General features: G+C 73.2%; 43 protein-coding genes, 3 tRNA genes and 1 pseudogene (2 of these 47 cut by a window edge). 12 read left to right on the top strand and 35 right to left on the bottom strand.

Features of this window, described 5'->3' with window-relative positions; translation table 11 throughout:
- Both hemW and AC0B61_RS10290 read right to left on the bottom strand, forming a co-directional pair.
- On the bottom strand, positions 1-1,196 hold the 5' portion of the coding sequence (gene hemW / locus AC0B61_RS10295; protein WP_471740195.1) for a radical SAM family heme chaperone HemW. It extends 34 nt beyond the left edge of the window; only the first 1,196 of its 1,230 coding nucleotides appear in the window; the start codon lies at positions 1,194-1,196; its stop codon lies off the left edge, out of view.
- 87 nt (positions 1,197-1,283) lie between these two features.
- A complete protein-coding gene (locus AC0B61_RS10290) occupies positions 1,284-3,206 on the bottom strand; it encodes an AMP-dependent synthetase/ligase (RefSeq protein ID WP_471740194.1) in 1,923 nt (640 codons plus the stop codon).
- 346 nt (positions 3,207-3,552) lie between these two features.
- On the opposite strand from AC0B61_RS10290, the gene AC0B61_RS10285 reads away from it, so the two are divergent.
- The 4 genes from AC0B61_RS10285 (at position 3,553) to AC0B61_RS10270 (ending at position 9,627) form a co-directional block, all read left to right on the top strand.
- On the top strand, positions 3,553-5,286 hold the full coding sequence (locus AC0B61_RS10285; protein ID WP_471740193.1) for an ABC transporter ATP-binding protein: 1,734 nt from the start codon (positions 3,553-3,555) through the stop codon (positions 5,284-5,286).
- A complete protein-coding gene (locus AC0B61_RS10280) occupies positions 5,283-7,310 on the top strand; it encodes an ABC transporter ATP-binding protein (RefSeq protein WP_471740192.1) in 2,028 nt (675 codons plus the stop codon). Before AC0B61_RS10285 ends, AC0B61_RS10280 begins: the two co-directional genes overlap by 4 nt.
- 125 nt (positions 7,311-7,435) lie before the next feature.
- A complete protein-coding gene (gene sigJ, locus AC0B61_RS10275; protein WP_471740191.1) occupies positions 7,436-8,410 on the top strand; it encodes an RNA polymerase sigma factor SigJ in 975 nt (324 codons plus the stop codon).
- A 134-nt stretch (positions 8,411-8,544) separates the two neighbouring features.
- The gene (locus AC0B61_RS10270) at positions 8,545-9,627 is read left to right on the top strand and encodes an NAD(P)/FAD-dependent oxidoreductase (RefSeq protein WP_471740190.1); all 1,083 of its coding nucleotides are present in this window, start codon (positions 8,545-8,547) and stop codon (positions 9,625-9,627) included.
- 96 nt (positions 9,628-9,723) lie between these two features.
- Here the strand turns inward: AC0B61_RS10270 and lepA are convergent, their stop codons facing one another.
- Positions 9,724-11,595: a translation elongation factor 4 gene (gene lepA / locus AC0B61_RS10265; protein ID WP_471740189.1), complete on the bottom strand. Its 1,872-nt coding sequence runs from the start codon at positions 11,593-11,595 to the stop codon at positions 9,724-9,726.
- A gap of 255 nt (positions 11,596-11,850) precedes the next feature.
- Here lepA and AC0B61_RS10260 point away from each other — a divergent pair, with 255 nt between their 5' ends.
- The 3 genes from AC0B61_RS10260 to AC0B61_RS10250 all read left to right on the top strand — a co-directional run bounded on the left by AC0B61_RS10260 (position 11,851) and on the right by AC0B61_RS10250 (position 13,745).
- The gene (locus tag AC0B61_RS10260) at positions 11,851-12,156 is read left to right on the top strand and encodes an antibiotic biosynthesis monooxygenase family protein (RefSeq protein WP_471740188.1); all 306 of its coding nucleotides are present in this window, start codon (positions 11,851-11,853) and stop codon (positions 12,154-12,156) included.
- Between the two features lie 178 nt (positions 12,157-12,334).
- On the top strand, positions 12,335-12,604 hold the full coding sequence (gene rpsT, locus AC0B61_RS10255; protein ID WP_471740187.1) for a 30S ribosomal protein S20: 270 nt from the start codon (positions 12,335-12,337) through the stop codon (positions 12,602-12,604).
- A gap of 580 nt (positions 12,605-13,184) precedes the next feature.
- Complete coding sequence (locus AC0B61_RS10250) at positions 13,185-13,745, top strand: hypothetical protein (protein ID WP_471740186.1); 561 nt, start codon at positions 13,185-13,187, stop codon at positions 13,743-13,745.
- A 36-nt stretch (positions 13,746-13,781) separates the two neighbouring features.
- Here the strand turns inward: AC0B61_RS10250 and holA are convergent, their stop codons facing one another.
- Positions 13,782-14,780, bottom strand: coding sequence for a DNA polymerase III subunit delta (gene holA / locus AC0B61_RS10245; RefSeq protein WP_471740185.1), 999 nt, complete (start codon positions 14,778-14,780; stop codon positions 13,782-13,784).
- Between the two features lie 179 nt (positions 14,781-14,959).
- On the opposite strand from holA, the gene AC0B61_RS10240 reads away from it, so the two are divergent.
- Entirely contained in the window at positions 14,960-15,253 is a 294-nt protein-coding gene (locus AC0B61_RS10240) for a hypothetical protein (RefSeq protein ID WP_471740184.1), read from the top strand.
- 553 nt (positions 15,254-15,806) lie between these two features.
- Here AC0B61_RS10240 and AC0B61_RS10235 read toward each other — a convergent pair.
- The 8 genes from AC0B61_RS10235 to AC0B61_RS10200 form a co-directional block, all read right to left on the bottom strand.
- On the bottom strand, positions 15,807-18,452 hold the full coding sequence (locus AC0B61_RS10235; RefSeq protein ID WP_471740183.1) for a ComEC/Rec2 family competence protein: 2,646 nt from the start codon (positions 18,450-18,452) through the stop codon (positions 15,807-15,809).
- A gap of 45 nt (positions 18,453-18,497) precedes the next feature.
- Complete coding sequence (locus AC0B61_RS10230) at positions 18,498-19,457, bottom strand: ComEA family DNA-binding protein (RefSeq protein WP_471740182.1); 960 nt, start codon at positions 19,455-19,457, stop codon at positions 18,498-18,500.
- Positions 19,458-19,676: 219 nt separating this feature from the next.
- Complete coding sequence (locus AC0B61_RS10225) at positions 19,677-20,522, bottom strand: DegV family protein (RefSeq protein WP_471740181.1); 846 nt, start codon at positions 20,520-20,522, stop codon at positions 19,677-19,679.
- Positions 20,523-20,650: 128 nt separating this feature from the next.
- Positions 20,651-21,421, bottom strand: coding sequence for a hypothetical protein (locus AC0B61_RS10220; RefSeq protein WP_471740180.1), 771 nt, complete (start codon positions 21,419-21,421; stop codon positions 20,651-20,653).
- Positions 21,422-21,778: 357 nt separating this feature from the next.
- Complete coding sequence (gene leuS / locus AC0B61_RS10215) at positions 21,779-24,667, bottom strand: leucine--tRNA ligase (RefSeq protein WP_471740179.1); 2,889 nt, start codon at positions 24,665-24,667, stop codon at positions 21,779-21,781.
- A 323-nt stretch (positions 24,668-24,990) separates the two neighbouring features.
- Positions 24,991-26,286, bottom strand: a complete 1,296-nt coding sequence (locus AC0B61_RS10210; protein WP_471740178.1) for a hypothetical protein — start codon at positions 26,284-26,286, stop codon at positions 24,991-24,993.
- Positions 26,287-26,384: 98 nt separating this feature from the next.
- Positions 26,385-26,457 (bottom strand) — tRNA-Ala (locus AC0B61_RS10205).
- A 183-nt stretch (positions 26,458-26,640) separates the two neighbouring features.
- Positions 26,641-28,080 carry an MFS transporter gene (locus AC0B61_RS10200; protein WP_471740177.1) on the bottom strand — a complete coding sequence of 480 codons (1,440 nt, stop codon included), beginning with the start codon at positions 28,078-28,080 and terminating at the stop codon, positions 26,641-26,643.
- 94 nt (positions 28,081-28,174) lie between these two features.
- Between AC0B61_RS10200 and AC0B61_RS10195 the strand changes: the two are divergent.
- Positions 28,175-28,462: pseudogene (locus tag AC0B61_RS10195) on the top strand (helix-turn-helix domain-containing protein); the annotation flags it as partial.
- Between the two features lie 202 nt (positions 28,463-28,664).
- On the opposite strand, the gene AC0B61_RS10190 reads toward AC0B61_RS10195, so the two are convergent.
- From AC0B61_RS10190 to AC0B61_RS10155, 8 genes are all read right to left on the bottom strand, one after another.
- A tRNA-Ala gene (locus AC0B61_RS10190) sits at positions 28,665-28,737 on the bottom strand.
- A gap of 43 nt (positions 28,738-28,780) precedes the next feature.
- A tRNA-Ala gene (locus AC0B61_RS10185) sits at positions 28,781-28,853 on the bottom strand.
- A 249-nt stretch (positions 28,854-29,102) separates the two neighbouring features.
- Positions 29,103-29,753 (bottom strand): histidine phosphatase family protein, encoded by a 651-nt coding sequence (locus AC0B61_RS10180; protein WP_471740418.1) that lies wholly within the window; start codon positions 29,751-29,753, stop codon positions 29,103-29,105.
- On the bottom strand, positions 29,750-30,208 hold the full coding sequence (gene rsfS / locus AC0B61_RS10175; RefSeq protein WP_471740176.1) for a ribosome silencing factor: 459 nt from the start codon (positions 30,206-30,208) through the stop codon (positions 29,750-29,752). The genes AC0B61_RS10180 and rsfS overlap by 4 nt, the downstream gene beginning before the upstream one ends.
- Before the next feature lie 195 nt (positions 30,209-30,403).
- The gene (locus tag AC0B61_RS10170) at positions 30,404-32,248 is read right to left on the bottom strand and encodes an LCP family protein (RefSeq protein WP_471740175.1); all 1,845 of its coding nucleotides are present in this window, start codon (positions 32,246-32,248) and stop codon (positions 30,404-30,406) included.
- 41 nt (positions 32,249-32,289) lie between these two features.
- Positions 32,290-32,922 (bottom strand): nicotinate-nucleotide adenylyltransferase, encoded by a 633-nt coding sequence (gene nadD / locus AC0B61_RS10165; RefSeq protein WP_471740174.1) that lies wholly within the window; start codon positions 32,920-32,922, stop codon positions 32,290-32,292.
- Positions 32,923-33,045: 123 nt separating this feature from the next.
- A complete protein-coding gene (locus AC0B61_RS10160) occupies positions 33,046-33,201 on the bottom strand; it encodes a hypothetical protein (protein WP_471740173.1) in 156 nt (51 codons plus the stop codon).
- 152 nt (positions 33,202-33,353) lie between these two features.
- The gene (locus tag AC0B61_RS10155; protein WP_471740172.1) at positions 33,354-33,500 is read right to left on the bottom strand and encodes a hypothetical protein; all 147 of its coding nucleotides are present in this window, start codon (positions 33,498-33,500) and stop codon (positions 33,354-33,356) included.
- A 248-nt stretch (positions 33,501-33,748) separates the two neighbouring features.
- Between AC0B61_RS10155 and AC0B61_RS10150 the strand changes: the two genes are divergently transcribed.
- Positions 33,749-34,864: a M48 family metallopeptidase gene (locus AC0B61_RS10150; protein WP_471740171.1), complete on the top strand. Its 1,116-nt coding sequence runs from the start codon at positions 33,749-33,751 to the stop codon at positions 34,862-34,864.
- Between the two features lie 128 nt (positions 34,865-34,992).
- Here the strand turns inward: AC0B61_RS10150 and AC0B61_RS10145 are convergent, their stop codons facing one another.
- The 5 genes from AC0B61_RS10145 to proB form a co-directional block, all read right to left on the bottom strand.
- On the bottom strand, positions 34,993-36,054 hold the full coding sequence (locus AC0B61_RS10145; RefSeq protein ID WP_471740170.1) for an SCO2583 family membrane protein: 1,062 nt from the start codon (positions 36,052-36,054) through the stop codon (positions 34,993-34,995).
- Between the two features lie 127 nt (positions 36,055-36,181).
- Positions 36,182-36,766, bottom strand: a complete 585-nt coding sequence (locus AC0B61_RS10140; RefSeq protein ID WP_471740169.1) for an SCO2584 family spore wall biosynthesis protein — start codon at positions 36,764-36,766, stop codon at positions 36,182-36,184.
- Positions 36,767-36,855: 89 nt separating this feature from the next.
- Positions 36,856-38,178: a glutamate-5-semialdehyde dehydrogenase gene (locus AC0B61_RS10135; protein ID WP_471740168.1), complete on the bottom strand. Its 1,323-nt coding sequence runs from the start codon at positions 38,176-38,178 to the stop codon at positions 36,856-36,858.
- Between the two features lie 116 nt (positions 38,179-38,294).
- Positions 38,295-38,819, bottom strand: a complete 525-nt coding sequence (locus tag AC0B61_RS10130) for a hypothetical protein (RefSeq protein ID WP_471740167.1) — start codon at positions 38,817-38,819, stop codon at positions 38,295-38,297.
- Between the two features lie 172 nt (positions 38,820-38,991).
- Positions 38,992-40,128, bottom strand: coding sequence for a glutamate 5-kinase (proB, locus tag AC0B61_RS10125; protein WP_471740166.1), 1,137 nt, complete (start codon positions 40,126-40,128; stop codon positions 38,992-38,994).
- Between the two features lie 315 nt (positions 40,129-40,443).
- On the opposite strand from proB, the gene AC0B61_RS10120 reads away from it, so the two are divergent.
- A complete protein-coding gene (locus AC0B61_RS10120; RefSeq protein ID WP_471740165.1) occupies positions 40,444-41,208 on the top strand; it encodes a hypothetical protein in 765 nt (254 codons plus the stop codon).
- A gap of 83 nt (positions 41,209-41,291) precedes the next feature.
- Here AC0B61_RS10120 and obgE read toward each other — a convergent pair whose 3' ends face one another.
- From obgE to AC0B61_RS10090, 6 genes are all read right to left on the bottom strand, one after another.
- Positions 41,292-42,770, bottom strand: coding sequence for a GTPase ObgE (obgE, locus tag AC0B61_RS10115; RefSeq protein WP_471740164.1), 1,479 nt, complete (start codon positions 42,768-42,770; stop codon positions 41,292-41,294).
- A gap of 119 nt (positions 42,771-42,889) precedes the next feature.
- Positions 42,890-43,147, bottom strand: coding sequence for a 50S ribosomal protein L27 (rpmA, locus tag AC0B61_RS10110; protein WP_030058248.1), 258 nt, complete (start codon positions 43,145-43,147; stop codon positions 42,890-42,892).
- A gap of 14 nt (positions 43,148-43,161) precedes the next feature.
- Positions 43,162-43,479 carry a 50S ribosomal protein L21 gene (gene rplU, locus AC0B61_RS10105; protein ID WP_030233759.1) on the bottom strand — a complete coding sequence of 106 codons (318 nt, stop codon included), beginning with the start codon at positions 43,477-43,479 and terminating at the stop codon, positions 43,162-43,164.
- Between the two features lie 229 nt (positions 43,480-43,708).
- Positions 43,709-47,338, bottom strand: coding sequence for an Rne/Rng family ribonuclease (locus AC0B61_RS10100; RefSeq protein ID WP_471740163.1), 3,630 nt, complete (start codon positions 47,336-47,338; stop codon positions 43,709-43,711).
- 400 nt (positions 47,339-47,738) lie between these two features.
- Positions 47,739-48,539 (bottom strand): TIGR03936 family radical SAM-associated protein, encoded by an 801-nt coding sequence (locus tag AC0B61_RS10095; RefSeq protein WP_471740162.1) that lies wholly within the window; start codon positions 48,537-48,539, stop codon positions 47,739-47,741.
- Positions 48,540-48,849: 310 nt separating this feature from the next.
- Positions 48,850-50,802, bottom strand: a complete 1,953-nt coding sequence (locus AC0B61_RS10090) for a TIGR03960 family B12-binding radical SAM protein (protein WP_471740161.1) — start codon at positions 50,800-50,802, stop codon at positions 48,850-48,852.
- Positions 50,803-51,249: 447 nt separating this feature from the next.
- Here AC0B61_RS10090 and AC0B61_RS10085 point away from each other — a divergent pair, with 447 nt between their 5' ends.
- A complete protein-coding gene (locus AC0B61_RS10085; RefSeq protein WP_471740160.1) occupies positions 51,250-52,542 on the top strand; it encodes a M14 family zinc carboxypeptidase in 1,293 nt (430 codons plus the stop codon).
- A 145-nt stretch (positions 52,543-52,687) separates the two neighbouring features.
- Here the strand turns inward: AC0B61_RS10085 and rodA are convergent, their stop codons facing one another.
- The 4 genes in view from rodA to mreC are tightly spaced (at most 52 nt apart) and all read right to left on the bottom strand, a layout consistent with a single transcriptional unit that may run on beyond the window.
- Positions 52,688-53,887, bottom strand: a complete 1,200-nt coding sequence (gene rodA / locus AC0B61_RS10080; RefSeq protein ID WP_471740159.1) for a rod shape-determining protein RodA — start codon at positions 53,885-53,887, stop codon at positions 52,688-52,690.
- Entirely contained in the window at positions 53,884-56,232 is a 2,349-nt protein-coding gene (mrdA, locus tag AC0B61_RS10075; protein ID WP_471740158.1) for a penicillin-binding protein 2, read from the bottom strand. Before mrdA ends, rodA begins: the two co-directional genes overlap by 4 nt.
- Before the next feature lie 52 nt (positions 56,233-56,284).
- Positions 56,285-56,923, bottom strand: coding sequence for a rod shape-determining protein MreD (gene mreD, locus AC0B61_RS10070; protein WP_471740157.1), 639 nt, complete (start codon positions 56,921-56,923; stop codon positions 56,285-56,287).
- Positions 56,924-56,926: 3 nt separating this feature from the next.
- Positions 56,927-57,671, bottom strand: partial view of a rod shape-determining protein MreC gene (mreC, locus tag AC0B61_RS10065; protein ID WP_471740156.1) — the 3' portion only. It continues 218 nt past the right edge of the window; the window shows 745 of its 963 coding nt (coding positions 219-963); its start codon lies off the right edge, out of view — the gene reads right to left on this strand; its stop codon occupies positions 56,927-56,929.

The following is a 57,671-nucleotide window of genomic DNA, read 5'->3' as shown; positions in this document are numbered from 1 at the left end:
AGCAGCCTGCCCTGGAGGGTGAGGGCGGCGCGGCCGGCCTCGTACGGCTCCGGGGCGAGGAGGCCGTCGGCGAGGGCCTGGTCGGCGGCCTTGCGGCCGGTGTCGGTGAGCAGGTCCAGCGGGATGCCCTCGGCCAGGCGCAGTTCCAGCAGGATCCGTTCGACGCGGCGGTCCTCGCCGCTCAGGACCTCGCGGCCCAGGCCCGGGGTGCGGCCCTCGGCGAGGGCCTGGGCGTAGGCGGCGGGGTGCTTGGCGTTCCACCAGCGGACGCCGCCGACGTGGCTGTGGGCGCCGGGGCCGGCGCCCCACCAGTCGGCGCCGGTCCAGTACAGCTCGTTGTGGCGGCAGCGGCCCTCGGGGGTGGTGGCCCAGTTGGAGACCTCGTACCAGGCGTAGCCGGCGGCGCTGAGGGCCTCCTCGGCGATGAGGTAGCGGTCGGCGTGCACGTCGTCGTCGATCATCGGCAGTTCGCCGCGCTTGACCCGGGCGGCGAGCCGGGTGCCGTCCTCGACGATCAGGGAGTACGCGGAGACGTGGTCGGGCCCGGCGCCGATGGCGGCGTCCAGGGAGGCCCGCCAGTCGTCGTCGGACTCGCCGGGGGTGCCGTAGATCAGGTCGAGGTTGACATGCTCGAAGCCGGCCGCGCGGGCCTCGGCGACGCAGGCCTCGGGGCGGCCGGGGGTGTGGTGGCGGTCGAGCAGCTGCAGGACGTGCGGGCGGGCGCTCTGCATGCCGAAGGAGATCCGGTTGTAGCCGCCCTCGCGCAGTTCGGCCAGGTACGCCGGGTCGACGGACTCCGGGTTGGCCTCGGTGGTGACCTCGGCGCCGTCGGCGAGCCCGAACTCCTCGCGGATCGCGGCGAGCATCTTCACCAGGTCGCGGGCGGGCAGCAGGGTGGGGGTGCCGCCGCCGAGGAAGACGGTCCGTACCGGCAGGTCGGCGTCCCCGAGCACCTTCCGGGCCAGCCGGACCTCGGCGACCACGTTGTCCGCGTAGGTCTCCTGGGAGGCGACCGCGCCGGAGGAGCGCAGCTCGGTGGCGGTGTAGGTGTTGAAGTCGCAGTAGCCGCAGCGGCTGGCGCAGTACGGCACGTGCAGGTAGAAGCCGAACGGCCGGCGGCCGAGCCCGTCGAGGGCGGACGCGGGCAGGGAACCGTCGGACGGCACCGGTTCACCGGCGGGGAGTGCGGAGGGCATGACCCCATTGTCCCGTACGGTCCGCGAAGCCTGCGCGGACCGTACGGTCAGGGGCGGTAGGGAGCGGTCAGGGGCGGTCGCGGGCGGTCAGGCCTCGTTGGCGCCCGCGTACATCGCGCTGACGGCGTCCGCGTAGGTCCGCTCGACCACCGGGCGCTTGATCTTCAGGCTCGGGGTGAGCTCGCCGTGCTCGATGTCCAGGTCGCGCGGCAGCAGGTGGAACTTCTTGATCGTCTGCCAGCGCTGCAGCCCCGCGTTGAGCCGCTTCACGAAGCCCTCGACCAGCTCGTGGACGGCCGGCTCGACGGCCAGCTCCGCGTAGGACTTGCCGGCCAGGCCGTGCTCGGCCGCCCACGGCAGGAGGACGGCCTCGTCCAGGCCGATCAGCGCCGTGCAGTAGTTGCGGCCGTTGCCGATCACCAGGATGTTGCTGACGAACGGGCAGACCGCCTTGAACTTGCCCTCGACCTCGCTGGGCGCCACGTACTTGCCGCCGGAGGTCTTGAACAGGTCCTTCTTGCGGTCGGTGATCCGCAGGAAGCCGTCCGCGCTGAGCTCGCCGATGTCCTCGGTGTGGAACCAGCCGTCCGGCTCCAGCACCTCGGCGGTCTTCTCCGGCAGGTTGTGGTAGCCGCGCATGACGCCCGGGCCGCGCAGCAGGATCTCGCCGTCCTCGGCGATCCGGACCTCGGTGCCGGGCAGCGGGCGCCCCACCGTGCCGATCCGCACGTCCTCCTCACGGTTGACGCAGGAGCCGGCACTGGTCTCGCTCAGGCCGTAGCCCTCCAGGATCGGCACGCCGGCGCCGAGGAAGAAGTAGCCGATCTCGGGGGCCAGCGCGGCACTGCCGGAGACCGCCCCGCGCAGCCGGCCGCCGAAGGCCGCCCGGATCTTCGCGTACACCAGCCGGTCGGCCAGCGCGTGCTGCACCCGCAGGCCCAGCGGGGCGCTGCCGGCGCCGGTGGCGGTACGGCTCTCCTGGACGGCCCGGGCGTGCTCGCGGGCGACCTTTGCGGCCCACAGGAAGATCTTGTACTTGGCGCCGCCCTCGGCCCGGGCCTTGCCTGCGATGCCGTTGTAGACCTTCTCGAAGATGCGCGGCGCCGAGGCCATGATGGTCGGCCGGATCACCGGCAGGTTGTGGATGATCCGGTCCACCCGGCCGTCCACCGCCATCACGTGGCCGGTGGCGATCTGCCCCGAGATCAGCGTCTTGCCGAACACGTGCGACAGCGGCAGCCACATGAACTGCACGTCGTCGGAGCGCAGCAGCCCGCTGGCCTCCTGCGCCCGGCCCTCGTACGCCCAGCAGTCGTGCACCAGGCGCACGCCCTTGGGGCGGCCGGTGGTGCCGGAGGTGTAGATCAGGGTGGCCAGCTGCTCCCGGCCGAGCCCGTCGACGGCCTTCTCCACCGCGTCGGGGTGCCGCTCCAGGTACTCGGCGCCGCGCTGCTCCAGCTCGGCGAGGGTGAGCAGGTCCAGGCCGGCCGTCTCGGGAGTCCCGTCGGGGGCGTCGAAGAGGATGACGGTGCGCAGCTCGGGCAGCTGCTCGATCTGCTCGGCGGCCTTGGCCAGCTGGGCCGCGTTCTCGGCGAACAGCGCCCGGGAGCCGGAGTCGGACAGGATGAAGGCCGTCTCGTCCGTGTTGGTGCTCGGGTAGACGGTCGTGGTCGCGGCACCCGCGCACATCGCGCCGAGGTCGGCGATGATCCACTCGATCCGGGTGGAGGAGGCCAGGGCGACCCGGTCCTCCGGCCGGATGCCGAGCGCCATCAGGCCGGCGGCCACCGCCTTGACCCGGGCCGCGGTCTGCGCCCAGGTCAGCGAGCGCCACTGCTCGGCGCCGGGCGCGCCGTCCGCGGCCTGCTCGTCGACCGGGGCCGGGTGGCGGTAGGCCTCGGCGTTCGGGGTCGCGGCGACCCGCTCCAGGAACAGGTGGGCGACGGAGGCGGGACGACCGGCGACGAGGTCGGGCCTGCCGGAGTCGATCAGGGACTGCGCGGAACTCAACGAGACCTCCGGGGGCGGGTGGCCGTCTGAGGGATTGTCGCGGCGCCCGTGGGGGCGGTCGCCGAGCCCCGGTCAACCTGAGCGGTACCGGTCAGTAACAAGGGGGCAATCAGCAGCCTAGGGGGAAACCGGTCATTCCGTAAGAGGGCGGCTCCAGCTGGCACGCCCCCACGGCACCGGTGACCGCACCCACCACCCCGCCGGCGGGCGCCGCCGACCAGGCCGCCGGGCAGTTCGGCAAAAGCCCGGCAAACCCCCGGTTCCCACACGCCGAATGGCCTGTACGACGCTACAGAACAACGAGAATTGGGATACGAACCCGACCGGCGACGACAAGAGTGTGCTAGTGCTGATCAGACTGCTCCGGGCGTACCTACGCCCCTACTCCCGACCGATCACCCTGCTGGTGGTACTCCAGCTGGTGTCCACCCTGGCGGCGCTCTACCTGCCGACGCTCAACGCCGACATCATCGACGACGGCGTGGTCAAGGGCGACACCGGCTACATCCTGCGCATCGGCGGGGTCATGATCGGCGTGACCATCGTCCAGGCGCTCTGCTCCATCGGCGCCGTCTACATCGGCGCCCGCGTCGCCATGGCCTTCGGCCGGGACGTCCGCGCCGCCGTCTTCGACCAGGTGCAGAGCTTCTCCGCCCGCGAGGTCGGCCAGTTCGGCGCACCCTCCCTGATCACCCGCACCACCAACGACGTCCAACAGGTCCAGATGCTCGCGCTGATGAGCTTCACGCTCATGGTCGCCGCACCGATCATGTGCGTCGGCGGCATCATCATGGCGCTCAACCAGGACGTCCCGCTGTCCGGCCTGCTGCTCGCCGTCATCCCCGCCCTCGCCGTCGTCGTCGCCCTGCTGGTCCGCGCGCTGCGCCCGCAGTTCCGCAGCATGCAGAAGCGCATCGACACCGTGAACCGGATCCTGCGCGAACAGATCACCGGCATCCGGGTCATCCGCGCCTTCGTCAAGGACGACCAGGAGCAGGCCCGCTTCGCCGACGCCAACGAGGACCTCACCGACGTCGCCCGCAACGTCGGCCGGCTCATGTCCGTCATGTTCCCGGCCGTCATGCTGGTCGTGAACGTCTCCAGCGTGGCCGTGCTCTGGTTCGGCGCCCACCGCATCGACAGCCACGACATGGAGATCGGCGGGCTCACCGCCTTCCTCTCCTACCTGATGCAGATCCTGATGAGCGTCATGATGGCCACCTTCATGTTCATGATGGTGCCCCGCGCCGAGGTCTGCGCCGAACGCGTCCAGGAAGTCCTGGGCACCGACTCCAGCGTCGTCCCGCCCGCCACGCCCGTCACCAAAGTGCCGCGCCGCGGCCACCTCGAACTGCGCGCCGTCGACTTCCGCTACCCCGGCGCCGAAGCCTCCGTCCTGCGCGGCATCGACCTCACCGCCGGCCCCGGCGAGACCACCGCCATCATCGGCTCCACCGGCAGCGGCAAGTCCACCCTGCTCGGCCTCGTCCCCCGCCTCTTCGACGCCACCTCCGGCCGCGTCCTGCTGGACGGCATCGACGTGCGCGAGCTCGCCGCCGACGCGCTCGCCGACACCGTCGGCATCGTCCCGCAGAAGCCCTACCTGTTCTCCGGCACCGTCGCCAGCAACCTCCGCTACGGCCGGCCCGACGCCACCGACGAGGAGCTCTGGCAGGCCCTGGAGACCGCCCAGGCCAAGGACTTCGTCGAAAAGCTCCCCGAAGGCCTGGACGCCCCCATCGCCCAGGGCGGCAGCAACGTCTCCGGCGGCCAGCGCCAACGCCTGGCCATCGCCCGCGCCCTGGTCCGCAAGCCCTCCGTCTACCTCTTCGACGACTCCTTCTCCGCGCTCGACTACGCCACCGACGCCCGGCTGCGCAAGGCCCTCGCCCGCGAGACCTCCGACGCCACCGTCCTGATCGTCGCCCAACGGGTGTCCACCATCCGCGACGCCGACCGGATCATCGTCCTCGACGAAGGCGCCGTCGTCGGCACCGGCACCCACCACGAACTGATGGCCGACAACCCGACATACCGGGAGATCGTGCTCTCCCAGCTCACCGAGCAGGAGGCGGCGTGACCACCCCCGGAAAACCCCCGGCCGACGCCGCGAAGGCCGGCCCGCAGAAGGCGGACGACGCCGAACTGCCCAGCGACTCCCAGGCCGCCGCCGCCCGCCGCGGCCCCGCCGGACCGGGCCGTTTCATGGGCGGCCAGGGCGTCGAGAAGTCCATGGACTTCAAGGGCTCCGGCAAGCGCGTCCTCGGCCTGCTCCGCCCCGAACGCAACGTCCTCGTCGGCGTCCTGCTCCTCGGCGTGCTCGGCATCGGCTGCGCCGTCATCGGCCCCAAGGTGCTCGGCGACGCCACCGACCTGATCTTCGCCGGCGTCATCGGCGCCCGCTTCCAGGCCGGCACCACCAAGGCGCAGGTCATCGACGGGCTGCGAGCCCACGGCGACGGCGGCATCGCCGACCTGCTCTCCGCCGTCGACTTCACCCCCGGCCAGGGCATGGACTTCGGCGCCATCGGCTCCGTCCTGCTCTGGGTGCTCGGTATCTACATCGCCTCCGCCGCCTTCGGCATCCTCCAGGGCCGACTGGCCACCAAGGCCATCCAGCGCGCCAGCTACCGGCTGCGCCAGGACGTCGAGGCCAAGCTGTCCCGGCTGCCGCTCAGCTACTTCGACAAGCAGCCGCGCGGCGAGGTGCTCAGCCGGGTCACCAACGACATCGACAACATCGGCCAGTCCATGCAGCAGACCATGGGACAGGTCGTCAACTCGCTGCTCACCGTCGTCGGCGTGCTGGCCATGATGTTCTGGATCTCCCCGCTGCTCGCCGTGATCGCCCTGGTCTCGGTGCCGGTATCGGTGGTCGTCGCCACCAAGGTCGGCAAGCGCGCGCAGCCCCAGTTCGTCCAGCAGTGGAAGTCCACCGGCCAACTCAACGCCCACGTCGAGGAGATGTACACCGGCCACACCCTGGTCAAGGTCTTCGGGCGCCGGCGCGAAGCCGCCGAGACCTTCCGCGAGCACAACGACGCACTCTACGAGGCCAGCTACCAGGCCCAGTTCATCTCCGGCATCATCCAGCCCGCCATGATGCTCATCGGCAACCTGCAGTACGTGCTGGTCGCGGTCGTCGGCGGCCTGCGAGTGGCCGGCGGCGCCCTGTCCATCGGCGACGTGCAGGCGTTCATCCAGTACTCGCGGCAGTTCAGCCAGCCGCTCACCCAGGTCGCCAGCATGGCCAACCTGGTGCAGTCCGGCGTCGCCTCCGCCGAACGCGTCTTCGAACTGCTCGACGCCCCCGAGCAGAGCCCCGAGCCGGCCATGCCCGAGAAGCCCGACACCGTCCGCGGCCGGGTCGCCTTCCAGGACGTCGCCTTCCGCTACGACCCCGACAAGCCGCTCATCGACGACCTCTCGCTCAAGGTCGAACCCGGCCAGACGGTCGCCATCGTCGGCCCCACCGGCGCCGGCAAGACCACCCTGGTCAACCTGCTGATGCGTTTCTACGAGGTCAGCTCCGGACGGATCACCCTCGACGGGGTCGACATCGCCGCGATGTCCCGCGAGGACCTGCGCTCCGGCATCGGCATGGTGCTCCAGGACACCTGGCTGTTCGGCGGCACCATCGCCGACAACATCGCCTACGGCGCCCAGGGAGCCACCCACGAACAGGTCGTCGAAGCCGCCAAGGCCGCCCACGTCGACCGCTTCGTCCGCACCCTGCCGGAGGGCTACGACACCGTCATCGACGACGAGGGCACCGGCGTCAGCACCGGCGAGAAGCAACTGATCACCATCGCCCGTGCGTTCCTCGCCCAACCGTCCATCCTGGTCCTGGACGAGGCGACCAGCTCCGTCGACACCCGCACCGAGGTGCTGATCCAGCGGGCCATGGCCCGGCTGCGCACCGGCCGCACCAGCTTCGTGATCGCCCACCGGCTCTCCACCATCCGGGACGCCGACGTGATCCTGGTGATGGAGAACGGCTCGATCGTGGAACAGGGCTCGCACGACGAGCTCATCGCCGCCGACGGCGCCTACGCCCGGCTCTACCAGGCGCAGTTCGCCGAGGCCGTGGCCGAGGTCGACTGACACCGCGCCACCGGGGGCCGGGGCGGGCACCCTCCCGCTCCGGCCCCTCCTCGTGTTCCGGTCCGTGTTCCGGCCCTCGCCACCCGGTCTTCGCCACGGCCGCCGGGCGGCGCTACCTTGGGCCCGTGACCGACGACCCGGCCCCGCACGCGGCGGACGCACCACACGCCCAGGACACCTCACAGGCCCCGGAGGCCCCGGACCGCTCGCAGGCCCCGGACGCCTTCGAGGCGCACCGCCGCTACCTGGGCTCGGTCGCCTACCGGCTGCTCGGCTCCTTCACCGACGCCGAGGACGTCCTGCAGGACGCCTGGCTGCGCTGGCAGGCCGCCGACCGCTCCGCCGTCGCCGACCCGCGCGCCTTCCTCACCACCGTCGTCACCCGGCTCTGCTACGACCAGCTGGGCTCCGCCCGGGCCCGCCGCGAGGCCTACTACGGCGAGTGGCTGCCCGAACCGGCCGTCTCCTCCGCCGACGCCCCGGAGACCCCCGCCGACCTGGCCGAACGCGGCGAGGCCGTCTCGCTCGCCCTGCTCACCGTCCTCGAACAGCTCTCCCCGGCCGAGCGGGCCGCCTTCGTCCTGCACGACGTCTTCGCCGTCGGCTTCGAGGAGATCGGCGCCTCCCTGGACCGCTCCTCCGACGCCGCCCGCCAGCTCGCCTCCCGGGCCCGCCGCCGGGTCAGGGACGGCGGCCGGCGCCCCGGCGGCGCCGACCCGGCCGAGCACCGCCAGGCCGTACGGGCCTTCGCCGCCGCGACCACCCGGGGCGACATCCTCGCCCTGATGGAGGTCCTCGACCCCGATGTGGTCTGGCACGCCGACGGCGGCGGCATCGTCCGCGCCGCCGTGCGCCCGGTCCGTGGCGCCGACCGGGTCGCCCGCCTGGTGACCGGTCTGGTCGCCAAGTGGTTCACCCCCGACCTGGCGCTCGGCCACGCGGTGGTCAACGGCGAACCGGGCCTCGTCTGGTACGACCGGACCACCGGCGCCGTCGGCGGCGTGCTGGCCGTCACCGTGGCCGGCGGGCGGATCACCGAGGCATTCGTCGTGGTCAACCCCGAGAAGCTCGGCCACGTCCGCCCGATCACGGCTCCCTGACGCCCCGCCCCCGCAGACGTGTGACACGGGCCACTGTCACACCCCTGCCGCCCACGTCGTCCCCTTCCCGAACAGCGCTCCAGCAGGAGCCGGACGGCGCTCCACCGGAGCACCCTCGCGAGGAGGCGGACGAGATGAGCAGCACCACCAGCACCGGCAAGCGGATCGTCGTACTGGGCGCCGGCTACGCCGGACTCACCGCGGCCAAGGGCGCCGGACGGCACCACACCGTCACCCTGGTCGCCCCCGAGGAACGACTCCTGCACCGCGTCCGCCAGCACGAGACGGCGGCCGGCCGCGGACACGAGTGGCCCGCCATCGGCGACCTGACGCGCGGCCGCCGGATCCAGCACCGGCGGGCCCGGGCCGTCGGACTCGACCCGGCCGGGCACCAGGTCGCCCTCGACGACGGCACCACCCTCGGCTACGACACCCTGGTCTACGCCCTCGGCAGCCGCACCGCCTGGCACGACGTCCCCGGCGCCGTCGAACACGCCCACCCCGTGGAGCGCGCCGCCGAAGTGCGGCGCCTGATCCGCGAGGCCGACCGACCCGGCACCCTCGCCGTCGTCGGCGGCGGCGCCACCGGCATCGAACTCGCCGCCGAACTCGCCGAGGCCCACCCCGGCTGGCGGGTGCGGATCGTCGCGGCCGGCCAGGTCGGCGGCATCTACTCCCCCAAGGGACGCGCCCACATCCGCCGCGTCCTCGCCCGGCTCGGCGTCACCGTCCACGAGAACGCCACCGTCACCGAGGTCACCCCGGACGGGCTGCGCACCACCGCCGGCCCGATCGAGGCCGGCCTCACCGTGTGGGCCGCCTCGATGGAACCGCACCCGCTGGCCGCCGACGCCGGACTGGCCGTGGACGACCGCGGCCGGGCCCTCGTCGACGACCACCTGCGGTCGGTCTCGCACCCGGACGTCCACGTGGTCGGCGACGCCGCCGCGGTCACCGTCCCCGGCGTCGGCACCCTGCGGATGGGCTGCGCCACCGCCCTGCCGCAGGGCCGGTACGTCGGCAGACTGCTCGACGGGCGCACCGCGAAGCCGTTCTCGTTCCGGTACGTCGCGCAGTGCCTGAGCCTCGGCCGACGGGACGGGCTGCTCCAACTCGTCCACCCGGACGACTCGATGAAACCCACCGTCTTCACCGGTACCGCGGGGCGGCTGGCCAAGGCCGGGATCGTCACCGGCGTCCTCGGCGTGCTGAAGTAGCCGCCGGAACGCCGGAACGCGTGAGCGCCCCCTCGGGGACGCCACAATGCGGGAGGGCCCGGGCGGTTGCCCGGGCCCTCCCGCTGCCGCTCGCGGCTACTTCTTGCCGTCCTTGGGCGCTTCGGCGTCGGTGGACAGCGCGGCGATGAAGGCCTCCTGCGGGACCTCCACGCGGCCGACCATCTTCATCCGCTTCTTGCCCTCCTTCTGCTTCTCCAGCAGCTTGCGCTTACGCGAGATGTCACCGCCGTAGCACTTGGCGAGGACGTCCTTGCGGATGGCGCGGACGGTCTCCCGGGCGATCACCCGGGAGCCGATGGCGGCCTGGATCGGCACCTCGAACTGCTGGCGGGGGATCAGCTTCTGCAGCTTGCCGGCCATCATCACGCCGTAGCCGTAGGCCTTGTCCTTGTGCACGATCGCGGAGAAGGCGTCCACCGCGTCGCCGTGCAGCAGGATGTCGACCTTCACCAGCTGGGCGCTCTGCTCGCCGATGGGCTCGTAGTCGAGCGAGGCGTAACCGCGGGTCTTGGACTTCAGCTGGTCGAAGAAGTCGAAGACGATCTCGGCGAGCGGCAGGGTGTAGCGCAGCTCGACCCGGTCCTCGGAGAGGTAGTCCATGCCCTGGAGGTTGCCGCGGCGGGACTGGCAGAGCTCCATGATCGCGCCGACGAACTCGTTGGGCGCCAGGATGGTGCCGCGCACGACCGGCTCGAACACCTCGTCGATCTTGCCGGTGGGGAACTCGCTCGGGTTGGTGACGGTGTGCTCGGTGCCGTCCTCCATGACCACCCGGTAGACCACGTTGGGGGCGGTGGAGATCAGGTCGAGGTTGAACTCGCGCTCCAGGCGCTCCCGGATGATCTCCAGGTGCAGCAGGCCGAGGAAGCCGCAGCGGTAGCCGAAGCCGAGCGCGACCGAGGTCTCCGGCTCGTAGACCAGCGCGGCGTCGTTGAGCCGCAGCTTGTCCAGGGCGTCGCGCAGCAGCGGGTAGTCCGAGCCGTCCAGCGGGTACAGGCCGGAGAACACCATCGGGCGCGGGTCCTTGTAGCCGCCCAGCGCCTCGGTCGCACCCTTGTGCATCGAGGTGATGGTGTCACCGACCTTGGACTGCCGGACGTCCTTCACACCGGTGATGATGTAGCCCACCTCGCCGACGCCGAGGCCGTCGGCGACCTTCGGCTCGGGCGAGATGACGCCGATCTCCAGCAGCTCGTGCGTCGCGCCGGTGGACATCATGGCGATCCGCTCACGCTTGGTGAGCTGACCGTCGACCACCCGGACGTAGGTGACCACGCCGCGGTAGGAGTCGTAGACCGAGTCGAAGATCATCGCGCGGGCCGGGGCGTCCTTGACGCCGACCGGGGCAGGGACGGTGTCGACGATGTGGTCCAGCAGGTCCTCGACACCGAGACCGGTCTTGGCGCTGACCTGCAGCACGTCCGAGGGGTCGCAGCCGATGATGTGCGCGATCTCCGCGGCGTACTTCTCCGGCTGGGCGGCCGGCAGGTCGATCTTGTTCAGCACCGGGACGATCGTGAGGTCGTTCTCCAGCGCCAGGTACAGGTTGGCGAGGGTCTGCGCCTCGATGCCCTGGGCCGCGTCGACCACCAGGATCGTGCCCTCGCACGCGGCGAGCGAACGGGACACCTCGTACGTGAAGTCCACGTGACCGGGAGTGTCGATCATGTTGAGGATGTGCGTCGCCCCGGCGTTCGGCCCGGTCGTCGGCGCCCACGGGAGGCGGACCGCCTGCGACTTGATGGTGATACCGCGCTCACGCTCGATGTCCATGCGGTCGAGGTACTGGGCACGCATCTGCCGGGGGTCGACGACACCGGTGATCTGCAGCATCCGGTCGGCGAGCGTCGACTTGCCGTGGTCGATGTGGGCGATGATGCAGAAGTTGCGGATCAGCGCCGGGTCGGTACGGCTGGGCTGTGGCACATTGCTGGGGGTCGCGGGCACCTTGGTCCGATTCTCCGTTGGTCCGGGGCCGGGGGTGTCCGGGTCATCGCTGACCGGTTTCCCGGGGACCGGACAGTCTCGTCCGATCGAAATAGTTCCTCCCATCCTCCCACGAGCACGGGCCGGGCTGCCGTTCGGGCACCGTCCGGTCCTCCCCGGCCCCTTCGCGCCGGCTTCCCCCGCGGGCGCCCCGGCCGTCCAGCCCGGTGCCCCCGGCCTTTCCCCGTGGACGCCCGAGCGGCAGGATGACCCCCCGTGATCCTCGAAAGCGCGCTGCTCGACGTCCTGCCAGGCCGGGAGGACGAGTTCCTCGCCGCCTTCTCCGAAGCCCGGCCACTCATCGCCGTCCAACGCGGCTTCCACTCCCTGGAGCTACGACGCTGCCTCGACGATGGCCGCGGCTCGCGCTTCCTGCTGCAGGTGCGGTGGGAGACGCTCGCCGACCACACCGAGGGCTTCCGCACCTCCCCCGAGTACCAGCGCTGGCGGGCGCTGCTGCACCACTACTACCGGCCGTTCCCGGAGGTCGAGCACTACGGCGAACCGCTGCTCAGCGCGTAGCGGCCGCCCTCCCGTCCGGCGGGTCCGGTGCTCCGGGCGGGAGCCCGGTTTGGGGCGGGCGGTGGGCCCCTGGTAGCGTGGGTTGCTGCACCTGGCCTCTCGGCATGCCCTCTCAGCTGGACCGACGGCCGTCCGGTGCGACCCCGTTCAGAATCTTTAGACAGACTGAGGCTCCTTCGTGGCGAACATCAAGTCCCAGATCAAGCGCAACAAGACCAACGAGAAGGCGCGCCTGCGCAACAAGGCCGTCAAGTCCTCGCTGAAGACCGCTCTGCGCAAGGCCCGTGAGGCCGCTGCCGCCGGCGAGACCGAGAAGGCCGCCGTGCTGGCCCGCGCCGCCTCCAAGGCGCTGGACAAGGCCGTGAGCAAGGGCGTCATCCACGCCAACCAGGCCGCCAACAAGAAGTCGGCCATCACCAAGCGCGTCAACTCGGCCGTCCAGGCCTGACGCCCCGGGGGTTCCGACCCCCGGCCGCCTCGGAACATTCCGGCCCTCTACCCGGACCCCGAGGCGCGCGAGACTCGCACCGCACGCGGCCTGCGTTCGCCACGCGGGTGCGGTGCAACGAAGCAGTACGGCAGGCGCCGCAGTCAGCCTCTCCCCAGAGGCCACTGCGGCGCCTGTCGCGTTCCGCGGTCCGGCCGCTATGGTCGGTCAGGTGCGATCGAGGTGCGGGGGAGCGCCCCGACGCCACGCCCAGGGGGGAAGTTCATGACGATGCCACCACCGCCGGCACCGAACGGGCCGGGGTACGGCTTCCCGCAGCAGCCACCGCCGGGCACCGGCGCGCAGCCCGGGGCGGGTGGGCCGGCTGTTCCGGGCTTCGGCCCGCCGCCGGGGCTGCCCGCGTCCCCCGGAATGCCGGCCGCGCCGGGGATGTCGACGGCTCCGGGGATGCCCACCGCTCCCGGCATGCCGGTCACACCGGGCGCCGGGACACCGCCGCGCTCCGGCGGGAACCTGCGGCGCAACGCCGTCTGGGCCTTCGTCGGCGCCGTACTCGCCTCCGCCGGCTGGGCCCGCCGCCGTGCTCGCCGTCCCCGGCCTGGTCAGCAGCGACTCCTCGCCGCGCAGCCTCGGCAGCTACCACCTCTCGGACGACTTCTGCACCACCGGGAAGCCCGCCAAGCTGCTGCAGACGTACACCGTCTCCGACACCTCCGCGCCGACCCACCACACCGACCGGAACCCGGCCCTGGACAGCATGAACTGCTCCATGAGCCTCAAGCGCACCGGCGGCAACAGCGACAGCGAGTACGCCTCCGCCTACCTGCGCGCCGACCTGCACAAGGCGGTCAACCCCGCGCCCGAACTGGAAGCCAACAAGGAGCTCTACCGGGCGCGCGGCTACGAGGTCACCGACATCTCCGGGATCGGCGAGGAGGCGTACTACCTGTACAAGGACGACGGCTCCGACAAGTACCACAGCGTCTACGCCGAACTGGACGTCCGGGACGGCGGAATGACGTACTACATCAACTACACCGCGAGTTACACGGAGGGGAAGGCCAAGCCGCCGTCCAAGGACGAGCTGCGCAGCGCCCTGCAGTCCGACGCCCAGGACGCCGTCCGGGCGATGCGGAAGTAGGACCGCACCGCGGTCCCAGGGCCTCGCGCCTGCCGCTCAGTACGCGGGGCGGGCTCCGGCACGAGAGGCCCGGGCCACGGCGACCACCGCGCGCTCCAAGGCGAACGCCGGGTCGTCCGAGCCGCCCTTGACGGCGGCGTCGGCCTGGGCGATCGCCGTCAACGCGGCGGCCACCCCGTCGCCCGTCCAACCGCGCATCTGCTGACGGACCCGGTCGACCTTCCACGGCGGCATGCCCAACTCACGGGCCAGATCGGCCGGACGCATGTTCCGCCCCGTGGTCGCCAGCCGCCCGATGCTGCGCACGCCGGAGGCCAGCGCGTAGGTGATGCCGGTCGGCGGCTGTCCGACGGCCAGCGCCCAGCGCAACCGCTCCAGCGCCTCCGCCGCCCGGCCGGTGACCGCCAGATCGGCCACCTCGAAGCCCGTCGCCTCGGCCCGGCCGCTGTAGTAGCGGGCCACCACCGTCTCGTCGATCGCGCCCTCGACGTCCGAGGTCAGCTGGTGACAGGCCGCCGCCAGCTCGCGCAGGTCGCTGCCGAGCGAGTCCAGCAGCGCCTGGCAGGCCTCCGGGGTCGCCGAACGACCGAGCGCACGGAACTCCCCCTTGACGAAGGCCAGCCGCTCGCTCGCCTTGGCCAGCTTCGGGCAGGCCACCTCGCGCCCGCCCGCCTTGCGCCCGGCATCCAGCAAACCCTTGCCCTTGGCGCCGCCCGCGTGCACCAGCACCATGATCACTTCGTCGGCGGGCGCCTCGATGTACGCCTTGACCTCCTTCACCGAGTCGGCGGAGAGGTCCTGGGCGGCCCGGACCACGATCACCTTGCGCTCGGCGAACAGCGACGGCGTGGTCAGCTCGGCCAGGCTGCCGGGCTGCAGGCCGCCGGGCGGGAGATCCCGCACGTCCGTGTCCGGGTCCGCCGCCTTCGCCGCCGCCACCACCTGGGCGACCGCGCGGTCCAGCAGCAGCTCCTCCTGACCGACCGCGAGGGTCAGCGGGGCGAGCAGGTCATCGGGTGCACTCTTCCTGGCCATCACCTACCAGCATCCCACGGGGCGCGGACACTCCGGCCGCCTGGCTGGTTGCTTGCCTGCTTGCTTGGCTGCTTGTCCGCTTGGCTGCTTGCTCTTGGCTGCTTGCTCGCTTGCCCGCTTGCCCGCTTGCCCGCTTGCCCGCTTGCCCGGGCGTGGCTACCGGCCTGGAGAATGACCCGGTGACCGAGAACCACGCCACCGACCGCCCGAACGTCGACGACCCGCACGCCCGGCAGCTGCTCGTCCTGCCCGACCGCGACGCCGCCGAGGAAGCCGCCGAACAACTCGGCGCCGCCCACCCGGACCTCGGCGAGCCCGAGATCGTCCGCGACGCCCTCGCCGGAGAGGACGACGCCGAGGACGCCCAGTGGCTCGTCGTCGTCGAACCCCCGGCAACCGGCTGGAGCCTCGCCCACCTGCACGCCCTCGACGCCCTCGCCGCCGCCCACGAAGGCTGGCGCGAACCCGCCTGACCGCCGCGCCAGGCCGGCGGCCCACCGCTCGTCGGCGTCCCCCTGCACGCGCCGCGGCGGGCTGCGGAGGCGGGCGCCCGGTACCGGCGCGGGCGCCCGAGGCCGATTCCTCTGACCAGCTGCCAGTTCTGCCGCGAGGTCGCCTGACGGATCGCGATCTTCGCGGCCGGGACACCCGGTGGCCCCGGCGCCCCTATGTGTGGGCGGCTCGGCGCTGACGCCTCTCAGCGGCGTGCTCCGGGCAAGCTCGGAGCACGCCGCAACTCCATTCCCGGCACTGCTCGCCCGCGCACTGCTCGGCCCGCACTACCCTGGCCTTCCTCCTCGACCCGTCCTTACCCGGCCTCGCCTGTTGTCCCGGGAGCCACCTGCGCCCTGCCGCAGGCCGGCAAGGTCGACTCCCGAGATTGACGGCGCGCTCCGGGCTTGGCCCGGAGCGCGCCGAAAAAACGTTTCTCCCTGGCCCGCGCCCGCCCCTCCCAGCCACCTCCCCCCACCACCCCTACCCCATACCCCTTTCCCCACTTGGTGGTTGGGAGGAGGAGAGCGGGCGTCACGCGGGCGGGCCTCGCGGTGTGCCGGGGGTCTGATCGGGGCGGGTGTGGGCCGCCGGCTCCTTGGTGCCGTGGGCGCGAGGTTTGTGGGCCACGCCAGTCGGATTCGGGTGGACGGACACACCGAGAGTCGCCGGGGAGTCCCCGGTCACCGCGATGTCACCCACCCGGTCCGTACGCAGGACGGTCGCGCCCAGGCCGCGCAGGTGGTCCACCGTCTTCGGGGACGGGTGCCCGTACGGGTTCCCCTCGCCGCACGAGATCAGGGCCAGCCGGGGCCGCAGGGCGCCGGTCAGGTCCCAGTCCTGGTGTGCCGAGCCGTGGTGAGCCACCTTCAGGACGTCGACCCGTCCCAGGCGGCCCGACAGAGCCGACTGCGCCGGCGGTTCGAGATCTCCCAGCAGTGCCATCCTCAGTCCTCCAGTCAGTGAAACCAGCAGGGCAACGCTCGCGTTGTTCGCGCCGGGCGCCTCGACGGACGACCCGGGCGCCGGCCACACCACGTCCCAGGCCAACTCCGCTCCGGCCGACCGCCGTTCACCGCGACGGGCCCGCAGCAGCGGGACTCCGGCCTCGGCGGCCCAGCGCGTCACCCTGGCTGCCTCGCCCGGCGGATCGTCCAGCGTTGTGCCCTCCACCGCGCCGACCCGGCGGCCCCGCAACACCCCCGGAACGCCCTCCACGTGATCGGCGTGGAAATGCGTCAGCAGCAGGAGGGGCACCGTCGTGATGCCGAGATCGCGCAGGCACCGGTCGGCGGCATTCGGGTCCGGCCCGGTATCGATCACCACCGCGCTGTCCGGCTCCCCCGTCGCCAGGGCGAGCATGTCCCCCTGGCCGACGTCGCACATCGCCAGGCGCCACCCCGGCGGCGGCCATCCGGTGGCGATCCGGGTGAGTTGCGGCGGCCGCAGCAGCACGGCCAGCAGTGCCGCCAGCAGCGCACCCGTCACCAGCGCCCGCACCCAGCGACGCCGCGTGGGCATCGGGCGGCCGGGCTCCACGGGCCGGGGCAGCAGCAGCGGCGCCGCCCAGCAGGCCGACAGGACGGCCAGAGCGACCGTCGCAGTCCCGAACCACCCTCCTGGCCAGGACAGTTGGCCGCCCGGAAGCTCTGCGCCGCGCCGCGCAACCAGGGCGAGCCAGCCAGCCGGCACCCCGGCCGGTTCCGCGAGCAGACGGGCCACGGCCGGGAGGAGCGGCTGCAGGACGAGCACGCCGAATCCGAGCAGCGTCGCCGGGGCCACCGCCAGCTCGGCCAGCAGGTTGCACGGAATGCCGACCAGGCTGATGTGCCCGGAGAGCACCACTGTCACGGGCGCACACAGTGCCTGTGCGGCCGCCGTCGCTGCGAGGGCGCCCGCCAGGTGGTGCGGCCAGCGCCGGGCCCGCAGTGCCTCGGCCCAGTGCGGCCCGAGGACGAGCAGCCCGGCCGTGGCGAGTACGGAGAGCAGGAAGCCGAACGAGTGCGCCAGGAACGGGTCCAGCAGGACCAGCACCAGGACCGCTCCGGCGAGCGCGGGCACCGCTTGGCGGGGACGGCCGGTGGCCAGGGCCAGCATGCCGATCAGCCCCGTCCCGGCCGCCCTGAGCACGCTGGGCTCGGGGCGGCAGACGGTGACGAATGCCAGTGTCAGGCCCGTGCCGAGGAGTGCGCCGGTGCGCAGTGACAGCCCCAGCACCGCGGCCAGCCCGCGCCGTTCCGGGGTGCCGGCCTGCCCGGGCGCGCCCAGCAGCGCACCGAGGACGATCGCCAGGTTGGCCCCGCTGACCGCGACCAGGTGGACGAGGTCGGTGGCCCGGAAGGCGTCTTCGAGGTCGTCGGGCAGGCGCGAGGTGTCGCCGACGACCAGGCCAGGAAGCAGCCCGCGCGCGTCCGCCGGAAGTCCGTCGGTGGCCGTGCGCAGGCCCTCGCGCAGCCGCCCGGCGATCCGCTGCGGCAGGCTCGGCGGTGCCAGCTGCCGGGGCGGCCCGTGGACCACCAGCAGCGCTGCGGACTCGGTGTCGTGCCCCTCCCCCGCCGGCCGCACCTCGGCCTCCGCCGCCAGGCGCTCGGACGGGAGCAGCCGCTGCCAGGACGCGCTCTCCGCGCCTCGGACCATGACGGTCACGGGTGTGTGCGTCCGGGTGGTCCGCCCTTCCGGCAGCAGGGCGACTCGGTCGGCCACCGCGTCCACGGTGAGGAGGGTCTGCCCGCCGCTGGTACCGCCCCGCGAGGTGTGGGTCTTCGGATCCCCAGCGATGGTCAGCTCGACCTCCACCGCCACGGTCGGCAACCGAGGCTCGGCGCGCTCTGCCGCACGGGCGAGCGCCGGCAGCGGGCCCCGGTGCAGGTCCGCGGTGTGCAGCGGGGTCGCGATCGCGGCTGCCGCTCCGGTGAGCAGGACGGCAGCCACTGTCGCCGCCGCCCCACGTCGACGCAGAACGCCTGGTCGGCGGAGCAGCAGGACGGCTGCGAGCGCGGCGACGCCCGCCGCCGCGAAGACGGGGGCCTCGAACCCCGGCTCCAGGCGCAGGAGCGCCGCCGTGACCACCCAGGCCGAGACGGCGGGCAGCAGCAGCCGGAAGTCGGCACCCGAAGAGCGGGCGGGAGTGGTCGGTGCAGCGGGGACGGGCACAGCGGACGTGGCGGGCACAGCGGCCATAGCGGTACCTCCTCTCGAAGGCCGGTGGAGCGAACGGGCGAGGCGTCAGAGGGTGAGCATCGGACGGAGTTCCGCGTACGTGCGGGCACCGATGCCGCTGACCTGCCGGAGCTGGTCGAGGGAGCGGAAGGAGCCGTGCGAGGTGCGGTAGGCGAGGATGCGCTGGGCGAGAGTCGGGCCGACGCCGGGGAGGGTGTCGAGCTGTTCGAGGGTGGCGCGGTTGAGGCTGACGGGTGGCCGGGGGGCGGCGGGCCCCGGCGGGCCGACGCCGGTGACGACGGCCGGGGCGGGCGCGGGCGCCTGCTCGCCGATCAGCAGTTGCTCACCGTCCGTCAGGACTCGTGCGAGGTTGAGGTTCCTGGTGTCCGTCTCCGGCAGCGGACCGCCGGCCGCGCGCAGGGCGTCGGCCACGCGCGAGCCGCCGGGCAGGGTGTGCAGGCCGGGCAGGTGGACCCGGCCGCCGATGTCGACCACCACTACGGCCGCCGCCCCGGCGCCGGAGACGGCGGTAGGGCCCTCCGGCGGCCCGGCTCGTGACGTGGCGTCGGCGGGAGACGGCGCGTCCGACCCCGGCAGCGCCGAGCCGACTGCCAACGCGGGCACGGCGACCGTCTCCGGCCTGGCCAGCCAGAAGTGCTGCACGGCGTAGCCGACCGCGAACAGCAGCAGGATGACCAGCCCGGCCACCGCACGCCGGTCGAGCGCCGTCGCCGAAGAGAACGGGGCGAACCGCGGACGTGCCCCGGCACCGGGCAGACCCTCGACCGCGGCGCGTTCCTCCTCCTCGCTCGCCTCCGACGGCTGCGGCGCCGCGCCCGGCGGCGGTCCGTTCGCCGACCGCTCCCCCGCCCCCGGAGCGGTCCCCGAGGAGCCCCCACCACCCCCGCCGCCCACCAGCTCGACATCCACCGGCTCGACGTCGCCCGGCAGCAGCGTCGCCATCCGCAGCCGCACAGTCTCGTTGATCGCTTGGCGCTTCGCCGCGCCCAGGCCCATGGTCGTCATGCCGAGGACGGTAGGAGGCCCCCGGCGAACGTGCGGAAATTACCGAAACCCTGTGGATAATCCGGGGGTTGTGGACAAACTCCGTCACTCACACGAGTGGGCAAGGCTCTCGGAAGTTGACCAGACACCCCGACCGGACCCGACCGGGCCACCCCCTCCAGGCCCCGACCGGACCCACCCACCCGCCGGCGCAACCCCCACCCGCCGTCGCCACCCCACTCAGCGCGGAGCGACCACCACCGCGAGCAGCCCCGGCCCGACGTGCGCGCCGATCACCGCCCCCACCTCGCCGACGTACAGCTCCCGCAGCCCCGGCACCCGGGCCCGCAACCGCTCCGCGAGCGGTTCGGCCCGGTCCTCGGCCGCCAGGTGGTGCACGGTGATGTCGACCTCCCGCTCCCCCGACCGCTCGACCGCGATCTCCTCCAGCCGGGCGATCGCCCGCGACGCCGTCCGCACCTTCTCCAGCGGCTCGATCCGCCCCCCGTCCAGGTGCAGCAGCGGCTTGACCGCCAGCGCCGACCCGAGCAGCGCCCGAGCCGTCCCGATCCGGCCGCCCCGGCGCAGGTGTTCCAGGGTGTCGACATAGAAGAATCCGCTGGTCCCGGCCGCCCGCCGGTCCGCTGCTTCGGCGGCCTCCGGCAGGCCCAGTCCGGCGGCGATGGCCTCGGCCGCCGCCAGCACTCCGTACCCGAGCGCCATGCCGACGAGCCGGCTGTCCACCACGCGCACCGGTACGGGAGCCTCGGCGGCCGCCAGTCGGGCGGCCTCGACGGTGCCGGACAGCTCGCCCGAGATGTGGACCGACACGATCCCCGTCGCACCGGCCTCGGCCGCCGCCCGGTAGGTGGCGGCGAAGGTCTCCGGGTTCGGCCGGGAGGTGGTCACACGCTGCTTGCCGCGCAGTGCCTCGGCGACGTCCTTCGGGGAGATCTCGACGCCCTCGCTCAGGACCGAGTCACCGACCGCGACGCTCAGCGGGACCACCGTGATCCCGTACCGGTCGAGGGCCGCCTGCGACAGATAGGCCGTGGAATCGGTGACAAGTGCGAGGTCGGAGGGCATGAGGCGGAGGTTACTCCCCGTTCGTCCGGGAGGACAGCGCCCGACGGCGGGCGCCACACAGGCGGTCCCGGAGGCGCGCCAAAGGCGCCTCGCCGCCTGTCTCAGGACACCCCGAAGACCCTGACGGATCAGCCCGCCGAGGGCCCCGCCGACGGCTTCCGCAGCCGCTGCGCCAGCTTGGCGAGCGGGTCGGCGAGTCCCAGCAGGTCCTCCGCGCTCGGCCGTCCCTTCCCGTCCGTCAGCCCGGCCCGGGCCGCGCTTCCGGAGGCGCCCCCAGAGGAACCCCCGGAGGAGCCCCCGGCAGAGCCCGCGGAGCCGGACCCCGGAGCAGCAGACGAACCCCCGGAGGTGTCCCAGTGCCGCAGCGCTCCCGCCTCGCTTTCGCACTCCTCGGTGAGCCGGCTCAGCTCGTCGTCCGCGAACCGGTGCATCCGGTCCTGTGCCGCCCAGCGCATGGTCTCCGCCGAGTGCGTGATCCGCTCCGCCCGCTCGCGCAGCTGCGGCAGTTTGGCGGCGATCCGCGCGGTGTCCGGTTCGCGTTCGAGCATCCGCAGTTCGCCGTCGAGTTCCGCCGCGTGGGCGTCGAGCCGGGTGAGCAGGCCGAGCGCCTCCCCGAGCTGGTCGCCCTGGGCGACCCCGCCCTCCAGCACCTGCCGGGTGCCGTCGAGCGAGGTCCGCAGGCTCAGCCGGACGGCGGCGATCTGCGCGGGCGGGCCGACCTTGGTGTACTTCTTCGCCTTGAGGGTCGCGGTCTCCACGGCGCGCCGGGCGTTGGCCTCGTGCTTCTCGATCTTCGCGCCCACGGCCTTGGCCGCCTTGACCGTGCCGACCACTGCCAGGACGACCGCCGCGATCCCGAAGAGCAGGACCAGGCCGATCATCACGCCGAACACGTCCATCGCGCGCCACCTTCCGCCACCGTTTTCGGCCCCCACGCAGGCCCAACGCGGGCCGCATCACCGAGGGTTCCACGGTAGCGTCCGGACCGGCTCCGGGGGCGGTTCGAGCAGGCTCGCGGGCGGAGATCAGGGACAGATCCGGGATCGCCCGGAGGGCCCAGCCCAGCCCCGGACCGAACCTGCCCAGGCCGACCCCGTGTACGACCCCCGCACGCTCCCCCGCGAAGGCCCACGGGCAAAAGCACCGGGCGGGCGCCCCGAAGGACGCCCGCCCGATCACCCAGCACCCAGCACCCAGCACTCAGCACTCAGCACTCAGCACCCAGCGCACAGCACCCAGTGCCCAGCACCCACCACTCAACCCGTGACGATGTTCACCAGCTTCGGCGCCCGCGCGATCACCTTGCGCACGTCCGCGCCGCCGATCGCCGCGACCACCGCCGGGTCCGCCAGCGCCAGCGTTTCCAGTTCGGCGTCCGAGATGCTCGGCGCGACCTCCAGCCGGGCCTTCACCTTGCCCTTGACCTGGACCACGCACGTCACCGTCTCGTCGACCACGTACGCCGGGTCGGCGACCGGGTAGTCGGCGTGGGCCAGCGACTCGCCGTGGCCGAGCCGGCGCCACAGTTCCTCGGCGATGTGCGGGGCCAGCGGCGCGACCATCAGGACCAGCTGCTCGGCCACCGGCCGCGGCGTCGAGCCGCGCTTGACCAGGTAGTTGTTGAGCTCGATGGCCTTGGCGACGGCCGTGTTGAAGCGCAGTGCGGCCATGTCGGCGCGGATGCCGTCGATCGCCTTGTGCAGGGCGCGCAGCGTCGCCTCGTCGGGCTCGTCGTCGGTGACGACGAGTTCGCCGGTGGTCTCGGAGACGATGTTGCGCCACAGCCGCTGCAGGAAGCGGTAGGAGCCGACGACGGCGCGGGTGTCCCACGGGCGGGAGACGTCCAGCGGGCCCATCGACATCTCGTAGAGGCGCAGCGTGTCCGCGCCGTACTCGTCGGCGATGTCGTCCGGGGCGACGGCGTTCTTCAGGGACTTGCCCATCTTCCCGGCTTCGCGCTTGACCGGCTCGCCCTGCCAGAAGTACTGGCCGTCGCGTTCCTCGATCTCGGCGGCGGGCACCGGGAAGCCGCGCTCGTCGCGGTAGACGTCGGCGGTGATCATGCCCTGGTTGAACAGCTTGTGGAACGGCTCGACGGAGGAGACGTGGCCCAGGTCGTGCAGCACCTTGTGCCAGAAGCGCGCGTACAGCAGGTGCAGGACGGCGTGCTCGGCGCCGCCGACGTACAGGTCGGCGCCGCCGGCGGGCTTGGTCTCCGTCGGGCCGAGCCAGTACTTCTCGTTGGCCGGGTCGGCGACCGCGGAGGGGTTCGTCGGATCGACGTAGCGCAGCTCGTACCAGCAGGAGCCCGCCCAGTTGGGCATGGTGTTGGTCTCGCGGCGGTACTTCTTCGGGCCGTCGCCCAGGTCCAGTTCGACGTTGACCCAGGCCTCGTTGCGCGACAGCGGGGTCTCGGGCGAGGAGGCGGAGTCGAAGGGGTCGTAGGTGCGCGGCGAGTAGTCGTCGACCTCGGGGACCTCGACGGGCAGCATCGACTCGGGCAGCGCGTGCATGACGCCGTCCTCGTCGTAGACGATCGGGAAGGGCTCGCCCCAGTACCGCTGGCGGCTGAACAGCCAGTCGCGCAGGCGGTAGTTGACGGTGCCTTCGCCGATGCCGTGCTCGGCCAGCCAGGCAGTCGCGTGCGCCTTGGCGTCGGCGACGCTCAGCCCGTCGAGCGACAGGTCGCCTTCGGGGCGCGTGGAGTTGACGATGACGGAGTCGTAGGTGTCGAAGGCGTCGTCCCAGGCGGCCGGGTCCTGGCCGCGTCCGTCCGTCGGCTCGACGACGCAGCGCATCGGCAGGGCGAAGGCGCGGGCGAACGCGAAGTCGCGGTGGTCGTGGGCGGGGACGGCCATGATGGCGCCGGTGCCGTAGCCCATCAGCACGTAGTCGGCGATGAACACGGGGACGGGTGCGCCGCTGACGGGGTTGACGGCGTAGGCGCCGGTGAAGACGCCGGTCTTGACCTTGGCGTCGACCTGCCGTTCGACCTCGGACTTGGCGGCGGCTTCGGCCCGGTAGGCGGCGACGGCCTCGGCGGGGGTGGCGGCGCCGCCGGTCCACTCGGCGGGCACGTCCTGCGGCCAGGCGGCGGGGACGATCGAGTCGACCAGGCCGTGCTCGGGGGCGAGCACCATGTAGGTGGCGCCGAACAGGGTGTCGGGGCGGGTGGTGAAGACGGTGATCTTCTCGCCGGTGCCGACGGCGAAGTCGACGCGGGCGCCTTCGGAGCGTCCGATCCAGTTGCGCTGCTGCAGCTTGATGGCCTCGGGCCAGTCCAGCAGGTCCAGGTCCTCGATCAGGCGGTCGGAGTACGCGGTGATGCGCATCATCCACTGGCGCAGGTTGGACTTGAACACCGGGAAGTTGCCGCGCTCGGAGCGGCCGTCCGCGGTGACCTCCTCGTTGGCCAGTACGGTGCCCAGGCCGGGGCACCAGTTGACCGGCACCTCCTTGGCGTACGCCAGGCGGTACTCGCGCAGTTCCTCGTCGCGCTCGGCTGCGGACAGCGCGGCCCACGGGCGTCCGTCGGCGGTCTGCCGCTCACCGGACTCGAAGCGGGCGACCAGTTCGGCGATGGGGCGGGCCTTGCGGGCGGTCTCGTCGTACCAGGAGTCGAAGATCTGCAGGAAGATCCACTGGGTCCAGCGGTAGTAGTCCGGGTCGATCGTGGAGATCGAGCGGCGCGGGTCGTGGCCCAGGCCCAGCCGGCGCAGCTGCTGGCGCATGTTGGCGATGTTGGCCTCGGTGGAGACCCGCGGGTGGGTGCCGGTCTGTACCGCGTACTGCTCGGCGGGCAGGCCGAACGCGTCGTAGCCCAGCGTGTGCAGCACGTTGTGGCCGGTCATCCGCTGGTAGCGGGCGAAGACGTCGGTGGCGATGTAGCCCAGCGGGTGGCCGACGTGCAGGCCCGCGCCCGAGGGGTACGGGAACATGTCCATGATGAAGCTGTGCGGCTTCGCGGCGACGTCTCCGGCCGACGGGTCGGCCAGCGCACCGGTGGGGTTGGGGGCGTGGAAGGTGCCCTCCTTCTCCCAGAGGTCCTGCCAGCGGGACTCGATCTCGGCCGCCAGCGCGGCGCTGTACCGGAACGGCTCGGTCGCGGTCTCGGCCGCGCCGGACGCAGGGGTCGTCTCGCTCATGGTCCTTCAAGCTCCATCGATGTCGGTTGGCGAACCCGCGCAGGCGGCGGACCCGTGGATCCGGCCCGGGACGGGGTCGGGGGCGGAAAACAAAAAAGCCCCTCGCAGGAGGGGACGCCACGCCGACTCCGGCACCGCCCGTGGGCTCAGCCGGTCCTGGTCAGCGCGGCCGGCTAAGGAGCAGGCGCACGGTTCGCATGGGCTCAGGGTACCGCAAGCGGGTCGGCGCGCCGCGGGGTGTACCGCCGGGGCGGCCGCACGGAGCCGCCCGCCCCGCGCCTCGCCGCCGCATCGCCGCCCGCCCTGCCACCTCGCCGCCCACGTCACCGCCCCGCCGCCCGCGTCACCGCGTCGAAGTCCCGCAGCGCCTTCGCCAGCCGCTCCGACTGCATCCCCGCCGCGAGCGAGCGGGCCAGCGCCGCGGTGCGGGCCGCCTCCCGCTGGTCGCCGAGCCGCCGGTGGGTCTCGGCGAGGCGCACCATCAGCAGCGCCTTGGAGCGCGCCCGCCCCGGCCCGAGCCCGGCGACGGCCTCGGCGAGCAGGGCTTTCGCAGGCCGGGGCCGGCCCAGTGCGAGCCGCCCCTCCCCCACCATCCCGGCGAGCGAGGCGCGGGCCTCCTCGGTGCCGGGCACCCCGTCCAGTTCGGCGAAGGCGCGGGCGGCGGCGGCCTCGGCCCGCTGGGCCTCGCCCCGGCGGCCGTAGGCGCGGGCGAGCCGGCCGAGCTGGCGGGCCCGCCCGGTGGGACTGAGCGTGTCGCCATGGGCTTCCAGGGCGGTCTCCAGCGCGGAGACGGCGTCCAGGCCGCGCCCGCCGGGGCCCTGGGTGGCGAGCACGACGAGTGCGCCGAGTACGGCGACCCCGAGCCGGGCGTCGCCGCTGACGTGGGCGGCGCGCAGCGCGGCGACGAAGGCGCGCTGGGCGGCCGCGTCGTGGCCGAGGTCGTACGCGGCCCAGCCGGCCAGCCGGGCGAGTCTGCTGGCGGTGCCGTACAGCTCGCGTCCGAGTCGTTCGTCGTAGGCGCCGAGTTCCAGCAGTTTGGCCAGCATGGCGAGTTCGGCCCGGGTGGGGCCGAGGACGAGGCCGCCGCCGCAGGAGCGTTCGAGTCGCTGTTTGCTGCGGTAGGACAGGCCGAGTTCGCCGACCAGGCCGGCCTCGACGCGCAGTGCGCCCTCGCCGCCGGCAACGGGCGGCGGCGGGGAGGCGAGCAGGGCGGCGGCCTGGTCGAGGTCCGCGTTGCGGAACAGGTCGGTGAGGCGGACCGGTCCGGCGTCGGTGGCGGCTTCGCGCAGCGCGGTCTGGGCGGTGTCGGCGGTCCACGGGTCGGTGAGCAGCCGGGGCGAGAGGATCTTGGCGCCGCGGTGGCCGCCCATCCGGCCCCAGAGCTGCTCGTAGGTGACGGCGATGCCGAGGGTGCGGCTGAGGACCTCGCAGACCGCCTGGTCGTGCGGGCTGCGCGGCACCATGCCGCGGTCGCGCCACTTGTACGGGGCGGTGGAGCTGATGGCCAGGCCCGGCGGCAGGGCGAGGGTCACCTCGCGGGCGAGCCGTTCCGGACTCCAGCCGAGTTGGTGGAGTATCCGGGCCAGTTCCTCGTTCCGCCTTCGCTCCAGATCGGCCATGGCACGACGGTAGCGGGCTTCCGGGTCCTCCCGCCGGTGGCATGGGCGAAACGGCGAAGAGCCGCCTCCCGTTTCCGGGAGGCGGCTCTCGACTGCTGTGGAGCTATGGGGAATTGAACCCCAGACCTCTTGCATGCCATGCAAGCGCTCTACCAACTGAGCTATAGCCCCTTGACCTGCGATGTCACCGGGGGTTTCGGTCGTTTCCGTCCGTTTCCCTCGGCGACATCGACTACTTTACACGGTCCGGGGAGTGCTTCAGAAATCCGTTTCCCGGGCCCTCTCCCCGCCCGCTGCCGCACCACCTCCCCACCCCCTGCCGCCCCTCCCCCCACCGCACCACCTCCCCGGTCCCTACCGCACCGCCCGCCGGCTGCGCGCGGCGAAGCCGGCGGCGGCGGCCACCGCGACGGCGTTGACCAGCAGGGTGGTCCGCAGCGCGTGTCCGGACGCGGCGGCCGGCGCCGGCAGGTCGACCTGCCCGAGGAAGACCGAGCCGAGCACCGCGATCCCGATCACCTGCCCGAGCTGGATGACCGTCACCATGACGCCGCTGGCGTCGGCCGCGTCCCCGGGCGCCACCCCCGCGAGCGCCCGGGCGAACAGCGGTGCGTACGCGCAGCCGGCGATCAGGCCGAGCGAGGCCATCTCGACCAGTGGTCCCACGCCGATCTCGGCGCCGCCGCCGAGCATCGTCCCGAGCAGCAGGTAACCGCCGCCGAGCAGGACGCCGGCGAGGGTCGGCAGGGCCGCGTGCACCCGGCCGGGCAGCCGGTGCCAGTGCATGCTGGACAGGCCGAAGCCGATCGCGACGGGCGCCGAGCAGAGTCCGGCCCTGAGTGCGGTGTGGCCGAGCCCGGCCTGCTGGTGCAGGGCGAAGGCGAACATGAAGCCGGCGAAGGCGGCCATGATCGAGAACAGTCCGGCGGCGGCCGGGCGCAGCCCGGGGGAGCGCAGGACCCGCCCGGGGATGAGCGGTTGTCCGCCGCGCCGGGCGATCCGGCGTTCGACGGCCACGAACAGGCCGAGCAGCAGCACGCTGCCGGCGATCATCGCCCAGCTCCAGGCGGGCCAGCCGAGTTCGTGGCCGAGGACGAGCGGCACGACGAGCAGGCCGAGTGCCGCGCCCAGCACCACCAGGCCGGGGATGTCGAAGCCGCGCGAGGCGTCGCCGGGCAGCCGGGGCAGCAGTCGGGCTCCGGCGGCCAGCAGCAGCAGCCCGATGGGCACGTTGACCAGGAACACCGGCCGCCAGCCGCTGCCGAAGAGGTCGGCGCTGACCAGCACGCCGCCGAGTACCTGGCCGAGTGCCATGCCGCCGGCCAGGACCGCCGAGTAGAGGCCGAGGGCCCGAGTGCGGGCGGTGCCGGTGAAGGTGCGCTGCAGCAGGCTCATCACCTGGGGCACCATCAGTGCCGATCCGGCGCCCTGGAGCAGCCGGAAGGCGATCAGCCAGCCGGTGGAGGGGGCTAGGCCGCAGGCCAGCGAGGTGGCGGTGAAGGCGGCCAGGCCGAGTTGGAACAGCCGGCTGTAGCCGTACCGGGCGCCCAGCCGGGCGCCGGTGATGAGCAGGACGGCGTAGCTGATGGTGTAGCCGGCGATCACCAGTTGCAGGGCGGCGCCGGAGGCGCCGAGGTCGGTCCGGATGGTGGGTACGGCGACGTTGACGACGGAGACGTCGAGCACGGCCATGAACTGCCCGCACAGGACGAGCGAGAGGAGGAGCCCGGGGCGTACGGCCGGGATCCTGGTGGTGTCTCCGGCCGCGCGGGGCCGGATCTGGAGGTCCGTCATGGGAGTCAGCCTGGGGCCGTACCGGTACTGGTGGTTAGAGCCTGCTGATCCTGGTACTGGCAGCACCTGTATCGCGCGCCGGGCCTGCGGCACGATGGTGGCCATGACCGTCCTGGAGGAACTACCCACCGCCGCGGGCGGACGCGACCGCCGCCGTACCGAGCTGGCCCGCTTCCTGAAGGCCTGCCGGGCGCGGGTGTCGCCGGAGGAGGTGGGGCTGCCGCCGGGGCTGCGCCGCCGTACGCCGGGGTTGCGGCGCGAGGAGGTCGCGCAGCTCGCCGGGGTCGGGGTGACCTGGTACACGTGGCTGGAGCAGGGGCGGCCCATCAACGCGAGCGAGCAGGTGCTGCTGGCGGTGGCGCGGGCGCTGCGGCTGAACGCCACCTACCTGACGATTCCCGGCGTGCCGGAGTGCTACATCGTGGTGTACGTGCCGGTGGGGCCGAAGGACCGGGAGCGGGTCGAGCGGCTCGACTCGATGCCGCCGGGCGGCTGGTCGCACACCTGCGAGTAGCGGGGGCGTGCATCCGGGCCGGAACGCCGGGAGGCCGCCACCCGGTGGGTGACGGCCTCCCGAACTACTGTGGAGCTACGGGGAATTGAACCCCGGACCTCTTGCATGCCATGCAAGCGCTCTACCAACTGAGCTACAGCCCCGCGACACGGGCGACCCTGGATGACCACGACCGCCGATGCGGAGTGGAGCTACGGGGAATTGAACCCCGGACCTCTTGCATGCCATGCAAGCGCTCTACCAACTGAGCTACAGCCCCGCACTCACCGGATCTTCCGCTTCCCTTCCGGGCCGCGTTTCCTTCCGTGCGAACGAGGAAGACTCTAGCCGGTCAGGCCCGGAACTGCGAAATCCGCCCTTTCGAGACCCTCCCGCAGCACCTCTCAACAGCCCGCAGAATCCTGCTGAACCTGTCGGAGCCGCAGGGCCTCGCGGCCCGAACCGCCGCCCGGCCGGGCCGGCTCGACCGCCCGTACCGGCACAGCCCAGCCACCCGCGCCGGAACGGCTCAGGTCTCGTCGCCGATGACCGGCTGCGGCAGCGTGCCCGCGTTGTGCTCCAGCAGGCGCCAGCCGCGCGCGCCCTGGCCGAGGACCGACCAGCAGCAGTTGGACAGCCCGCCGAAGCACTCCCAGCGGACCGGCTCCAGCTCGAGCAGCCGTCCCAGCATGGTGCGGATCGTCCCGCCGTGGCTGACCACGACGAGGGTGCCGTCCTCCGGCAGCTTGGCGGCGGCCTCCAGGACCACGGGCACCGAGCGGTCGGCGACCTCGGTGGCCAGTTCGCCCCCGCCGCCGCGCCGCACCGGCTCGCCGGCCGCCCAGGCCGCGTACTCCTCCGGGTAGCGCTCGCGGATCTCGGCGTTGGTCAGGCCCTGCCAGGAGCCCGCGTACGTCTCCCGCAGGCCCTCGTGGTGGGTCACGTCGAGCCCGGTGACCTTGGCCAGCTCCTCGGCGGTGCGCCGGGCGCGCTTGAGGTCCGAGGAGACCAGCAGGTCGGGGCGGAGCCCGGAGAGCAGTCGGGCCGCCCGCTGGGCCTGCACGACGCCCTGGCCGGTCAGCTCGATGTCCGTGGTGCCCTGGAAGCGCGATTCGAGGTTCCAGGCGGTCCGGCCGTGCCGCCAGAAGACGATGCGCGGGCCTCGCGCGCCGCGGCTCAGTGCAGGTCCTCGGGCTTGCCGAAGTCGTCGGCCGGGGCGACGGCGTTGCCGGCCTGGTCGGTGTGGGCGTCGGGGCGGTTGCGCGAGGCCACGGCGTCCTCGGGCAGCGGCAGCTCGGGGCAGTCCTTCCAGAGCCGGTCCAGCGAGTAGAAGGAGCGCTCCTCGGAGTGCTGGACGTGCACGACGATGTCGAGGTAGTCGAGCAGGATCCAGCGGCCCTCGCGCTCGCCTTCGCGGCGCACCGGCTTGATGTCCAGCTGCTCGCGCAGCTGGTCCTCGATCTCCTCGGCGATCGCGCGGACCTGGCGGTCGTTGTTCGCGGAGGCGATCAGGAAGGCGTCGGTGATCGACAGCACCTCGCTGACGTCGAAGGCGATGATGTTGTGCGCGAGCTTGTCGGCCGCCGCCTGTGCGGCGACGGCGATGAGCTGCTGGCTGTGGTCGGTGACGGTCACGGTGATCTTCCGGCTCGGCGGCTTTGGGGCGGCGCCCCGGCGCGTGGCCGGGGTCGCCTTCCAGGATCTCACGCCGTCCGGGCGGGCCCGGAACCGTTTTCCGGGGCCGCCCGGCTGTCGCGCCGCCCCGGGCCCGGCCGCCGTGGGCGGGCCCACCGGGCCGGGTCGCCGCCCGGCGGGCCCGCCCGGGCCGGGCTACTGGGTCTTCGGTGCCTGGTAGTCCTTGCCGAGCACGACCAGCAGGTCCGCGTTCTGGGTGTCGCCGGTCACCTTCTTCACCGCCGTGTCCGGCAGGCCGAGACTGGTCGCCAGGGACTTCGCGGCGCCCTGGCGGGCGTCGTCGGTGTAGCGGATCTCACTGGCGGCCTGCGCGGCGGTCTTGGCGCCGCCCGGGATGAAGGTCAGGCCCGAGTTGACGATCTGGACCTGTGCCGCGGCCGCCGCCGCGTCGTTGCCGCTGGCGTCCTGCAGCGCGACCCGGGCCGGGGCGTTGCCGCCGGTCGCGGACTTCACGGTGCCGCCCAGCACGTCCTTGACCTGCTTGCCCGCGGTGGCCTCGTCCAGGCTGCCGTCCGGTTTGACGGTCAGCGCGGTGGTGCCGAAGTGGCCGTCCTTCGCCTGCTGGGCGAGCTGGGCGAGCACCCCGGCGAGGGCGTCCTCGGGCAGCGAGGGGTCGAGCACCGCGTTCATCCGGTGCACGTCGTCCTTGGCGTCCTTGAAGTCGGTCGGCATGGTGCGCACCACCGCGTCCATGACCTGCCCGAACCGCGACAGCTGGGCGTCCCGGTTCTCGCCGGGGTTCTGCAGGGTGGCGTACGCGACCGCGGCCTTGCCGCTGAGCATGGTGTTCTTCCCGGCCGCCGAGAGCAGCTTGCCGTCCGGCTTGCCGCCCTCGTGGGTCTCGGCGTTGGTGTCCACCCGGACGCCGCCGAGCTGGGAGACCAGCAGTTCCAGGTACGGGGTGTCCAGCCGCCAGGTGCCGGCCACCGGGGCGCCGAGCACGGTGGACAGGCCGTCGCGGGTCGCCGAGGCGCCGATGGTGTCCATGGCCTGGCCGACGGTGGTGACCGGCGGGTCGCCGGGGTTGGGCAGCCGCAGGGTGTCGGGCAGCAGCAGCACGGTGCCCTTCTTGCCGGAGGCGTCGTCGACCAGCAGCGCGCTGGACACCTTGCCCTGCAGGTCGCGCAGGTGGACGACGTTGACCTGCCGCCCGCCGGCCGCGCCGGCCGCGGTCGGCTTGCCGCCGGTGAACCACAGGTAGCCGCCGACGCCGGCCGCCGCGACCGCCGCCACCACACCGAGGCCGACCAGCCGGTTGCGCAGCTTGCGGCGGCGCTCGGCGCGCACCTCACTGCGGGACTCGGCGAACTTCAACCAGTCGATGACGTCCTCGGTCTCCTCCGCCTCCTCGTCGACGAAGGTGAACTCGCCCGTGGTGTAGCTGTCCCTGGGCGCCTTGCTCCCGGCCTTGCCGGAGCGCGCCCCGGCGACCTGCTCGGACGGCGCCTCGGGCTTGGTCGGCGCCGCCTCCGCGGCGGGCCGGGACACCCGCGGACGGGGCGGCACGGCCGCGGCGGGCGCGGCGGGCCCGGGCCGCGACTCGTCGACGGCAGGCTCGGCGGCCTGGTACGGCTGCTGGTACCCCTCGTACCCCTGGTAGCCCTCGTTCCCCTGGTACCCCTGCTGCTGGTAGCCGCCGTACGGCTCCTGCTGGTACACGGGCTGCCCGTACTGGTCGTACTGGTCGTACTGCTGCGGCTGCTCGTACGACTGCTGCTGCGGGAACGCCCCGGCCTGCCCGGCCTGGACGGCCTGCTGGTACCCGTCGTTCCCCTGGTGCCCCTGGTACCCCTGCTGCGGGTAGCCGCCGTACGGCTCCTGCCGGTACACGGGCTGCCCGTACTGGTCGTACTGCTGCGGCTGCTCGTACGACTCGTACGGCTCGTAGGGCTGCTGCGGCTGCCGGTACCCCTGCTGCGGTTGCTGGTACTGCCCGGTGGACCAGTCCTCCGGCTGCTGCCCGCCGTTGCGGTCGCTCATGCGCCCACCTCGCTACGCTCGCTCACTGCCCCGCTCCCGACTCAGGTGCCGCGCGGCGCGTACAGCGCCCGCTTGTCGATGTAACGGACCACGCCGTCCGGGACGAGGTACCAGACCGGCTCGCCCTTGGCGACCCGGTCGCGGCAGTCCGTGGAGGAGATGGCCAGTGCCGGGACCTCCACCAGGGAGACCCCGCCCACCGGGAGCCCGGCGTCCGACAGCGTGTGCCCGGGGCGGGTGCATCCGATGAAGTGGGCCAGCGAGAAGAGTTCGTCGGAGTCGCGCCAGGACAGGATCTGGGCGAGCGCGTCGGCGCCGGTGATGAAGAAGAGGTCGGCGTCCGGGTGCAGGGCGTGCAGGTCGCGCAGGGTGTCGACGGTGTAGGTCGGGCCCTCGCGGTCGATGTCGATCCGGCTGACCGAGAACTGCGGGTTCTCGGCGGTCGCGATGACCGTCATCAGGTAGCGGTCCTCGGCCGGGGTGACGTGGCGGTCGCTCTTCTGCCACGGCTGTCCGGTCGGGACGAAGATCACCTCGTCCAGGCGGAACGCGCTCGCCACCTCGCTGGCGGCGACCAGGTGGCCGTGGTGGATCGGGTCGAAGGTGCCGCCCATCACGCCGAGGCGCTTCTTCACCGGTGCCGGTCCGCCGGGATTCCCGGCCTGCTCTCCCATGCCGCCACACCTTACGCGACGCCCGTTACGGTGCGGGAACGCCCGTGTGGGGGTTGTCCGCAGATGCGTGAGGGAGCGGCCGGCCGGTGGCCGGACGCTCCCCTGGCGGTCCGCGGAGCGGGCTCAGCGGTCCCGGTTGAAGCGCGTGGTGACGAAGAGCAGGACCAGCAGGATCACCAGGGCGGCGCCACCCGTCAGGAGCGGGTTCAGGCTGTCGTGGTTGCCCCCGTCGCTCTCGGCGAGCAGGTTCAGAACGGGGAGTGCGGCTGCAGTGCTCATGGTCGGCGGGACCTTCTCGGCTCGGTGAACGGACCTGGGGGTTGTTCCGGGCCGTCGGGGGCCCACCCGCCATCGTACGGGGGGTGGCGCGGCAACCGCTCGGCGGCCCACCGCCGCTGACCGGGCGTGAGCCGGCGGGTGCCGCTCCCGGCCTAGTTGCCGCGGAAGGCGCGGGCCATGATCCAGACCAGCAGGCCGATGCCCACGAAGGAGGCGACCACGATGATGCGCAGGAAGAGGCCCGGGCCGGCCTCGTCGGAGATGGGCGCGGCCAGGCTGACAAGCGTGTCGGTGGACATTGCGGGGCTCCTCGAACTGCTCGGTACCGCGGCCGTGTCCGGTCTCGGTCGTCCAGGGCATTCAGGGTAAACCGGCCTCACACCGGCGCCCGTCACCGGCCCCGGCGGCGCGGCCGGGCCCGCCCGTACGCCGAGCCCGGGGACGAGTACGCAACCGCGGACGTTGCACAGGCAGTCGTTGCAGGCGAAGACCAGCGGGGGGCCGGCCAGCGGGCCGCGGCCGCCGTCGACCAGGAGGTACCCAGACCATGACCGACACGACCGCGAAGACCCCGAGCCGCCGCCGCGAGCGTTTCCCCGGCATCTCCACCCGGGCCTGGGAGCACCCGGCGGACCGCTCGGCGCTGGTCGCCCTGCGCAGGCTGTCCGGCTTCGACGACATCCTGAAGAAGCTCGCCGGCCTGGTGTCCGAGCGCGCGATCCGGCTGATGTTCCTGGCCACCGCCGTGAAGACGTCCGAGCGCCAGTTCCCCGAGCTGCACGCGATGGTGCGCGACGCCGCCTACATCCTCGACCTGGAGCAGGTCCCGGACCTGTACGTCACCCAGGACCCGACGGTCAACGCGTTCACCATCGGCATCGACACCCCGATCATCGTGGTCACCAGCGGCCTGGTCGAGCTGCTCGACGAGGAGGAGCTGCGCTCGGTCATCGGCCACGAGGTCGGCCACGCGATGTCCGGCCACGCGGTCTACCGGACGATGCTGATGATCCTCACCAACATCGCCACCCGGATCGCCTGGGTGCCGCTCGGCAACCTGGCGATCACGGCTGTCATCACCGCGCTCAAGGAGTGGTTCCGCAAGGCGGAGCTGTCCAGCGACCGGGCGGGCCTGCTCGCCGGGCAGGACCTCCAGGCGTCCATGCGGGCCCTGATGAAGCTGGCCGGCGGGCACAACCTGGCGGAGATGAACGTCGACGCCTTCCTCGAGCAGGCCGAGGAGTACGAGAAGGCCGGCGACCTGCGCGACGGCGTGCTCAAGCTGCTGCAGGTGCTGCCGCAGACCCACCCCTTCGCGGTGGTCCGGGTCGCCCAGCTGAAGAAGTGGGCGGAGAGCGACGAGTACCGCTCGATCATGACGGGTGCCTACCCGCGCCGCGCGGACGACCCGGACGCCTCGGTCGGCGAGCAGTGGAAGGCCGCCGCCGACCACTACACGACCTCGGTGAAGGAGAGCAAGGACCCGCTGATGGGCCTGCTGCGGGACGTCGCCGGCGGCGCCGCGACCGTGGGTGGCAAGCTCCGCGACACCTTCACCGGCGCCGGCCGCGGCGCCTCGAACGGCTCGAACGGCTCGAACGGCTCCGACAGCTCGACCGGCTCAAGCGGCTCGACGGGCTCCGCCGACCGCAGCGACGGCTGAGCCCGAACACCTCCGACCGAGCACTGCCCCGAACGCCGCGGACGGCCGATGACCCGCCCAGGTCACCGGCCGTCCGCGTCTCCGGTCGCCTTCCGCCCCGCCCTCCGCCCCCACCCCGGTGCGAGGCCTCAGCTCCCCGCCAGCACCCCGCACACCTGCCAGGCCGGCCGGGCGTGGTTGCCGGGGTCGATCGCGCTCGGCGGCGCGACCGCCGTACCCTGCGCGGTGGCCAGCACCGGCTGCAGGAAGCCCGCCATCGAGGTGCCGCAGGGTTCCGGCCCGGCCTGCAGCACCGAGTCGACCAGCCGCAGCTGCGCCGAGGCGAGGTCGACCCGGTCGAACTGGAAGGTCAGCTGCCGCCGTACGGTCTCCAGGGTCACCGGTGCTCCGGCCGGGGCTCCGGCGGGCTTCAGGGCGTAGACGAAGGTGTGGTCGGTGGTGATCTGCAGCGTCCCGCTGTCCACGTCGTCGATCCGCATCGCGCCGGCCACCTTCACGGTGTTCGAGGCCAGGGCGACCTGCGCCGGGTCGAAGCGCACCACCCAGCCCGTCACCGCGTGGTGCCGGTCGTCCACCGGCTGGGCCACGCCGGCGTCGAACTCCGCCTGCTCACCCGGTGTGACGAAGGAGCGCACGTCCGCGGTCGCGCCCTGGACGAGCGCGGCCGGGGACAGCGAGGAGGCGACCAGGTAGCGCTGGACGGTGTCGAGCGCCTTGGTCACCTCGACCCGGCTGAAGTGCTCGGTGGCGGCGCCGGTCGGGGTGTTCAGCCCGATCGTGCCGTCCCCGTACCCGGCCGGCAGCGCGGCGAAGGGGTCGGCCGGGTCGGCCACCGGGTGGACGGCCGAAGTCGGGCTCAACGCGACGAGGCTGACGGTCAGTTGGCTGCCTTCGGGCCGGGCCGGGATGCCCTTCGGCGAGCTGACCCCGAAGTACACCGCGGCCCCGAAGGCGAGCAGGACGAGCAGCAGCAGGGCGAGCGCCTGGCGCGGGACGGTGCCCAGCGGGCCGAGCCGCACCCGCTGCCGGGTGGCCTTGCCGAAGGAGCCGGCCAGCCGCTCCCGGGCGGACAGCTCCTGGATCCGGGCAGCGCGGACGAACGATTCGTCGAAGACGACGGACCGGAATTCGTCCTCGTTGCCGGAACCGCCCTCGGGCGTACCCTCAGGAGGCTCTCGCGGGTCACCCATAACACCAGGGTAGGCGGACACTCACGCCACCACGAGGGCCCTTGCGCAGATTCCCGGGGACGCTCCGTGACCACCCGCCCGGGGCGTACGCCCGCGCAGCATCCGAGCGGACGACCGGCCGCGGCGGCTAGCCCGCGGGTGCGGTGACCACCGGCGAGGGCTCGGCCGGCGCGGGCCGCGGGTCGACCCCGGCGCTGCTGCTCCGGGGCTGCGGTCTGCGGGTCGTGCCCGGGGAGCCGCCCACGCCCTGGTAGATCGCCGCGACCGCCACCGCGACCAGGCTCACGCCCATGATCACGGCGAGCACCCAGGCCACCGGCCGGTGCCAGCGCTGCTGGGCGACGTACCGGCCGCGGGCGCGCACCGGGTCGTAGCCGCGCCGCCACCGGCGCCGGCCCTGGCGGCCGGCCGGCCGGCCCGGGCCCGACCACGGGTCGGGGTAGAGGTGGTCCGCGTCGAGTCCGGTCGGGTACGGGCGCAGCTCCAGCGGGAGCCCGTCACCGGCCGGGACGTCATGGCCCCAGCCCGGACCCGCGCTGTCCGACTCGAACCGGGCCTCGGCGGCGGCGAGTTGCCGCTCCTTGGCGGTCGGCTCGTGCACGGCGGCGGACCGGACGAAGGCCTCATCGAAGACCACGGTGGCGAACTCGTCGTCCGCACCACCGTGGTCGGCGCCGTCGGGGTACGGCAAGCCCCCCACATCCTCAGCCACGGATTCAGCGTATTACCGGCCGGGCGTTTTGTCTGTGGCTCCCGGCAGTTGGTCCGTCACCCGTGTGACGGACCGGCCGCACGCCGCGCTCAGCGGGCGTCCGGGGCCGCGCCGACGGTCTGCGTCGCCTCGCCGCGGACGTGGCCGTCACCAGTGACGATGTACTTGGTGCTGGTCAGCTCGGGCAGGCCCATCGGGCCTCGGGCGTGCAGCTTCTGGGTGGAGATGCCGATCTCCGCGCCGAAGCCGAACTCGCCGCCGTCGGTGAAGCGGGTGGAGGCGTTGACGGCCACGGTGGTGGAGTCGACCAGTCGGGTGAAGCGGCGGGCGGCGGCCTGCGAGGTGGTGACGATCGCCTCGGTGTGGCCGGAGGACCAGCGGCGGATGTGCTCGACGGCGGCTTCCAGCGAGGGCACCACGGCCGCGGCCAGGTCCAGCGAGAGGTACTCGGCGCCCCAGTCCTCGTCGGTCGCGGGCACCACGGTGGCCGGGCCGCCCTCGGCGGCCTTGAGCACCGCCTCGTCGCCGTGCACGGTCACCCCGGCCTCGGCCAAAGCCGCCAGCGCGAGCGGCAGGAAGGCGTCCGCGACGTCCTGGTGGACGAGCAGGGTCTCGGCCGCGTTGCAGACGCTGACCCGCTGCGCCTTGGAGTTCAGCAGGATGCCGACGGCCATCGCCAGGTCGGTCTCGGCGTCCACGTAGACGTGGCAGTTGCCGGTACCGGTCTCGATCACCGGCACCGTCGAGCCCTCGACCACGGTGCGGATCAGCGCGGCGCCGCCGCGCGGGATCAGCACGTCGACGTAGCCGCGGGCACGCATCAGCTCCTGCACGGAGTCGCGACTCTCGCCCGGCACCAGCTGGACCGCGTCGGCGGGCAGCCCGGCCGCGGCGACGGCGTCCCGCAGGACGGCGACCAGCGCGGTGTTGGAGCGGTAGGCCGAGGCCGAGCCGCGCAGCAGCACCGCGTTGCCGGACTTGAGGCAGAGCGCGGCGGCGTCCACGGTGACGTTCGGCCGGGCCTCGTAAATGATGCCGACCACGCCGAGCGGCACCCGGACCTGCCGGACGTCCAGGCCGTTCGGCAGGGTGTAGCCGCGCACCACCTCGCCGACCGGGTCGGGCAGGCCGACCACGTCGCGCACGTCGGAGGCGATGGCGGCGATCCGCTCGTCGGTGAGGGTGAGCCGGTCGATCACCGATTCGGCCGTTCCGGCCTCCCGGGCCCGGGCCACGTCCTCGGCGTTGGCCGTGACGATCTCGGCGCTGCGGGCCACCAGGGCGTCCGCGACCGCCAGCAGCGCGGTGTCCTTCGCCCGGCGCGGCAGCGGGGCGAGCGCGGCGGCGGCCTCCCGGGCTCGGCGCGCTACGGCGAGGACGGGGCTGTCGGCGGTGGCGAGGTCGCTGGTCATGCCGCCAAGGGTAGCGACTGCGGCCGACCCGTCCGGGCGCCATTTCGCCCGGTGAGACGCCGTCGGGTCGGGCCCGGCCCGACCGGGCTGCCCGCCCCGCCACCGCTGCGACCGGCTCAGTACGGGTGCACCCCGCCCAGATGCGGCGTCGGGTTGCCGAAGCCCTCGGCCACCCGCTTGTGGTACGTCGCCCGGTCGACGACCTCCAGCCCGACGATCTCCCACGGCGGCAGGTTCGCGGTGACCTTGTGCTCGCCCCACAGCCGTAGCGCGATCGCCGCCGCGTCGTGCAGGTCCCGGGCCTGCTCCCAGTAGCGGATCTCGGCGTGGTCGGCCGCGTAGCGGGCGGTCAGGAAGAACGAGTGGTCGTGCGCCAGCTGCTCCAGTGAGGCGCGCAGCGAGGGCAGCGGGGTGACCTGCCCGGCCACGCTCAGCACCACGTGCCACAGCCGCGCCTGCTCGGGCACGGTGGGCGGCTGCGCCGCGTCCGTGCGCTGGGGCCGCACCCCGCGCGCCCCGCCGGGCCCCCGGGACGGCGGACCGGCCGGCTCGGCGGGCGTGTTCCCGCGTCCGCCGTCGATGCTGGTCAGCCGCCGGCCCGCCGTCCCTCCGGTCAGCGCTGCCTCGCGCCTGCGTTCCACCGGCGGCCTCCTGTTCGGCGATGTCCTGTCGTCCCCCACCGTCCCCGCCGGCCCTCGGCCGACCGGTACGGCTGCGCCCCTCGTCGCCCGTGGCCGGGCCGCTCCCGTACGGAGCGGCCCGTCGTCCGCGCTGCACCGATCGACCGGCGGCCGGTGCCGGCCTGCCGGCCGGTCAGCCGCGCAGAACGACCAGGTCGTCGCGGTGGACGACCTCGCGCTCGTACGCGGCGCCGAACTCCTGGGCCAGGTCGCGGGTGGACCGGCCGAGCAGGCGGGGCAACTCCCTCGCATCAAAGTTGACCAGTCCGCGAGCCACGATGTGGCCGTTTTCGGCAAGAAGGTCCACCGGATCACCCGCGGCGAACTCCCCGTCGACCTTGGTGACGCCGGCCGGCAGCAGCGAGGCGCCGCCGGAGACGACCGCCTCGACGGCGCCCGCGTCCAGGTGCAGGGTGCCGCGCGGGCTGCTGGCGTGGGCCAGCCAGAGCAGCCGGTCGGAGGTGCGGGCGCCGGTGCGCGCGAAGAGCGTGCCGGTGGGGCGGCCGGCCAGCGCGTCGGCGGCCTGGCTGGCCGCGGTGAGCACCACCGGGATGCCCGCGCCGGTGGCGATCCGGGCCGCCTCGACCTTGGTGACCATGCCGCCGGTGCCGACTCCGGCCTTGCCCGCGCTGCCGATCTCGATGCCGTCGAGGTCGTGCGGGCCGCTGACCCGGTCGATCCGGCTGGTGCCGGGGCGGGACGGGTCGCCGTCGTACAGGCCGTCCACGTCGGAGAGCAGCACCAGCAGGTCGGCCCGGACGAGGTGGGCGACCAGCGCGGCGAGCCGGTCGTTGTCGCCGAACTTGATTTCGGCGGTGGCGACGGTGTCGTTCTCGTTGACGACCGGCATCGCGCCCATCGCCAGCAGCTGGTCCAGGGTGCGGTAGGCGTTGCGGTAGTGCGCGCGCCGGCTGGCGTCCTCGGCGGTCAGCAGCACCTGGCCGACCCGGATGCCGTACCGGGCGAAGGAGGCGGTGTACCGGGCGACCAGCAGGCCCTGGCCGACGCTGGCGGCGGCCTGCTGGCGGGCGAGGTCCTTGGGCCGCCGGTCCAGGCCGAGCGGGGCGAGTCCGGCGGCGATGGCGCCGGAGGAGACGAGGACGACTTCCGGCGCCTCGGGGCGGCTGCGCACCTTGGCGAGCGCGTCCACCAGGGCGTCGACGCGGTCGGCGTCCAGGCCGCCGGCTGCCGTGGTGAGTGAGGAGGAGCCGACCTTGACCACGATCCGCCGTGCGGTCAGCACCTCCTCCCGCAGAGGGTCCTGGCTCATCTCGCTGTACGCCCTTCCGGTGTGGTGCGGGTACGGCGGGCCCGGGGCCCGGCCGTCACCCCCGAAATCTACGCGATTCGCGCAGGTCCCCCGCCGGCTGTTTCACCGGCTGGACCCGGCCTGGTCACGGGCCCGCCACAGCCCGGTCGGCAATCCGGATGGCTGGTATGGTCCCTGACCGAAAGCCAGATCGGGGGACGGCTTCTTGCCCGCTGGACCCATGTCGTCTTCGACCCTTCCTGCCACGACAGGGCGGCGCCGCACTGGGCAGGCCGGCAACGGTTCGCGGTCGCGTGCCCAGGAGAAAAGCGCACCATGCGTTCGTATACCACCAAGCTGACCGTCGCCGCCCTTGCGGCGGCCACCGCCCTGTCGCTCGCGGCCTGCGGCCCGGACAACTCCGACCCGTCGACCGGCACCGGCGGTGCCACCGGGGCCGCACCGGCGCCGACCAGCGGTGCCCCGGGCGCCACCCCCGGTTCGGCCGGCGGTTCGACCGCCGCCCCGTCGGGTGCGGCCACGGGCGGGGCCACCGGCGGCGCGACCGCCGGCGGTGCCACGGGCGGGGCCGGCACGGCCGGTGCCGCGGGTGGCGGGGCCGGCGGCGGCAAGCTGCCGCAGGCCGGCGCCTCCGTGAAGTTCGGCCAGCCCGCCACCGTGGACTTCGTCGACAAGACCTCGAACACCAACGCCAAGCTGGAGTTCACCGTCACCGGCGTCGTGCCCGGCTCGCTCAAGGACTTCCAGGACGCCAAGGCCAACACCGCCGGTCTGGAGGGCCGTGCGCTGTTCTACGTCAGCTGGACCATGAAGAACCTCGGGGACACCAAGCTGAGCTTCAGCGCCCCCGATTCCAAGTTCAAGGTCTACGACGCCTCGGGCAGCACCGCGACGTTCGCCAACCCGGTCGGCTCGACCCCGGTCGCCAAGTGCACCACCCCGAGCTTCTCGGGTGCCACCAAGGGCGTCGAGTTCAAGGGCTGCGACATCGTCAGCTTCCAGGCCGGCGGTTCCCCGGTGATGGTCGGCTACGGCGACTCGACCGACCTCAGCAAGGTCCAGGCCGCCTGGACCAAGTGACGCCCCGGCGCCCTGTGCACGCGGACGGCCCCCGCCACCTCGACAGGTGGCGGGGGCCGTCCGGGTCAGCCGCTCGGGGCGGCTCAGTCCTCGTCGTCGTCGCCCTCGATGGCGGCCGGGCGGCCGCTGGAGAGCGCCTCGAAGGCGAGGAACTCGGCCTCGGCCGCGTCCCGGCCCTTCTGCTTCTCGCGGCGGCGGTCGACCGCCGGGCGCTGGGTCTCCATGCGGTGGTCCTCACCGCGGCGGCCGAGCATCTCGGCGCCGGCGGCCATGGTCGGCTCCCAGTCGAAGACGACGGCGTTGTCGTCCGGGCCGATGATGACGGTGTCGCCCTCGTGCGCCCCGACCTTCCACAGCTTCTCCTCGACACCGAGGCGGGCCAGCCGGTCGGCGAGGTAGCCGACGGCCTCGTCGTTGCTGAAGTCGGTCTGGCGGACCCAGCGCTCCGGCTTGACGCCGCGGATGCGGAAGGCGCCGTCCTCCTCGGTGATGGTGAAGCCGGCGTCGTCGACGGCCTTGGGCCGCAGCACGATCCGGGTGGACTCCTCGACCGGCTTGGCGGCGCGCGCGTCGGCGACGATCTTCGCCAGCGCGAAGTTCAGCTCGCGCAGGCCCTTGCGGGAGGCGGCGGAGACCTCGAAGACCTGGTAGCCGCGCTCCTCCAGGGAGGCGCGGGTCAGGTCGGCGATGTCCTGGCCGTCCGGGACGTCCACCTTGTTGAGCGCGACCAGGCGGGGGCGGTCGTCCAGGCCGCCGTACTCGGCGAGCTCGGCCTCGATGGTCTCCAGGTCGGTCAGCGGGTCGCGGCCGGGCTCCAGGGTGGCGCAGTCCAGCACGTGCACCAGCACCGAACAGCGCTCGACGTGGCGCAGGAACTCCAGGCCCAGGCCCCGGCCCTGGCTGGCGCCCGGGATCAGGCCGGGCACGTCGGCGACGGTGTAGACGGTGTCGCCCGCGGTGACCACGCCGAGGTTCGGGATCAGGGTCGTGAACGGGTAGTCCGCGATCTTCGGCTTGGCGGCGGAGAGCACCGAGATCAGCGAGGACTTGCCGGCGCTCGGGTAGCCCACCAGGGCCACGTCGGCGACGGACTTGAGCTCCATGACGATGTCACGGGCCTCACCGGGCTCGCCGAGCAGTGCGAAGCCGGGCGCCTTGCGGCGGGCCGAGGCCAGCGCCGAGTTGCCGAGGCCGCCGCGGCCGCCCTGCGCGGCGACGAAGCTGGTGCCGTGGCCGACCAGGTCGGCCAGCACGTTGCCGTTGCGGTCCAGCACCACGGTGCCGTCCGGCACGAAGAGGACGAGGTCCTCGCCGTCCGCGCCGGTGCGGTGGGCGCCCGCGCCCGGCTTGCCGTTGGTGGCCTTGCGCTTGGGCGAGTGGTGGTACTCCAGCAGGGTGGTGACCTGGGAGTCCACGGTGAGGATGACACTGCCGCCCTCACCGCCGTTGCCGCCGTCAGGCCCGCCGAGGGGCTTGAACTTCTCGCGGTGCACGGAGGCGCAGCCGTGGCCCCCGTTACCCGCGGCGACGTGAAGTTCGACGCGGTCCACGAAGGTGGTCATGGGTGTGCCTCCAGTGCGAGAGTCTGCTTGCTACCTGCGTAAAGCGTGAAGGGCGGACCGGATAATTCCGGCCCACCCCTCACTGTGAGTCTTCAGCCGACTCGGGAGTCCGCGGGGACTCAGGCCTCGACGGCCACGATGTTGACGACCTTGCGGCCGCGACGGTTGCCGAACTGCACGGCACCGGCGGTCAGCGCGAACAGGGTGTCGTCGCCACCGCGACCGACGCCCGCACCCGGGTGGAAGTGGGTGCCGCGCTGGCGGACGAGGATCTCGCCGGCCGAGACGACCTGGCCGCCGAAGCGCTTCACGCCGAGGCGCTGGGCGTTCGAGTCACGGCCGTTACGGGTAGAGCTTGCGCCCTTCTTGTGTGCCATATCTCGCTATCCCCTTACTTGCTGACCGAGTCGATGCTGGTGATGCGCACCGCGGTGTGCTTCTGGCGGTGGCCCTGACGGCGGCGGTAGCCGGTCTTGTTCTTGTAACGCAGGATGACGATCTTGTCACCCTTGGTCTGGTCGACCACCTCGGCGTGAGCCTTCACGCCGGCCAGGACCCACGGGTCGGAGGTGACAGCGTCACCGTCGACGACGAGGATGGTCGAGAGCTCGACCGAGTCACCCGGCTTGGCCTCAATACGGTCGATCTCCAGCACGTCGCCGACGGCGACCTTGTGCTGGCGGCCGCCTGCGCGAACGATCGCGTACATGCGGTACCTGCTTTCCTTGCTCGGTCGGAACCCCCGACGCCAGCCACCTGGGTACGGACACAGGAGCCTCTCCCCGTCACGCCGCGCGGACGCGGCGACCCCGGGAAGGTGATGTGCTCGGGAGCAATGGCGTAGACACGCCGATGGTCAAGAATACGGACCGGCCGCCCAGGGGGCAAACCGGCCCGTACGACCCGGGGCGGGATTGCTCCCGCCCCGGGCGTGGGCACTACTCGGCTGCCGTATCACCCTCGGCGGCCGCGGCCTTCTTGGCCGCCGCGCTCGTCCGCTTGGTGGCGGTCTTGCGGGCGGTGGTCTTCTTGGCCGCCGTGGTCGTCTTCTTGGCGGCGGTCTTCTTCGCGGCGGTCTTGCGGGCGGCCCGCTTCTTCGGCGCCGGCGCCTCCTCGGCCTCGGCGGCCTCGGTCTCAGCGGCGGGAGCCTCCTCGGCGGACTCGGCCGCCTCCGCGGCCGGGGTCTCGACGACCGCGGCCTCCGCGACGACGACCGGCTCGGCCGGCGCCTCGACGGCGGCCTGCGCGACGACCGGTGCGGCGGCCTCCAGGGCCGCCTCCAGGGCCGCCTCGGCCTTCGCCTGCAGCACCACGATCTCCGCGGTGTCCGGCGAACCGGCCGGAGCGGTCGCCTTGCGCACCGCACGGCGGCGCGGGCGGCCCGTCGGAGCGGCCGGGGCCACCTCGGCGACCGGAGCCTCGACGGCCGGAGCCTCGGCAACGACCTCGACGCCCGGGACCTCCAGGGCCAGCTGGCCCTCGATCTCCTCGTGCACCGGCTCCGCCGCCAGCTCGGCGACGGCCTCCAGCGCGGCCTGCGCGACCTCCTCGGCGGCCTCGGCCACCGCGGCCTCGACGCCCTGCGGCTCCTCGTGGGCCGCGCCGCCCTTGCCCCGGCGACGGCGCTTGCCGCTGCCCGAGGCGGCCTCGCCCGCGACGGCGGCCGGGGTGTGGACGTGGGCGCTCGGCTGCTCCATGTGGACGATCACGCCGCGGCCGTTGCAGTGCACGCACGGCTCGGAGAAGGACTCCAGCAGGCCCTGGCCGACCCGCTTGCGGGTCATCTGCACCAGGCCCAGCGACGTGACCTCGGCCACCTGGTGCTTGGTCCGGTCCCGGCCCAGGCACTCCAGCAGGCGGCGCAGCACCAGGTCCCGGTTGGACTCCAGCACCATGTCGATGAAGTCGATCACGATGATGCCGCCGAGGTCGCGCAGCCGCAGCTGGCGCACGATCTCCTCGGCCGCCTCGATGTTGTTGCGGGTGACCGTCTCCTCCAGGTTGCCGCCCTGGCCGACGAACTTCCCGGTGTTGACGTCGATGACGACCATCGCCTCGGTGCGGTCGATCACCAGCGAACCGCCGCTGGGCAGCCAGACCTTGCGGTCCAGCGCCTTCATCAGCTGCTCGTCGATCCGGTAGGTGGCGAACACGTCCACCTCGGAGGTCCACCGCTGGAGCCGCTCGGCGAGGTCCGGGGCCACGTTGGCGACGTACTCGTGGATGGTCTTCCACGCCTCGTCGCCGGAGACGATGACCTTGGTGAAGTCCTCGTTGAAGATGTCGCGGACGACCCGGACGGTCATGTCCGGCTCGCCGTACAGCAGCGCCGGGGCGTTGCCGGAGGCGGCCTTCTTCTGGATGTCCTCCCACTGCTGCTGCAGCCGCTGGACGTCGCGGGTCAGCTCGTCCTCGGAAGCGCCCTCGGCGGCGGTGCGCACGATGACGCCCGCGTCGTCCGGGACGATCTTCTTGAGGATCTGCTTCAGCCGGGCGCGCTCGTTCTCCGGCAGCTTGCGCGAGATGCCGGTCATCGAGCCCTCGGGCACGTACACCAGGTAGCGGCCGGGCAGCGAGATCTGGCTGGTCAGGCGGGCGCCCTTGTGGCCGATCGGGTCCTTGGAGACCTGCACCAGCACGGACTGGCCGGACTTCAGCACCGACTCGATCCGGCGCGGGCCGCCGTGGCCGCCCAGCGCGCCGAAGTTGACCTCACCGGCGTACAGCACCGCGTTGCGGCCCTTGCCGATGTCGACGAAGGCGGCCTCCATCGACGGCAGCACGTTCTGGACCTTGCCCAGGTACACGTTGCCGACGTACGAGGTGGCCTGCTCCTTGTTGACGTAGTGCTCGACCAGCACGCCGTCCTCCAGCACGCCGATCTGGGTGCGCTGGCCGTTCTGGCGCACCACCATGACGCGCTCGACGGACTCGCGGCGGGCCAGGAACTCGGCCTCGGTGATGATCGGCACCCGGCGGCGGCCCAGCTCGCGGCCCTCGCGGCGGCGCTGCTTCTTCGCCTCCAGACGGGTCGAGCCCTTGATGGACTGCACCTCGTCCGGGTCGAACGACGGCTCGGTCGAACGGCGGCGCGGCTCGCGCACCTTCACCACCGTGCGGACGCCGTCCTCGGTGGTCTCGGCGGTCTCGACGGCACCGGCCTCACCACTGCGGCGGCGACGGCGACGGCGGCGACGGGACGAGGACAGGCCGGCGGCCAGATCGTCGTCATCCGCCTCCTCGTCCTCGTCGTCGACGACCGCGACCGGCTCCTCGGCGGCGGGCTGCTCGACCTCGGCGGCCTCGAAGTCCTCGGCCTCGCCACGGCGACGGCGGCGGCCGCCCCGGCGGCGACGGCGCGACGGACGGCCGTCCTCCTCCCACTCGCCCTCGGTCTCCGGACCGGCGGCGGGGGCCTCGACGGCGGGCGCCTCGACGGCAGGGGCCTCGACCCGCACCGGGGCGACCCGCGCGGGGGCGGCCGGCGGCTGAACGACCGGCGCCTTGGCAACCGGGGCCTTGGCGACCGGGGTCTTGGCGACGGGCGCCGCGGCGGCCGGCTTGCGGCGGCCCGACTCGACCCGGGTACGGACCCGGCGGCGGCGGCCGACGCCGCTGTACTCGTACTCGTCCTCCTCCGAGCGCCCGGTCGCGGCCGGGGCCTCGACCGGCGCGGGAGCGACGGGTGCCGGGGCGGCGGCGGGCTGCTGCTGCTGCTGCTGCTGCTGCTGCTGCGTGGACGACGCGGTGTAGGGGGCGGGTTCCTGGAACACCGGCGCCTGGAAGACCGCGGTCGCCGGACGGACGGCGCGGCGGCGCACCCGGTGGTGCGGCTCGGCCTCGGCGACCGGGGCGGGAGCGGCGGCGGGCTCGGCCACCGGCTCGGCGGCCTCCTCCTCGGGCTCCTCCGCGGTGGCGGGCTCCTCGGCCTGCGGCTCCTCGACCGGGGCCTCGACGACCGGGGCGGCCTCGACCACGCGACGGCGGCGGGCCCGGCGGGCCGGAGCCGCGGGGGCCTCCTCGGCCGCCGGCTCGGCGACGACGGGGGCGGGGGTCTCGACGGCCGGCGTCTCGGCGGCGGGGGCCTCGGCCTCGGCGGCGGGCGCACCGGCGGGCGACTCGGCACGCTTGCGGGCGCGACGGGCCCGGACCGGCTTCTCGGCCTTCTCGCCCTGCTCGTCGTCGGCCTTCTCAGCCTTCACGGCCTTCTCGGCCTTGGCGGCCGGCTCCTCGACCGGTGCCTCGTCGGGCTGCGGCGCGGTGACCACGATCGAGGTCGTCTCCGGCGCTCCGGCCGGGGCCTCGGCACGCTTGCGGGCGCGGCGGGCCCGGACCGGCTTCTCGGCTGCCGCCTCGACGGCCGGAGCCGGGGCGGTCTCGACCGCCGGCGCCTCGGCCGGCAGGACGGTCTCCGCCGCCTCGGCGGCGGCCCCCTGCGGGGTGCCCGCCGGGCGGGACACCGCACGGCGACGGCGGCGCGGCGGCGCGGCGGACGCGCCCTCGCCCCCGGTCCCGGCGGTTTCGTTCTGGTCCGTGGCCGCAGTCTGCGGATCGGTGTTATCGAGCATGCGGGTGGATCTCCCGTCAGGCCCCCGGGCTCCGCATCCGGGCACGGCACGGCACCCGTGGACGGCCGGCATCTCGACGATGCGCGGGCCGGACCCATTCAGAGTGCCGCCGTGCGGACGCGAGGCCGCACAGGGGCTCGTAGTCTCGCTCGGCGCCCCGCGCTTCGGCGGGGTGTCGAAAGTCTTCTGGCCTGACCAGTCTTCTGAAAGTTTTCCCAAGCTGAGCCGTCCCCCAACCCCGGGTGGCTCCCGGACGGGGCCCCGGGCCCACCGACCGTCCTGGTCGGCAGGCCCCGGGTAACAGGCCTGTGCTGCGACGACGCTCGCTCCCCTGGGGAGCTGCGGGAACCCTGGAGGACCGTCGGGGCCCAGTGAGGCACTGGAACCCGGCCTCCGCCCGCTAGGCGGGCGCGGTAGCGCGCGGCCCGGCGCCCGGCTCCGAGCCGGCCAGGGCCGCGGCGCGGTCGAGCGCCAGCGGGTCGGTCACCGTGCCGGTCTCCTCGTCGAGCGGCCCCTGCGCCAGCCTGGTCACCTCTGCGGGGACCGGCGGCGCCAGGTCGGCCGTCGCACGGAGACCGGACAATACGTCGTCGGGTCGTACGGCGGGTGTGGCGTGTCGTACTACCAGGCGCAGTATCGCACAGGGACGGCCGGTCCGAACATCGTGGGCCGTTCCGGCCTCCGTGTCCGCACCGTCATCGACCTGGGGCGGGGCGACTTCGAGCGCCGCCACCGCGCCGCGCGCGTCGAAGACCCGCACGCCGTTCTTGGTGAGGCGTTCGACCTCGACCCGCTCCTCGGCGAGGAACCGCGCGGCCGCACGGGCCGCCTCGTCCGGCTCGACACCGTCCAGCCGGACCAGCCACTCGGAGGCCTCCAGGCGCTCCACGAAGTTCGGCGTCCGCACCTCGACCGCGTCGATCACGTCCAGGCCCGCCGGCAGCGACGCGTCCAACTGCGCCCGCAGTTGCTCGGGGTCGCGCACGGCGGCGAGGCCGATCTCCAGGTACTCCGCCTCGCTCGCCACCCCGGTCGGGGCCGCGTTGGCGTAGGAGACCTTCGGGTGCGGGGTGAAGCCGGCCGAGTAGGCCATCGGAACGGCGGACCGGCGCAGGGCGCGCTCGAAGGCGCGCTGGAAGTCGCGGTGGCTGGTGAAACGGAGCCGGCCGCGCTTGGTGTAGCGGAGACGAATCCGCTGCACCGTCGGTGCGGGCGGCGGACCGTCGGGCGTACGGCGTGCCAGGGTCGCTCAGTCCTTAGTCAGTTGTCCCCGTCCGGCGTGGCGCATTCCCGCCACTGTCCGGACGCTGTCACCCCAAAGGGTACGCGCCCCACCGACCCGCTCGCTCCGCCCCTGGTCAGAGCAGGTGTTCAGCCCGAGTGCCCCGGCCCGGCCGGCCAAACAGGAGCGGGAGCCCGTCCGGGGCGCAGACCGACTGCGCCCGGGACGAGCTCCCGCTCACCTCCACGAGGCCGTGAAACACGTCACACGGCTCTCCCGCCGTGTCACCTCACGCGTCGGCCTTCGGCCGGTCCGCCGCGTTGACGACCGTCAGCGGCAGCATCTTCTTGCCGGTCGGGCCGATCTGGATGTGGGTGTCCATCTGCGGACACACCCCGCAGTCGAAGCACGGGGTCCAGCGGCAGTCGTCGACCTCGACCTCCTCCAGGGCGTCCTGCCAGTCCTCCCAGAGCCAGTCCTTGTCGAGGCCGCTGTCCAGGTGGTCCCAGGGCAGCACCTCCTCGTAGGTGCGCTCGCGGGTGGTGTACCAGTCGACGTCGACGCCGGTGCCGGCCAGGCCCTTCTCGGCGCAGGCCATCCAGCGGTCGTACGAGAAGTACTCGCGCCAGCCGTCGAAGCGGCCGCCGTCCTCGTAGACCGCGCGGATGACGGCGCCGATCCGGCGGTCGCCGCGGGAGAGCAGGCCCTCGACGATGCCCGGCTTGCCGTCGTGGTAGCGGTAGCCGATGTTCTTGCCGTACTTGCGGTCGCCGCGGATCGAGTCGCGCAGCTTGGCCAGGCGGGCGTCGGTGGCCTCGGCGGACAGCTGCGGGGCCCACTGGAACGGGGTGTGCGGCTTGGGCACGAACCCGCCGATGGAGACGGTGCAGCGGATGTCGTTCTGGCCGGTGACCTCGCGGCCCTTCTGGATGACGTTCTTCGCCATCTCGCCGATCTGCAGCACGTCGTCGTCGGTCTCGGTCGGCAGGCCGCACATGAAGTACAGCTTCACCTGGCGCCAGCCGTTGCCGTAGGCGGTGGCGACGGTGCGGATCAGGTCCTCCTCCGACACCATCTTGTTGATCACCTTGCGCATGCGCTCGCTGCCGCCCTCGGGGGCGAAGGTGAGGCCCGAGCGGCGGCCGTTGCGGGACAGCTCGTTGGCGAGGTCGATGTTGAAGGCGTCGACGCGGGTGGACGGCAGCGACAGGCCGATCTTGTCCTCGGTGTAGCGGTCGGCCAGGCCCTTGGCGATGTCGCCGATCTCGGTGTGGTCGGCGCTGGACAGCGACAGCAGGCCGACCTCCTCGAAGCCGGTCGCCTTGAGTCCGCGCTCGACCATCTCGCCGATGCCGGTGATGCTTCGCTCCCGCACGGGGCGCGTGATCATGCCGGCCTGGCAGAAGCGGCAGCCGCGGGTGCAGCCGCGGAAGATCTCCACGGACATCCGCTCGTGCACCGTCTCCGCGAGCGGGACCAGGGGCTGCTTGGGGTACGGCCACTCGTCCAGGTCCATCACGGTGTGCTTGGACACCCGCCACGGCACGCCGGGGGCGTTCGGCACGACGCGGCCGATCCGGCCGTCGGCCAGGTACTCCACGTCGTAGAACCTCGGCACGTACACGCTGCCGGTGCGGGCCAGGCGCAGCAGCACCTCGTCGCGCCCGCCCGGGCGGCCCTCGGCCTTCCAGGCGCGGACGATCTCGGTGATGTCGAGCACGGCCTGTTCGCCGTCGCCGACCACCGCGGCGTCCAGGAAGTCCGCGATGGGCTCCGGGTTGAAGGCGGCGTGGCCGCCGGCGAGGACGATCGGGTCCTCGTCGGTGCGGTCCTTGGCCTCCAGCGGGATGCCGGCCAGGTCGAGCGCGGTCAGCATGTTGGTGTAGCCGAGCTCGGTGGAGAAGGACAGGCCGAACACGTCGAAGGCCTTCACCGGGCGGTGGGCGTCCACGGTGAACTGCGGGACGCCGTGCTCGCGCATCAGCGCCTCGAGGTCCGGCCAGACGCTGTAGGTGCGTTCGGCCAGGACGCCCTCGCGCTCGTTCAGCACCTCGTAGAGGATCATGACGCCCTGGTTGGGCAGGCCCACCTCGTAGGCGTCGGGGTACATCAGCGCCCAACGGACGTCGCAGGCGTCCCAGTCCTTGACGGTCGAGTTGAGCTCGCCGCCGACGTACTGGATCGGCTTCTGGACGTGCGGGAGGAGTGCCTCCAGGCGTGGGAAGACCGATTCGACAGTCATGTACTAGGAACCCTTACGACGTGATTCGGTGCCGCGGACCGGCACGGGAGGGGTGACCCTCAAGGGTAGCCCAATCCGGGGAACGGACCGTCTGCCCCGGATCCCGGGCCTTCCGTGCTCCGGCGTGACCCGCCCCCGGCGGCACCCGCCGGGCACCCGCCCGGCACGCGCGGTGCGCGCCCGCCGGCCCGCGCCGTCCGCCGTTGACACGCCCGGACGGCCCGTGCGGTACTGACAGGGCCCCGCCAAGGCCGCCGGACCCCTTCTGCACCCCTTCCGGACAAGGGAGTTGGGTCGTACGCTCAGGCCCTCGCCGGAGTCCCCCCGGCGCCGCCCGCTCCCGCTCCCCACCCACGCACCGCCCGTACACCCCGCCCGCACGCCGTGCCCGGTGGCGCACCCGCACGCCCGCGCCCCGGCGGCCGTCCGACCGGCGCAAGGAGAACCATGAGCGACACCGGCCGGCGGATCCGCCCCCTCCGGACGTCCGACACCCGGCCGGTCCGCTACCCGACGCCGGCCCAGGCCGAGTGCGCAGCCCGTCGGCTCGCCCTGCGCCACGCGGACCGCTGCCGGCTGCGCGAGGTGGGCCGGTCCCGGGCCGGGCGGCCGCTGCTGCTGCTCTCCGTCGACCGCGGCCCGCGCGCCGTGCTGGTCGTCGGCGGCCCGCACCCCAACGAGCCGATCGGCACCGCCGGGGCGGTCCGGCTCGCCGAGGTGCTGCTGGAACGCCCCGCCCGCCCCGGCCTCTCCTGGCACCTGCTGCTCTGCCTCGACCCGGACGGCGCCGCGCTCAACGCCGGCTGGCTCGACGGCCCGCTCACCATGCGCCGCCACTACGAGCACTTCTTCCGCCCCGCCTTCGAGGAGCAGCCCGAACTGCTGCCCGCCCCGGGCTCCGGCCGCCCGCCGATGCCGGAGAGCGTGGCGCTGACCGGCCTCATCGACGAACTGCGCCCGTTCCTGCAGTGCTCGCTGCACGGGGTGGACTTCGGCGGCTCCTTCGTCCAGCTCACCGGCCCCGTCCCCGGCCTGGCCGAGCGCTTCGCCCGCTCCGCCGGACGGGCCGGCCTCCCGCTGGACGTGGACTCGTACGACGCGATCGGCTGGACCAGCCCCGCCCCCGGCACCTACCTGATGCCGGCTCCCGGCAGCACCGGGGTCTCCCGGGCGCTGCCGGACGAGCCCGAGCTCTCCACCTGGTCCTACGCCGCCCGGTACGGCGCGGTCACCGCCGTCCTGGAGGTCCCGATGTGGGCCGTCGACGCGGTCGGCGACGGCCGCCCCCACCCCGCCGGCCCGCAGGCCCTCGGCGCCGCCGCCCGCGACCTCACCGCCCGCGCCGAGGAGCTCGCCGCCCTGCTCGCCGGTATCCCCGCACCGGGCCGCGAGGCGCACGGCCCGCTGGTGCGCACCGCCGAGTTCAGTCTGGCGGTCGCCCCGCGGGTGGCCGCGGAATGGCTGGACCGCTGGCCCGCCCAGCCGCTCACCTCCTCCCGGGTGACCACCGCCGGCCTGGTCGCGGCCCGTCTGCCGCTGCGCGTCGCCTCGGTCCTGCTGCGCCTCCTCGCCGACGCCCGGGGGCCGGCCGCCGACGCCGCCCGTGACCGCGCCCGCGCCGTCGTCGCCGACAGCCTCGACCGGCTGCGCCACCGCTTCGGCGCGCGCTGGGTGCCCGTGCAGGAGCAGCTCGCCCACCAGACCCGCGCCGTCCTCACCACCGCCGACTGCCTGCTCTGACCCCTGACCGACCGCGCCGACCGGGGCATGTCCGACCGAATCGGCCTGTGGGGCACGGGTGTTGGGGCGGTGGACGGATCTCGGGCAGCGCCGCGGGGCCGGCCCGGGAAGTCCCGGACCGGCCCCGCGTCACACCCCTGGGCCGCTAGGCCGCTATCGGCCGCTGGCTGCGCACCGCCTGCAGCAGGCCGACCGCCAGCCAGTTCGCGAACATCGACGACCCGCCGTACGAGACGAACGGCAGCGGGATGCCCGCGACCGGCATGATGCCCAGGCACATCCCTATGTTCTCGAAGGCCTGGAAGGACAGCCAGGCGATGATCCCGGCCGCCAGGATCGTGCCGTACAGGTCGGTCGCCTGGCGGGCGATCCGGCAGGCGCGCCACAGCACCACGCCGACCAGCAGGATGATCGCCAGCGCCCCGACGAAGCCCAGCTCCTCGCCGGCGACGGTGAACACGAAGTCGGTCTGCTGCTCCGGCACGAACTGACCGGTGGTCTGCGTCCCGTGGAACAGGCCCTTGCCGGTCAGGCCGCCCGAGCCGATCGCGATCCGGGCCTGCGCGGTGTTGTAGCCGACGCCGTTCGGGTCCAGCTGCGGGTTGGCGAAGGCGGCGAAGCGGTCGATCTGGTACTTGCTCAGCAGCCCGAACTTCCAGATCGCCACGCATCCGCCGGCGCCCGCCACCAGCAGGCCGAGCACCCAGCGGTTCGCCGCGCCCGAGCCGAGCAGGATGCCCAGCACGATCGCGGCCATCACCATCACCGACCCGGCGTCCGGCATCAGCAGCACTATGCACATCGGCAGTCCGGCCCAGACCAGGCCGCGGAACACCGCCCGGTGCGAGGGGTACTCCCGCTCCCCCGCGTCCACCTGGTCCGACAGCACGACCGCCATCGCCAGCACGATACCCAGTTTCGCGAACTCGGCCGGCTGGATCGAGAAGCCGCCGCCGAGCTGGATCCACGAGTGTGCGCCGTTGATGGTCGAGCCCAGCGGGCTGAGCGTCGCCAGCAGCATCAGGATCACGCCGACGTACAGGAAGGGCACGATCGTGCGGAAGCGACGGCTCCCTATCCCTATCACCACCGCGCACAGCACCAGTCCGACCACGAAGTTGGTCAGGTGCCGGTAGAGGAAGTACTGCGGGTCGCCGTGGGTCAGGGAGTCGCGTCCGCGGGTGGCCGACCAGACCAGCAGCGAGCTGCCGGCCGAGAGGGCCAGCGCGGCGAGCAGCAGTATCCAGTCCAAGCGCCAGAGCGGGGAGTCCTTGGCGAGGGCCTTGGAGACCCCGCTGCGCTGCGGGGCCAGCCGCAGTTGCCGGTAGGAGCCGTAGGAGGTCATGCCCGTCCCCTTCCCGGCCCGCGGCCGGGTTCGAGCGCGGCGTCGGCCGCGGTGTACGACGCCGGGGGGTCGGCCGGCGGAGTCTGGTCGAGGAAGGCCGCCGCCGGGTCCGCCTGCGCGGCGGCCGCGTCGAGCAGCGCCGGGGCCGACACGAGGGCCGGCGCGGGGACCGGGGCCGCGGCGCCCAGCACCGGGCCGGCCGGGGCCGGGCCGGCCGGGGCCGGGCCGGCGGTGTAGGAGGCCGGCTTGATGACCGCGGTGCCGTCCGGGTTGAACTTGGGCAGCTCGCCCTGCGGGGCCGGCAGCAGCGCCTTCCCGTTGTCGATGTTGCCCTTGTCGTCCACGCCGTACATGGCCTGGTAGATCCGGCGGATGGCGTCGCCGGAGCCGCCGGAGCCGGTGCCGCCCTGGCTGATCGTCATGACGACCGCGTAGTCCTTGCTGTACGTGGTCAGCCAGGAGGTGGTCTGCTTGCCCTCGACCTCGGCGGTGCCGGTCTTGGCGTGCAGCGCGATCTTGTCCTGCGGCCAGCCGGCCTGGGTGAACTTCCAGGCGGCGGTGCCGCTCTTGACGACGCCCTCGGTGGCCTGGTTGATGTAGCTCAGCAGCTTCTGGTCGCCGGGGAACTTGGCGTCCTCGTGCGGGGCGATCTCGCGGACGAGGTCCCCGCCCGGGCTTATCACCGCCTTGGCGATGGTCGGCCGGTAGAAGGTGCCGCCGTTGGCCAGTGCCGAGTAGATCCGGGCCATCTGGACCGGGGTGACCAGCGTGTCGCCCTGGCCGATCGCGAAGTTGACGGCGTCACCGGCGCGCATCTGGTAGCCGTCGACGCAGTTCTCCTTGGCGATCTGGTCGGAGAAGCTGGTGCCGCCCTTCTGCGCCTGCGCGCACCAGGCGTCCTTGTTGTTGTCGTAGAAGGACTGCTTCCACTGCCGGTCCGGCACCCGGCCGGTCACCTCGGACGGCAGGTCGATGCCGGTCTTGGCGCCGAGGCCGAACTCGTGGGCGGTCTTGAAGAACCAGTCGCCCGGCTCCTTCTTCGGCTTGATGCCGCCGTCCTTGACCCACTGGTCGTTCGCCAGGCCGTAGAAGACGGTGTCGCAGGAGACTTCGAGCGCCTTCTCCAGGGTGATGGAGCCGAAGCTCTCGCTCTCGAAGTTCTTGAACTCGCGGCCGCCGATGGTCATGCTCTTCGGGCACGGGTAGGTGCCGTCCAGCGAGTAGCCGGCCTGCACGGCGGCGGTGGTGGAGATGACCTTGAAGGTCGAACCGGGGGCGGACTGACCCTGTATGGCCCGGTTCAGCAGCGGGAAGTTGGACTCCTTGCTGGTCAGCGACTGGTAGTCCTTGCCGCTGATGCCGCCCACCCAGAGGTTCGGGTCGTAGGTCGGCGCGCTCGCCATCGCGATGATCCGCCCGGTGTGCACGTCCATCACCACGGCGGCGCCGGAGTCGGCCTCGTAGTTGCGGTTGGTGACCTTGTCGAAGGTGTTCCGGGCGTCGTTCATGGCCTGCGCCAGGTTGTCCTCGACCACCTTCTGCACCCGGGCGTCGATGCTGGTGACCAGGTTGTCGCCGGTCTGAGGGGCGACGGCGCCGGCGGTGCCGATCACCCGGCCGAGGTTGTCCACCTCCAGCTGGGTGACGCCCGCGGTGCCGCGCAGATCGCGGTCGTACACCGACTCCAGGCCGGCCCGGCCGATCTGGTCGGCCGGCAGGTAGCGGTCCAGGCCGGTCTTGGTGGCGGTCTTGCTGACCTCGTCGTCGGTGACCGGCGAGAGGTAGCCGAGCACCTGGGCCAGGTTGGCGCCCTCGGCGCCGGTGTAGCGGCGTACGGCGGTGGGCTGCGCGGTCACCCCGGGGAAGTCCTCGCGGCGTTCCATTATCTGCATCGCCTGCTGGGTGGTCGCCTCCTTGGTGACCGGGATCGGCTGGTAGGGCGATCCGTTCCAGCAGGGCTGCGGGGTCTTGGCGTCGCAGAGCCGGACCTTCTCCTGCACGTCCTTGGCGGGCATCCCGAGCACCTCGGCCAGCCGGGACAGGACCGCCTTGCCGCCGTCCTTCTGCTGCATCAGCGAGGTGCGGCTGACCGAGACGACCAGCCGGGTCTCGTTGCCGGCCAGGACCCGCCCGGAGGCGTCCAGGATCTCGCCGCGGACGGCCGGCTCGACCACCTCGCGGATGTGGTTGCCGGTCGCCTTGGCGGTGTACTCCTTGGCGTTGCGGATCTGCAGGTACCACAGTCGGCCGCCGAGGGTGGCGAGCAGCGACAGCACCAGGATCTGCAGCACCACCAGACGGATCGTCACCCTCCGGGTGCGGCCGGTCTCGGGGATGTTGCTCACGTCTCGTGCGCTCCAGGATGCGGGGAGGTCGGGAGGTCGGGGCCGGGCCGGGTTACGGGCGGCGGGCGAAGCCGGGCACGCGCCGCTTCTTGAAGCCCGGGCCGGACGAGGGCTCGCGGGTGGTGCGGTAGCGGGCCAGCGTGCCGAGGCCCGGACCGCTCTCGTCGTCGTCGGCGGCGGCCACCGGGTCGCGTCCGAAGCGGCGGCCGAGCAGCATCACCAGCGGCACCACGAAGGGCGCCAGCAGCAGGTCGTACAGCAGGGCGCTGATCACCAGGCCGACGAGGCCGACGTGCCGGGCCGCGGTGTCGCCGACCAGGGCGCCGACCATCGCGTACAGCAGGGTCGAGGCGACCGCCGCGGCGCCGACCACCAGCAGCGAGCCGGAGACCGACCGCTGGCGGCCGTGGTCGGAGCGCAGCAGTCCGGCGGCGTAGCCCATCAGGCAGAGCACCAGCGCGTAGCGGCCGATCGCGTGGTCGGAGGGCGGCGCGAGGTCGGCCAGCAGGCCGGCCGAGAAGCCGACCAGGCAGCCGCCGGTGGGCCCGTAGACCATGGCGAGGCCGACCACGACGAGCAGCAGTATGTCCGGGGTGGCTCCCGGGAGCTGGAGCCGGCCGAAGACGCTGACCTGGAGGATCAGGCCGAACAGGATCAGACAGGCGGAGACGGGGATGCGGGCGAGGCGCATGGCTCAGTTCCCCCCAGTGGGCTTGGCGGGCGGGGCGGCGGGCGCGGTGGCCGGGGCCTGGCCCGGGGCGGGCGCGGCGGCGGGGGCCTGGCCCTGGCCCGCGGCGGGGGCCGGCGGCAGGACGGCGTCGCGCGGGTCGGTGCGCGGCGGCACGATCACCACGCCGACCAGGTCCAGCCGGGTGAACTGGACGAAGGGCTCGACCAGGACGGTCTTGGTCAGCTGGCCCGCGTTGGCCTGGACCTCGACGATCTTGCCGACCGGGACGCCGGGCACGAACGGGCGGCCGCTCTGCGAGCCGAAGGTGACCAGCCGGTCGCCGGCCTTGACCTGGGCCTTGCCGTTGAGCAGCGAGACCTTCATCGGGCTGTCGCCGCCGCCGGAGGCGAAGCCGATCTCGCCGCTGCCCTCCAGCCGGGTGCCGGCCGAGAAGCCGGGGTCGGAGGCGAGCAGCACGGTGGCCGTGGTCGGCCCGACGGTGGTGATCCGGCCGACCAGTCCCTGGCCGTTGATCACCGTCATGTCGCGGGCGAGGCCGTCGTCGCTGCCGGCGTCGATGGTGATGGTCCAGGAGAAGCCCTGGGCCGGGCCGATCGCGATGACCTGGGCGGCCTTGACGGTGTAGCCGCCGGCGCCGGCGGTGCGCAGCAGCTCGTCGAGTTGCTTGGTGCGTCCGGCGGCCATGTCGGAGGAGGCGAGCTTCTGCCGCAGTTCGGTGTTCTCCCGGGCGAGCTGGTCGGTGCGCCCG

The sequence above is a fragment of the Kitasatospora sp. NPDC023385 genome (assembly GCF_055664045.1).
The sequence above is the reverse complement of the archived record's forward strand: the minus strand, read 5'-3'. Positions and strand labels throughout refer to the sequence as shown.

Excerpts from the sequence above, each read along its gene's own strand:
- AC0B61_RS10270 (WP_471740190.1), top strand. The coding sequence starts at position 8,545 with ATGAGCAGCACCACCAGCACCGGCAAGCGGATCGTCGTACTGGGCGCC.
- holA (WP_471740185.1), bottom strand. The coding sequence starts at position 14,780 with ATGGCCAGGAAGAGTGCACCCGATGACCTGCTCGCCCCGCTGACCCTC.
- AC0B61_RS10235 (WP_471740183.1), bottom strand. The coding sequence starts at position 18,452 with ATGGCCGCTGTGCCCGCCACGTCCGCTGTGCCCGTCCCCGCTGCACCG.
- AC0B61_RS10230 (WP_471740182.1), bottom strand. The coding sequence starts at position 19,457 with ATGACGACCATGGGCCTGGGCGCGGCGAAGCGCCAAGCGATCAACGAG.
- AC0B61_RS10225 (WP_471740181.1), bottom strand. The coding sequence starts at position 20,522 with ATGCCCTCCGACCTCGCACTTGTCACCGATTCCACGGCCTATCTGTCG.
- AC0B61_RS10220 (WP_471740180.1), bottom strand. The coding sequence starts at position 21,421 with ATGGACGTGTTCGGCGTGATGATCGGCCTGGTCCTGCTCTTCGGGATC.
- leuS (WP_471740179.1), bottom strand. The coding sequence starts at position 24,667 with ATGAGCGAGACGACCCCTGCGTCCGGCGCGGCCGAGACCGCGACCGAG.
- AC0B61_RS10210 (WP_471740178.1), bottom strand. The coding sequence starts at position 26,286 with ATGGCCGATCTGGAGCGAAGGCGGAACGAGGAACTGGCCCGGATACTC.
- AC0B61_RS10200 (WP_471740177.1), bottom strand. The coding sequence starts at position 28,080 with ATGACGGACCTCCAGATCCGGCCCCGCGCGGCCGGAGACACCACCAGG.
- AC0B61_RS10170 (WP_471740175.1), bottom strand. The coding sequence starts at position 32,248 with ATGAGCGACCGCAACGGCGGGCAGCAGCCGGAGGACTGGTCCACCGGG.
- nadD (WP_471740174.1), bottom strand. The coding sequence starts at position 32,922 with ATGGGAGAGCAGGCCGGGAATCCCGGCGGACCGGCACCGGTGAAGAAG.
- AC0B61_RS10160 (WP_471740173.1), bottom strand. The coding sequence starts at position 33,201 with ATGAGCACTGCAGCCGCACTCCCCGTTCTGAACCTGCTCGCCGAGAGC.
- AC0B61_RS10155 (WP_471740172.1), bottom strand. The coding sequence starts at position 33,500 with ATGTCCACCGACACGCTTGTCAGCCTGGCCGCGCCCATCTCCGACGAG.
- AC0B61_RS10150 (WP_471740171.1), top strand. The coding sequence starts at position 33,749 with ATGACCGACACGACCGCGAAGACCCCGAGCCGCCGCCGCGAGCGTTTC.
- AC0B61_RS10145 (WP_471740170.1), bottom strand. The coding sequence starts at position 36,054 with ATGGGTGACCCGCGAGAGCCTCCTGAGGGTACGCCCGAGGGCGGTTCC.
- AC0B61_RS10135 (WP_471740168.1), bottom strand. The coding sequence starts at position 38,178 with ATGACCAGCGACCTCGCCACCGCCGACAGCCCCGTCCTCGCCGTAGCG.
- proB (WP_471740166.1), bottom strand. The coding sequence starts at position 40,128 with ATGAGCCAGGACCCTCTGCGGGAGGAGGTGCTGACCGCACGGCGGATC.
- AC0B61_RS10120 (WP_471740165.1), top strand. The coding sequence starts at position 40,444 with ATGCGTTCGTATACCACCAAGCTGACCGTCGCCGCCCTTGCGGCGGCC.
- obgE (WP_471740164.1), bottom strand. The coding sequence starts at position 42,770 with ATGACCACCTTCGTGGACCGCGTCGAACTTCACGTCGCCGCGGGTAAC.
- rpmA (WP_030058248.1), bottom strand. The coding sequence starts at position 43,147 with ATGGCACACAAGAAGGGCGCAAGCTCTACCCGTAACGGCCGTGACTCG.
- rplU (WP_030233759.1), bottom strand. The coding sequence starts at position 43,479 with ATGTACGCGATCGTTCGCGCAGGCGGCCGCCAGCACAAGGTCGCCGTC.
- AC0B61_RS10100 (WP_471740163.1), bottom strand. The coding sequence starts at position 47,338 with ATGCTCGATAACACCGATCCGCAGACTGCGGCCACGGACCAGAACGAA.
- AC0B61_RS10090 (WP_471740161.1), bottom strand. The coding sequence starts at position 50,802 with ATGACTGTCGAATCGGTCTTCCCACGCCTGGAGGCACTCCTCCCGCAC.
- AC0B61_RS10085 (WP_471740160.1), top strand. The coding sequence starts at position 51,250 with ATGAGCGACACCGGCCGGCGGATCCGCCCCCTCCGGACGTCCGACACC.
- rodA (WP_471740159.1), bottom strand. The coding sequence starts at position 53,887 with ATGACCTCCTACGGCTCCTACCGGCAACTGCGGCTGGCCCCGCAGCGC.
- mreD (WP_471740157.1), bottom strand. The coding sequence starts at position 56,923 with ATGCGCCTCGCCCGCATCCCCGTCTCCGCCTGTCTGATCCTGTTCGGC.